Genomic DNA, 57,671 nt, shown 5'->3' on the forward strand with positions numbered 1-57,671 from the left:
TCGGTATTCAGTATTTCTACACTCACTCCGTTTTTATATTTAATAATATCGCCCAATTTAAAGGCATGACCGGAGATCAGATTTTCTGCGCAGCAGAGATAGAGTTTGACCCGCTTGTTGAGACCTCTGGCTATTGCAAGAGCCAAGCCTCCAGTTACCATGGCCGCGCCACCCATATCGGATTTCATTGTGGCCATGTTGTTGGACGGCTTAATGCTGTAGCCGCCGGAGTCAAAAGTAATTCCTTTACCCACCAAACACATATCAACCGGCGCCTGGTCATCACCCGTCGGGTTGAAGTCCACTTGTAACATCACCGGCTCACGTACACTACCACGCCCAACGTTGTGGATACCGACAAACCCTTCACGCAGCAGGTCATCCCCGGCAACTATACGGTAAGTTACCGCACTGGGAGCCAGCTTTTGCAGCATTTCTGCAGCGCTCTCCGCCAATACACGCGGAGACACATCATCAGGAGTACCATTAGTAATTTCACGAACCCAGCGACTGGCATTTTCACGGGCGGCGAGTTCTTTTAACTCGGCGCTGTCATCAGTCCCCCAGTCAATTTTGTTGGATTTACGCGGGTTAAAAAAACCTGCCCAAAATGCCCAGCGGCTTTCAATGCTCCAGCTTTCTCCTTTGAGGACAACATCGTTGACCCCCATACCATCGAGCTTTCGGGCAGCTCGCTGCGCTGCAACCAACACAGCGCCTTTCGCAGCGCTAATATGAATATTGGCAGCGCTACCATCAAAGCTCAGCAGAGCTGATTCTCCCCAGGGTTCCGGCGCAAAGCCCTCAACCAAATGAATATGCATAGCCTTTGTCATACAACACCTATTTTGAAACTTGTGTACCAATTTTATCGGTATTTCTCCTGCATTCTAACAGGACATTAAAAATACTTGATGATTGCACCGCCACCGAGTCGACAGATAAACTGTGAACCAAGACAAAATAACTATTAAGTAGAGAAATTCGTTAGGGAAGAATAAATGGCTGATTCCTGCCACTATCACACTAGCAAGACTGCATCCTGGCAGTGCCAGCCCTGCAACCGTCAGTTCTGTGGCGAGTGTATTCCGGGTTCGAGTACCAATTACCATGGGCAGGGTCCCGAATGCCCGCTCTGCCGCGATAGCCTGGAATATATTGGAGCCAGTAACAACGCCAAGCCTTTTTGGCAAATGGGGCTATTTTACTTTCTCTATGCTTTTAAGCCTGGCCCTCTAACAATCATGGCTGTTGCAGCAGCGGGCAGTATGGCAATAACGTCAATGGGTCTTCTGGCTCTTGTCGCTTTGGTAGCCATTGTAGCTGTTGTATCCCGCTACAATCTCTTGGTCATCGAAAGACTCGCAGGAGGCCAACTGGAAGCCCCTCCACTGGCAGATGCACTTGATGGCAATGGTGCAATGTTATTTCTGAAAGTCATTGGAATGACATTGATCGCCGGTTTCGTTGGCTACAAGCTTGTACAATTTACTGGAAGCCTCAATGTCATAATGATTTATGCAGCCGCCCTGTCATTTTTAGCGCCGGCTGCAATGATTGCCTTAGCGCTTACCCATAGTTTGAGGTCCGCAATCAACCCTCTCAAATTATTGGAATTTACCCTAATCATTGGCTGGCCCTATTGGTTGCTGTTAATTATTACCAATATCATTTCTTTCGCACCCAATATACTAATGGCCGTGGTCAGCGATAAACTGCCGGCTTGGGCAATTTTCCCGACCACAGCAGCCATTGTCTCTTACTTTTCCATCGTCTCAAGTGCTGTGATGGGGTATATCTGCTTAACTCGACAGCAAAAACTGGGAATAGCCTCAATACAAGAAGATGATGAAAATTACTTAGAGGAAAATGAATTCCTGTGTAAGCGCGCTCGGGCTGAAGCGCAAATATTTTTACGCGAAGGGGACTTCAAGGGCGCTCGCCAGGCTTTGGTTGAAGGGTTGCGCCGCTTCCCTAACGACGAAACTCTTAATGAGCGCTACTACCGCCTTTTACTTGCTACTGACGATAAAAAAGCCCTTCAGGAGCTGGGGCCACATCTATTAGAAAAATTTGTACAGATAAATCGCCCACATAAGGCAGCTGAACTGTATTTGGCCACAGAGCCCAGCCCGCCTGTGGCTAAGCCCGAGATACGCCATGCACTTGCCAAAGTGCTATACCAACAGCATAAGTACCAATTGGCAGCACAGCTGCTCAATAATTTACATAAAGAGGCCTATCCACAACTCGATGCTGCCTATCTGTTATTGGCACAAGTATATATGGATGGATTGGGTAGAGAAGACTTGGCAAAAAAACTACTGCACTTTGTCCGACAGAAATTTCCAGAGAGTGCTTTGCGTTCTGAAATCGATACCCTGTGGAAAGTACTTAACAGCACTGCCGAAATTCACTAAATAGCAAAATATGGGCAGCCATCTATGGTGGCTACCCTAAACCTAGCCCGATATTCACTACCAATGCTTTAGCGCCCGATTCCATAGATACAAACCTCGCGCAAAAACGTTGTAACCTTTATTCAAAAACCACCTAATGCCGGGTAGCTTCGACACCCTGGCCTTCCATTGCTCCTTGGGAGAGTTCTCCCAAATTGTAATAAAAGCTTCATAGCCTACTTTCAGATTTCCATCCGCATCCAATACATGCAACCGCTCACGGACAAACTCTAAATCTGTATTCAGTTCCTTCGCTTTATCTTCATCAATATGAACATCCTCCCAATCCACTTGGCAGGAGACGGACTTTTTCTTTTGTGCTGAAATTCCTGCGTTACAGACTGGACAAGCAGAATTATAAAAAACCCGAATCTTTTCAGGCATAAGCTAAAAATCCATTCTTTTTCTACCAGCGAAAACTACTTAGGGTGGTCAATATTATCGCGGTTCACCAACTCCCAGGGTAAACCATTATTTCGGTAGATCCGCTGATTTTTTTCTGGGTAGTCGGCAACATCATGTTGTAGTCGCTGGCCTACAACTATGCAACGCAAGGTCACTTCTCCCACATTGCGCATCACATGAGCTGGGCCACCAGCGGGGTAGCCAATAAAATCCCCTGCAGAAACCTGGTGGTGATCGTCACCAATACGCACATCGGCCCTACCCTCCAGGACATAAACACATTCGTCTTCAAAATAGTGACAATGGAATTCTGTGGATTCATAACCTGGCTCGATTTCGATCATATGGAAACCAAAGCCGGATATGCCGATAAGATCACCCAGGGACTTGTTTTTACGCACCGCATTGGCATTGAGGAAATGTACCTTGCGCTCCCCCTCCATCCCTGCAATTTCGGTCCCGGTCAAAATATAGCGACTCACTCTGCCCCCAATACATTACTTAATTATTTATAAGACATACCGAATTATGTTCTTCAACTTGAGGCAGCCATATCTTGGGTCATCTCTTTCACCTCGCGCGCGCGGCCTTCCTCACCCAAGCGACGATAGTAATTGACCAGAACCATTCCCAGCTTGGGAATCAAGGGGTGATTCACTCGCTGCTGTTTCAAGTGGCGCAGTAATTCCTCTAGCCATGGCCAGTCCTTTTCTTCCGCTGCACGCCGTGCCATCAGTAAGTTTGCCTTTCCGGTGAGCGCCTTTGGACTTTTTGTTGCCGCCAAGTAGCGGCGATAGCCACTTGCCAGGGTATGGCCATCGATCTCCAGATTTCCTGCCTGGGCAAATAAAGCGAGATTGGCCCGGTGGTAACCTTCACTCTCTGGCGCCGCTGAGGTCAGTTCTATATAGCGCTCAATCAGTGTTAAAGCCTGTGGATATTGCCGCACCGCTGAGGCTGCCGCTTCAGTGGCTTCCAGGATTTTTCCCTCTTCCAAAAAACGATCAATCCGCGCCAGGGCTACTCTTTGGGGGGACGGGGCCTCCTCTTCCTCCGGCATAGGTTCCACCATCGGGCGCCAGTACAACACCGCCAAAGTCAGGGCAAAACCCGCAAGTAAACCACCAGTATGAGCCCAGTAGGCAATGCTGGCATCTCCATACAAATAACCGAAAATCTCCTTACCCAACCACAGCGGTAACACCAGCAGCGCCGGTGCACTGAATTCGCCAAACATAAAACCAATGGTGTAAAAGAAACGTAGCCGGCGCACACCGTAAACCGCGACGAACATGCCCATAATTGCCGAGACCGCACCGGAGGCACCCACCATCGGTACATGGCTGCCGGATTCCACCAGCACATGCAGACCTGCTGCCGCCAATCCTCCCACCAGGTAGAGCCCTATAAACCACGCCCCACCCAGGGCTAGTTCAACAGACAAGCCAAACAACAGCAGAAACACCATATTGCCGATAAGGTGATCCCAGCTTCCGTGTAGAAACATATGGCCAAAGGCCCCAGCAATACTCGGGTCTGCCGGTATCAGCCCCAGTGCGTTGCTACTGACCCTATCCCGCAGTTGGGCAAACTCCTGCCTCTGTCGTAACCACTCGGTCTCACCCTCTGCTTCGAGCTTCGGCAACAGCCAGTGGTGGAATTCAGGGTTACCGAGGGATTCCCGGTAAAAAAACTCTTCCCCTTCCACACCCATCTGCGCTCTCCACTCTGGGTGCATTTCATTGACATACACAAGAAAGCGTTGCTCTTCGAGGTCCGGTAAGTCACTCTCAAAATAGTAATCTTCAGCTTCCTGCCAGCGAGCTTCATCCCCCCTTGATAGAAAACAAACATCAGCAAGTTAAGGGCAATCAACGCAAAACACATTAATGGCGGCCGGCGCCAGTCGGGTTTGTTTTGGATGGGGATGATCAGCACGGGCTTCCCTTATTGTGATTACATCAGCGCCCTGTGAGAAAACGCAGTAACACCGGTAAATGAACTTGCACCGACACAAAGGCCAGTGGGCTGAAAATACTATGAAATCCCGGAGGTGTCATGCCAGCCGGACCTCACTTACTTCCTGGTGGCACGGCCAATGATCGCCGGAACATCCCAACTGCGCAGATGCAGATCTCTCTGAGGGAAAGGTACCTCAATACCCTTATCGCGAAATTCCCGCAACAACTCCAAGTTGTACAGGGCATAGGAGTCTCCCAGGGAAGTCACCATATTGCTGTTGACCCACACCACCAACTTGAAGTCGAGGGCATTATCCCCGAACCCCATCAGCCACACCTCGGTTTTTCGCTTCCAGTCGGTATGGGTGATATTGACTCGAGCGGCAGCTTCCAGGGCAGCTTCCCGCACCAAATCTGGGTCCGAGGCATAAGACACACCAAAGGGTACGTGAATACGGCGCACAGGATCATCCAGTGTGTGGTTAATAACCCGGCCCGCAACAAACTCAGTGTTGGGCACCAAGATATCCACATTGTCCCGCGTGGTAATACGGGTTGAGCGCACGCTGATATCGCGGATACGGCCAAATACGCCCGACTCCAGCTCCACCAGATCACCCACTTTGAGAGGGCGCTCAAACAGCAAAATCAAACCGGAGATAAAATTCGAGAAGATCGCCTGTAGCCCAAAGCCAATACCTACCGACAGGGCTCCAGCGACCAGGGCCAACTTGGAGGTATCCAGGCCCAACATGCTGAGCACCACAATCAGGGCCGCGGAAATAAAGATGTAGTGCAACACCCGCCCAAGATTGTACATGGAGGATTCACTGGCATGCTCCCTGCGCACAAGCCGGCGCAGGAAGGCCTGGGTGAGTCCAGACAATAGCCAAGCCCCCACCAAGACCACAATCATCTTGGCGATCAAACGCAGGGTTATTGGGTTCTGAGCAACGGTAAATAGCTGATAATCCGCCAACTTACGCCAGCGGTTATAAGCTTGTCTTGCGCCCAGTGCGACTCGTTCGCGCACTGTTGCCCACCAACCCTGGCGCTCCTTGTAAACCTCCAGCTGGGCCTTTTCATAGCGCTGAATATCCTGTTCGAGGTCATTGGCGCGGGCCAAACCACTGCCAATACGCTCAAAGTAAGACCACCAGCGACTTAGGTCTTCATTCTCTTCATCTTCACGCCAGGCCACCACCTGGCGCTGGCGCACCGCCAGCTCCCGCGACGCACTTTCAATCACAGAGTTGGCGTTTTCCAATAAATCCCGACTGATAATCAGCGGGCGCTCTTCGCCCTCTTCATTCAAGACCTCATTGATGGATTGCAGCAACTCACTTTTGCGTTTTTCCAGCTGCTCCTCCAGCAAGTCCACTTCAAGCTGCATCAGGGTAAGGTCTTTCTGCATATTGATGGTGGGGTCAGTGGAGGGTTCTGTAGTGCTTTGAATACTGGTGCGGGTCGCAGAAATACGTTCGATTTTCTTTTCGTTCGCGGCAATATCCTTATCTATTTCCTCTGCATCTTTACTGGAGTAGACGAGGGTATCCAGAAGTCTCCGCAATTTAATTTCTGCGCTGTTAATCTTTTCCCGCCAGGTTCCCAGGAAAGTATTAACGGTACTCAGCTGCTCAATAATATTCAGGTGATTTATTTGAGCTAAAAGTAGGGCCTGCGCCGCCTCATCCTCCTCTCGTCCACTGGAATCCCGCAGCACAATCACTTGTTTACGCAGTAAAGATAGAGACTGGGACTGGGTTGATTTAAGTTGGCGAGCCTCCAGTTCTACGCCTTTCAACCTACGTCGGCCACGGCTGATGGCAGAATCAGCCTTGGCCCAGTTCAATACCGTTGGGTTTTCTGGAAAATCCACATCCGGCATTAAAGGGACTTTCAGGTACTCCTCTCGTTTTTTCCAGGTAATTGCGATCCCTTGTAAACTTTGGCTAATCTTTTCTGCGCCTTCCTGTAAGGCCTCATCCTCCGGCAAATCCTTTTCCCACTCCTCCCAGCTCTTTGTGACCAAGCTAAGCCATTCTCGTCGCTCTTCGGGAGAAGCACTGGTCCATCCAGTCCACCAATCGGCAGAGGGGTCAGCAAAATCTGGAACCTCCGGCTTAAACTCCTTGGGTTTACTACCGGGAAGCTGGGCGACACTGGAAACAGAGAGACAGGCGACACTAAAGAAAAGGAGAAATGAAAGGGCGAGGTGAAGAAAAGAAAATTCTTTGCCGGCACTACAACGAGGGATGAAAAGGCTGGCACCCGGCATAAAATACTTCTATCCGTGAAAAAATCCGGCACTAATAAAATAGGCGCCTACTGGGCCATATTGTTCAGTGTAGCCCAGGGACTTCCCTGCCCCATGCATTTACCTGAAGCGCCGACTTTGACGCAAACATTTTCTGTATACCCTGCGATATTCACGCATAGCCCGCCTAGTTGTTTTACCAGGCTCACCCGTACTGCGCAGCAAATTTGCCGCCCGGGCTTCACAGTAAATATCCCAATCCTTACGATCGACTCGTTTACCCTCTGAGCGGTGCCGCAAATGGCGGGGCGGATACGCTCGGGGGTATATTTTCTTTTTCGGAGCTAGGGGATTGCGATTAACATGCTGCCAATTGGGAGGGGGCGTGACCACCACGTATTGATTGTCCCTGGGGTCTAATAAAAAAAGGTACCATTACCCGCAAGCATATAATGCTTGTTACCCAAGGTAATGGGGGTTCCAAAAGGTACTCGGGAGACCCGAGCTCCCAGAGGCGGCTCAATCCGGGTATAGGCGTCGGGGCCTTTGCGGTAGAAATAACCATTTTTATAAAAAACTGTCTGGTTATTCACTTCGATAGGCTCAGCTCCGGGAGGCAGGTGGTCCGATCGAACCTGAGACTCCGAAACAGAACAGAAGAATACAAGAAATAGGGTAAGCAGGGATCGCATGGCTAAAGTCATCAGCAAATTGCAATCCGCTAAGGGTATTGTGCGAGTTTGGCAATCCCAAGCTTATCAACTTAACCTATCAACACAGCGATATGTGACTTCACGAAATTTTGGTCGGGTTGGAAATTAACCGCTCCCCGCCTGTAATGGCTCTTTATCTCGCACCACTTCCGACAGCACTTTAACTTCCTGTCCAGGCTGCAAGCGCTCAGCACCACGCACTATCACACGATCGCCCTTGGTGAGATCACCGCTTACCGACACCCATTCACCATCGCCACTACCGATACGCACAGATAATCGCTCTGCCTTATCCCCCTCGCCCACTCGATATACGAAGGTATCGCCATTTCTTAAAACCAAGGCATCCCTTGGCACAGACATGGTGGCCTGCGCCTGCGCAATGGGCACAGAGACCTGTACCGGCATACCGACAATCCAGTCCCACTGCTCCGGCGCACTCTGTGGCAAAGTTACCATCAGCTTAACTCGCCGGGAGCGATCGCTGGCCACAGGCACAAATTGACGTACCCGTCCGCTAAATAATTGATCATCCACCCGAGCCTCTCCCGGCAGAGAGACAGAATCACTGCGCAGCGCCACTGTGTCACCGATGCGAATCAGCGGCAGGGCCGTCAGGGGAATATCCGCCTCCACTTCCATCTGTGACATATCCAGGGCTCGCAGTAATTCCGAACCTGTGCGCACATATTCTCCCGCCTGTAATTCGCGGCTCACCACTAAAGTATCAAAGGGTGCATCAATGGCTGTTTTAGATAATTCATAGGCCCGTCGGTCGCGCTCAATTTGAGCCGCAATCAGGTCCTGAGCCATTGCCTCGCGCTCAGCCTGCTGCTCTTCCAGTGCAGCTCGGGAGGTACTATTGGTTTCCGCCAACTTACTCAGTCGATTTAACTGAGCATCCATATAGGTCAACCGCGCACGCAATTGTGCAATACGGCTGTCACTATTGCGCAGCTGTAATCGCCAATGAGTACTGTCCAACTCGGCTAGGCGCTCACCCTTTTTAATAAAGCTGCCGGGTTCAGCGACAAATTCCAACACACCATCCAGTTCAGAAGAAACCAGGATATCTCGTCGGCTCACCACCTCACCTGCAGACCACTGGCTCGGAGCAATTTCCCGAACTTGGGCCCGATCCACCAATACCGCAATAGGATCGCCCTGCGCCCAAACGCCATTGGCACCCAGAGATAAAACGATACCTGCGAGCAATTTCTTCATTGTGAACTCCTCAGGGCAAACCTTTCGCGCATAGCCGTAAATTTGGGTAGTGGCAGGCTGCCGGTTTGCAGTAATGCCGGCAATAAAACCAGGGTAAAGAGCGTGCTCACTGCCATGCCGCCCACGATCACTGCGGCCAGGCCGCGGTAAATAACACTGCCCTCACCGGGAGCAACCAACAGTGGCAACATGCCAAATACACTGGTCAGGGTACTCATAAAAATAGGGCGCAAACGCAGGCGCAAGGCCTGCTCTACAGCGTCCACCCGAGTACTACCCCCCATTTCTGCCGCTCGCGTCTGGTGTACCAGCAAAATAGCATTATTCACCACCAGGCCTAGCAGTATCACAAAGCCAATCATGGTGAGCAGATCCAGTGGTTGGAAATCGATCAAGTTTAAAATTTGTAGCGCCAACACGCCGCCCACTGTCGCCAGGGGCACGGTGAGCAGTACCAGAGAGGCATCCCGCAAGGAGCGGAACAGTGCGCTCATCAGCAGGAATAAAATTAGCAGCGCTAACAGGAAATTCTTGGAAAGCGAGGCCAACGCCTTATCCAGGTCACTGGCATTTCCTCCCACCAAAATACTCCCGTCAGCGGGCAGAGCTTCGCGAATCTTCGGCAATACATCCGCCTCCAGCTGTGCGCGCACCTCTTCGAGGGACACATCTTCCGGCGGTACTATATTCAGTGTAATAGTGCGCCGACCATCGACCCGGCGCAAACTGCCCGGCCCCACAGTCCGCTCCACACTGGCCAGTTGACTGAGCGGCACCACTTCCCCACGGGGCGTTACCAGCGGCGTATTTTGCAATTGCTCCGGGGTACTCCAGGGCTGCGCTTTAAAAATAATATCCAGGCGCTTTTCACCGTCAAAATACTCGCCGACATAGAGACCATTGCCCAGCGTTCGAACCAGTCCGCCCATATCCTGGCGATTCCAGCCCTGCTCCAACATTGCGCGATCATTGGGGCGCACTGTCAATTCAGGTTCTGATAAAGATAAGCCCGGGTTGGTCTGCACCGGCGTTCCCGGCATCACCTCTTCAACAACCTCTACCCCAAGGGCAGCCGCACGCATCAATGCTTCGGCATCACGGGATTGCAGATGTAAAGCAATGTTGCGGTCACCACCGAATTGGCCAAACAGATTACCCCGCGCAGCAAATCCCTGGAAATCAGGAATATCCACCAGGATTTCTTCCCGCAGGATTCTCTCCATCTCCTTGGCTTGATCCATATCCTTGACCCGCACTCCCATAGTGCCGCCATTGGGCCAGGTGATCACGTAGTAGTTCTTCAGGGCTGGTTCGCGCTCACCACTCATGTAGGGTGCCATGCGCTTATCCAACTCGTTGACGATTTCTGTTTCTAAAGTTTTGGTATTAGTGGATGCGGGGAAATTCATCCACACATCGACTGCATCCCTTTTTACCGGCGGTAAATAATCCAGGTTTGGTAAGAATAAATAAGTCGCAACCATGGGCATTAATAAAAGCCCCCCGATCACCTGCCAACGGCGAGTCCTGGTACTCGTCAAAGCCATTACCCGCGCAGTTATTTTTTCCCACACTCGGGAGAGACGGTCTTCAGTAGAGATAGAGGGTAGCCACAGACGCGCAGCCAGGGGAACCACAGCCACCGCAACCAACAGGGAAAACACCACAGCCACGGCAATAGTCAGGGCCAGGTCACCGAAGACCTGCCCTTCGACACTGTTAAGGAAAAATACCGGTAGGAATATCGCAACGGTTGTCGCAGTACTGGCCAACAGTGCACCCCACACCTGGCCCGCACCCTGCTCCGCAGCCTCCTCTGCCCCCCGACCTTTTTCTCTCAGGCGCACAATATTTTCCAACACTACGATCGCAGCATCGAGCACCATACCGGTAGCAAAGGCCAGTCCCGCCAGAGAAATTACATTCACGCTGCGGCCTGCGGCCGACAGCACCACAAAGGTCGAAAGTAATGAAATTGGAATCGCTGCGGCAACGATCAAAGTCGCACGCATGCGTCGCATAAACCACCAGAGCACTCCGACAGCTAATACGATACCCAAAATCATATTACCGCCGAGCAAGTTTAAAGCCCGATAAACAAATACCGATGCATCAAATGATTGCACCAGCACAAGCTGCTCAGCTTTTAATTTAGTTTCATTCAGCTCAGCGACTTTTTGCTTAACCCGCTCCAAAGTAGCCAGCATATTGGCATTGTTGGTACGGTTAATACGGAGAGAAACTGCCGGATTGCCATTTTGCGTGGTGACACCGCGGGATTCAGAAGGCCCCACCTTGACCTCGGCAATATCGCCCAAGCGCACCGGCTGTCCATTGCGCCACTCCAACACCAATTCAGATAAGTCTTTGGGCTCATACTCGCCGACAAAGCGCAGGGTATAGCGACGCCGCCCCACGTCGGTAAATCCGCCGGATACATCCCTGGCAGACGCCAGCTGCCGACTCACTGTAGGCAGCTCTACTCCCAGTTCAGCTGCTTTCCAGGGATCAAAAATAATCTGTAACTCTTCCTGTGCCGCACTCCCAGACTGGGCCTGGACACTGGCAACTCCGGGCACCGACTCCAACTCCGGGCGCAGTACATCTTCAATCAGGCCGGCGTAGTCATCCAGGTTATTCTGGTTATCAGGTAATTTTTGTAGAAAGAAATAGGTCAGTGCTGTGGCATCGCCACCCCAGCCACCCAGCATTACTCGCGGTGGCTCCGCATCCCTAGGCAGTGGCGGCAGGCTGCTCATACGGCTGATAACGTCAATTAGCACCTTATTCATATCGGTGCCCATGGCAAATTCCAGATTTGCCCAGGCGCCGCCGCGACCGGCGTTGACTTGCATCATTTCCAGACCGGTGAGGCCCTGTAATACGGATTCGATCGGCTCGACAATTTCCGCCTCCACCTCTTTCGGTGCGGCCGCTCTCCAGCCTGCCTGGATAGCGATACGAGGATTGTCGATATCGGGGAAAAGTTGAACCGGCAGCTGGCTGGCGAGGAAAGCTCCAAGCAGAACAGCCATAACCACTGCGACCCCCGCAGCAGCGGGATTTTTTAAAGCGGCGCGTGTTAATGCCATTACTTCAGCCCCAGTTTTTTATTGGGACTGAAGGCTAGCGGAATATGAATTCCTTACAAGGCAATTGCGACTAGTTGCCAGGAAAATTCGATCAGGCCATGAAGAGCCCGTTTATTCGCCGGAAAGAAAAAACAAATTCACAAAATGAAATCCATGTCTTTAGAGGCAGCGCTATAGCTGAAAAACCCAGCTGCTTTGCTGCCTCAACCGAGAGCCATAAAAAATTTATGAATCAGAGGAAGTGCTGGACTTTATTTTTATAGCTGCGGCTCATTTTTAAACACTCGCCGCTATCTAATACCAGATGGTATTCGCCATTAATATGGGCACGAATCTCCCTTACCCGACTTAAATTGACGATGGTTGACCTGTGTATACGCTGGAAAAGTTTCGGGTCCAACTGCTGCTCCAGCTCTTTCATGGTAATACGCATCACATGGGTCTCACCCCGAGCGTGCACACACATATAATCACCGGCAGCATCGATCCAGTCGATTTCACTGGAGGGCACCAAAGTTATTTTGCCCGCATCTTTCACTGCAATTTTGTCCGGATAGGCACTGCCGGCAAATTGCCCGCTAACCAGCTTCTGCTCCAGCACCTCAGGGGATTCCTTGGTCAGATCGGCAACAGCTTCGAGTAATTGCTCTCGTTGGTTAGCGATATCAGCGTTGGCTCTCTGCTCCCTGACCCGGGTAAGCGCCAACTCCAAGCGCTCTTCTTCGATGGGTTTTAGTACGTAGTCCACCGCATTGATTTCAAAAGCCTCTACCGCATACTGGTCGTAGGCCGTGACAAAAACGACATGAGGGAGAGAGTCCACCGGAATCAACTGGACCAGTTGCAAACCGTTTACGCCGGGCATCTGGATATCCACAAATGCTACATCGGGCTTCAGCTCCAGTATTTTCTCCAGCGCATCGCGACCGTTGCCGCTCTCTGCAACCACCTCGATATCAGCCATTTGCTCCAGGCGCAGCCGCAAGCCGCGACGAGCCAGGGGTTCATCATCGACAACGATCGCCCTCAGGGTCTCTACTCCACTCATCTTTTTATTCCTGTTCAAAGGGAATACGAATATTTACCGACAAGCCCCCTTCCGGGCGGTTGCGGAAACGCACTCTCTGGTCATCGCCATAAAGGGCCTTAAGGCGCTCACAGGTATTGCGAATACCCACTCCGTAGCCTTTGCCAATCAGGCGCAGCTCCTCTTCCGACATGCCGGGGCCGTTATCGCTGACCTCCAATAACAATTCGCCAGCGAAAACCCGTGACTTGATGCCAATCTCACCGCCCCACTCCAGTTGTGAAATCCCGTATTTGATCGCGTTTTCAACCAGCGGTTGCAACAGCAGGCTCGGCACCAGGGCCTGGGGGGACTCTCCTTGCAAATCCAAATTCACTCCTAAGCGATCGGCGAAGCGCACCTTCTCAATGTCCAGATACAACATCAGCGCCTCAACTTCCTTCGCCAAGGTGACCTTCTGCATAGGGTCATTATCCAGAGAGTGGCGCAAGAATTGGGACAGGCGCGTCACCATATTGTTGGCCGTACGCCCGTCATTATCGAGGATCAAAGTAGAAATTGCGTTGAGCGTATTAAACAGGAAGTGCGGATTTAACTGGTAGCGCAGCATTTTCAATTGAGCCTGGTGCGCCATTGATTCGGCCCGCAGCGCCTTCTCCTGCTGGGCCTGAGAGGAGCGGTAATATTTGATGCCGTAATAGAGCGCCGCCCAAGTCATCAGAATCAGAAATGAATAGGTGAACCAGTAGATAGCCAGGAGTGCCGGGTGCTCATCACCATCGTGACCATAAAGCCACAGGGAGCCGGCGAATTTTATTGCTGCCCAAATCACCGCCGCCATGACCACCAGCAGTAAAGAGCCTAGCAATCGCATTGCTGGAGGCTTGCTCCACAGGCGGTGAAAACCCAAGCGCATGCTCTCGCTGAGAACAACCCCCGCTGTAGTGGCAACTATGATGTAGCCAGAGTGAATCCAGTGATCATTCACCCAGAAAAAACTGCCTACAAAGGTCAACAGCGTATAGCCCCCCCAACCAGAAAGCTGCAAGGCCCAGTACTGTGAGCGACGACTGGCCAGCTTCTGTGAGAGCCACTGAAGTGTTTTGCTTCCCATAATCTCCCGCTTATTGGGTAAAAATCTATGCGCCGATTTGACACTAATCGGCAGCTTCATACTAAATGGCGTCGAAAGCCGGCGAAACACCAACCGGCGCAGCAAAGAGACAAACTGCCGCATGACCTACTGGTTATTTAAATCTGAACCCGATGAATACAGCCTCCAGGACCTCGCTGCCGAATCCGGCGGTTGCGGTCGCTGGGATGGTATCCGCAATTACCAGGCACGCAATTTTTTGCGCGATAAGGTGAAGGAAGGAGATGGCGTGCTGTTTTATCACAGTGCCTGTAAGGTGCCGGCAGTTGTGGGCACCGCTGAAGTGGTTCGCTCTGCCTACCCCGATCCGGCCCAGTTCGACCCGGAAAGCAAGTACTTTGACCCCAAGGCCAGCGAGGATAAACCGCGCTGGTACTGCGTGGATATTCGCTGGCGAAGTGAGTTCCAACGGCCGGTGCCCCTCGCAGAAATCAAGGGCATCCCCCAATTGGCTGAGATGGTGCTGGTAAAACAGGGGCGCCTGTCTATCCAGCCAGTTTCCGGTGACGAGTGGCAGCTACTCCAGCAATTGGGAAGCTCCACGCCGCGCTAAACGATACCTTTTGTCTGGGCGATATACAGGCTCAGCAACGATAGCAGGGTCAATAACGCTAACAAGCCGAGTAACAGTATCCAGGGGCGGAAAGGCTTGCGCTCGACACTGTTGATGCCGGACTGCAGGTATTTATCGACCTTGGCCTGGTCTTCATCGGAGAGTTTCTTTTCAGACGGATCTAACATGGGCACTTTCGCTCGTTATTTTTGTGCCCTGAGTTTAGGAGAAAGCTATCTACAGCTCCACAAAAAAGCCCCGCGATGCGGGGCTTTTTAACACTTTCTTTGGGAGCTGTTAGAACAACTCTTCCTCCAAGTCCATCAAGCTAGCGCTACCTGCATTGACACTGCCGGCCAATGCCTGGGTGCGTGGCAACAGGCGAGCGAAGTAGAAGCGCGCTGTCTTTATCTGGCCGTTGTAGAAGCTATCCGCTTCCGCTTTCGGCAGCGCCGCAGACACAATTTTCGCCCACATAAAGGCGTAAGCGACGTAGCCGAACAGATGCAGGTACTCTACAGAGGCAGCACCCGGTGCGTGGGGGTCTTGCTGAGTGGCGGCAACCATATTCTCAGTTGCTTCACGCAGGCGTTGCATCTCAGCGATGAGCGGCTGGATAAACTCGGCCATTTCCTCGCGATCAATCTGGGCATCGATAAAGCCCTGTACATCTGCAGCAAACAACTCGAACAGAGAACCGCCAGTGGCTACAGTCTTGCGGCCCACCAGATCTAGAGCCTGGATACCATTGGTTCCTTCATAAATCTGGGTAATACGCACATCGCGCACCAACTGTTCCTGGCCCCATTCGCGGATATAACCGTGGCCACCGAAGACCTGCTGACCGAGGATGGTGCAATCCAATCCCATATCGGTAGTAAAGGCTTTGGCTACCGGGGTCAGCAAGGCAACCATATTCTCCGCGTTCTTTTTCTCTTCACCCTCGCCGAACTTGGAAATATCCAACCACTTGGCCACGTAAGTGGACAGGGCGCGGCCGCCGTTGACCAAGGCTTTTTGGGTGAGCAGCATGCGGCGCACATCCGGGTGCACAATGATGGGATCTGCGGCTTTCTCCGGCTGCTTGGCGCCCGCTGGAGAGCGGCTTTGGATACGGTCGCGAGCGTATTCAACAGCATTTTGATAGGAGCGATCTGAAGCGCCGAGGCCCTGGATACCTACACCCAGGCGCTCGTAGTTCATCATGGTAAACATGGCCGCGAGTCCTTTATTCTCCTCGCCGACCAGCCAGCCTTGGGCTCCGTCGAAGTTCATCGCACAGGTAGCGGAGGCCTTGATACCCATTTTGTGCTCGATCGAGCCACAGTTCACATCGTTGTGTTCGCCGATGCTGTTGTCTTCGTTCACCTTGTATTTGGGCACCAGGAACAGCGAAATGCCTCTCGGCCCCTTGGGTGCGTCCGGCAATTTTGCCAATACCAGGTGGATAATATTTTCGGACAGATCCTGGTCACCGCCGGTGATAAAGATCTTGCTGCCGCTAATGCTAAAGCTGCCATCGCCACGGGGCTCGGCCTTGGTGCGGATAATTCCCAGGTCTGTACCGGCGTGAGGCTCGGTAAGGCCCATGGCACCAGCCCAGGTTCCCTCATACATCTTGGGCAGGTATTTTTCTTTCAGCGCATCACTGGCGTGGGCATCAATTGCCAGGCAGGCGCCGTTAGTCAGAACCGGGTAGAGTGCAAAAGAGATATTTGAAGCATTGATCATCTCCTCAACCTGAGCGCCCAGCATTTTCGGCATACCCATGCCGCCGTATTCCGGGTTGCCCAGCAGTCCACCCCAGCCGCCTTCACAGAAGGTGGCATAGGCTTCTTTAAAGCCTTTCGGCGTGGTCACCACACCGTCATTCCACTGGCAACCTTCTTCGTCGCCAGTGCGATTGATCGGATCCAGGGTGTTGGCAGCCAGCTTGGCCATCTCTTCGAGAATCGCATCTGCGGTCTCACGATCTACCGCTCCAGCCAACCCGGGCAATTCCGCCCAGAGTTTTTCCGCAGCAAATACCTCGTGAAGTAGGAAGTTCATCTCCCTTAGTGGCGCCTTATAGTCGGCCATGCTCCCGGTCCTCATTCAAGTGTTTCAAACGCTCGTTTGAATCTAGGGCCGAAGCGTCCCAATGTCAACAGTCTCGGGCCCTTGCGAGCCCGACAACTGCAGCGATCAGTGAGGTAGAAGCGGAGTTATATCCAGATATTGCGCACCATTGCGATAGTCCGCAGCGGTGTCGAATGGAAGGGTACCTAGCAGGGGGCGGGCAATAGGGCCTTCAATGTCTGCAGATTCTCATCGGCTCGAGCCATCCCATCACGGGCGAAATTAGCTACCCAACCCGCCAGCGGCAGACCGTCGCGACGGATCGCTTCAGCGGTGAGCAGTGCGTGGTTGATACAACCGAGCTGCATACCCACCACCAGTATCACCGGTAAATTCAGCTCCCGAGGCAATTGTGAAAGGAAGCTTCTTGGGCCCAGCGGGGTGCGCCAGCCACCAGCACCTTCAATCAAAACCAGGTCGGCCCCTGCAGACATCACTCCCCGGCAGACGCCAGCCATCCGCGCAACATTTAACTGCTTACCCACCTCTGTGGCCGCTATATGCGGAGCAATAGCGGGCTCCAGGGCAAAAGGGTTTACTTGCTGGTAAGGCAGCTTCAGAGTCATCGCTTCCTGAAGCAAAAGGGCATCTTCATTGCGCAGGCCATCATCCGTGTGCTCACATCCAGACGCCACAGGCTTCACTGCCGCCGTTTGCAAGCCTGCCTCCGCCGCTGCCGATAACAGTGCGGCGCTCACATATGTCTTGCCGACCTCGGTGTCAGTACCGGCGATAAAATAGGTTCTTGCCAAGGCCTAAACCCCTCCTCCAATAAAAGTTAACTTTTTTCATGACGTGACTTTTCACGCCACTTAGATGGTGATAAATTAACCCGGTAGCGCAAATTTTGAACAGGCCAAGCCGTGCTTCGATAAGAAGGCACGGGGTTGCGCTCACACAATAACCCCCTCTTAAAGGGGACAGACAGCAGGGATGCGGTGTCATTGCGAAATAACTGACAACTACCCGAACTGCTTAAAGACCATGCGATACCTGACCTTTGCCCTGCTCCTGCTGGTGCCAATCTTTGCTTCAGCGAAAGTTGATCCCGTTGACCACGTCGTGGTTTATAAATCCAAGAAACTCATGCAGCTGATACGGGACGGCCGTGTCGTGAAAAGCTATACCGTGTCTTTTGGCGATAACCCCAGGGGACACAAGGTTCGCCAGGGGGACGAGCGCACCCCTGAAGGCCGCTACACACTGGACTGGAAGAATCCCAACAGCCGCTTTTACCGTTCAATCCACGTGTCCTATCCCAACAAGCAGGACCGTGCACGGGCAGCCAAAATGGGGGTCAGTCCCGGCGGTGACATTATGATCCACGGTATCAAGCCCCAGTGGTCCTACATGGAAAGGCACCTGCGCCGCACCAACTGGACCGATGGCTGTATCGCCGTGGCCTCCAATCGTGAAATGGACGAAATCTGGGCTCTGGTGAAGACGCCAATCCCTATCGACATCTACCCCTGATCTCTTCAATCTTGCACCCGGCTCCCTGCGTTGCGATAGGCGCAGGTCAGCCGGATTTTTTTGCCCTGCAAGCGGTGAGATTCATATAGATCACCTCGTAAGTTACCGGCAATCCTCGCTCTTCCCGCTTATTTTCATAGGCTACGGACAAGTGCTGTAGTTTGCGACGACCTGTCATACCTTTATCCGCCGCCCGGTTAATATTGTGTGCACCCACTCCCTTAAGCTCCCGCATCAACTGCCGCAGGCTATCAAAGTGCAGTAGGCGCAATTCATCCGTAACCAATCCGCTGAGGTCACTGTGCAGTGCCGCTTCACGCCATTGCTCGGCGGGCAGGAACTGATTGACATGTACACCCTCATCCACTTGAGCCCAACTCTGTTTCAATTCCACCAGGGTTTTAGGGCCAAGGGTGGCAACCAGGCACCGCCCTTCAGGGGCCAGTATTCGCTGCAACTCAGCAAACAATTGCGGCAGGCGGTAGCACCATTGCAGCGCCATACTTGAAAACACCAAATCAATACTACCCGCCGCCAGGGGTAACTGTTCGGCATCGGCCGCAATGTAACCATCAGCTTCGGGTCTTTGCGTCCGGGCAAACTTCAGCATCCCCTCCGCCAGATCCAGGGCAATAATTTGCGCCTTAGGAAAATGCCGCCGCAACAGTTCAGTACCGAATCCGGTGCCACTGCCCAAATCGAGGATTGTGGGGGGTGCCCAGCTGTCATCGGCTTGGGCCAACAGTTGCCGGCAGACTGCCCGCTGCAAATGGGCGCAATCATCGTAGCCCTGTGCTGCCCTGGTAAAAGAGCGAGCTACCGCAGCCTTATCAAACGGCTCAACCGGGGGATTTCCAACAGGCCCCAGAAACTCGAGTAGATATTCAGCGACGACATCAGCCTTGGCGCAATGGGGTAAATGGCCCGTCTCGGGTATGACTTTGACGGTGCCCCCACACGCCTCAATGGACCGAGCAGCTTCAATGGGAACCAAGGCATCCCTGCTGCCAAACAGGTGCAGTGCCGGCACGGACAGATTTGCCAGGTGTTGGCGATTATCCAGCTCTGCCAGACAGCACAATGCTCCCTGCCAGGCATCAGTATTTATTTGAGGTTTTTGTGCCTTAAGGTCTTTAAGCAAAGAGCGCATGGCGCTATCACCTCGTGCCTGTAGTGAGCAAAATCGCTCCCAGGTACTCTCCGGAGATGATGTAAAAGCATCGAAAAATGCCTTGAAAGTGCTCTCGGCCATGCCCGGCCAGCCATCTCGTTCCACAAAGCAGGCATTGGCAGCTATGGCCACTACCCCCAGAACTTTGTCCTGCTTCGCTATAGAAGCCAGGCGAACGGCAAGCATACCGCCGAGGGAGTGGCCAACCAGAATACAGCGAGGGGGAAGTTGCTGGTAAAGCTTCTGCAGCAAAGCTTCTAGTGGGGGCCAGTCTTCAGCACCTTGTGTAGCAAATCCAGGTAACTCAATACAGTGGAGTTGCACTTCTGTACGACGCGCCAGGGATTCTATAAGCGGCTGCCAAAGGTCTGCACTCCCGCCCCACCCATGCAGGAAAACCAAGTGTTCAACCTGTGTCACTTATCCAGTACCCCTGCATCCTGCAAAATCTGCTGCAGCGCGCCTAGTAGCTCATCGATATCCTCGGCTCGGTGAGCCGCGCTCAGGGTAATGCGCAAGCGTGCAGTGCCCAGCGGCACTGTAGGCGGGCGAATGGCACCCACCAGGAATCCGAGCTCCTGCAATTCTCTGGCAACCACCATCACAGTGTTTTCACAGCCCAACACCAGCGGCTGTATCGCACTGGCCGACGCCTGTAGAGGTAAGCCGAGCTGTAGTGCCCTGCGGCGGAAATAAGCGATATTTACCCGCAAGCGCCCTTGTAACTGAGGCTCATCGCGAATCAATTCGATAGCAGCCAAGGCACCGGCAGCCACTGCTGGCGTCATTCCGGTGGTATAGATATAGGGCCGCGCAAACTGGGTGAGGAAATCTATCAGTGCCCGGGAGCCCGCAATAAAGGCGCCGGCATTGCCAACCGCTTTACCCAAGGTACCCATCACAACCGGGGCTTGTTCCTGGGTCAGCCCTGCCAGGGCATAGCTGCCCGCCAGTGGGTATGCTTCACTACCCATTACGCCAAAGCCGTGGGCCTCATCAACCATTAACCAGGCGTTGTATTGCTTACACAGAGTGGCAATCTCAGCCAGAGGGGCCAAATCACCATCCATGCTGTAAACGCCATCCACCGCTACTAAAGTAGCGCCACCCCGGCTAGTAGCGCGCTGCAATTGGCGTTCAAGGCCAGCGAGATCGTTATGGGCAAAGCGCAGACTGTTGGCGCCACTCAAGCGGGCACCGTCAATCAGTGAGGCGTGATTAAGCCTGTCCGAAACAATATTGTCGGCTCGCCCCAACAGGGCACAAATAGTGCCGATATTCGCCATGTAGCCACTCGAGAATATCAGCGCCGCTTCTCGCCCACTTACTTCGGCGATGCACTGCTGCAAGCGGTGATGAATATCCAGGTGACCATTAACCAGGTGAGAGGCTGTGGCGCCTGCACCACACTCTGCTCCCGCCTTCTGTGCTGCGATGACTTCCTCGCGGCTGGCAAGCCCCAAGTAGTCATTACTGCTAAATACCAGTAGCTCCTGCCCATCGACCCGGGCTCGCGGTCCGGGTGCGCGATCGAGGGTTTTTAGTTCCCGGTACAGATTCTGCTGGCGGCGCTCGGCGAGGCGCTGTTGCAGGACTTCATTCAGGGTCATTTGGCCGCATCGTAGAAGAAAGCATCATTTTGCTGTTCGGTGATCTGCGCGTTCAATTCCGCTTCCACCTCAGCCTCATCGGCGTACTGCTGATACTCTTCTGGCTTAATACCCAGGCGACTGAACAACTGCATATCTTCGTTAGCTTCCGGATTCGCGGTCGTCAGCAGTTTTTCACCGTAGAAAATAGAGTTGGCGCCGGCGAGGAAAGCCATTGCCTGCATCTCATCGCTCATCTGCTCGCGACCGGCGGATAGGCGCACATGGGATTTCGGCATCATGATACGGGCCACAGCAATGCAGCGAATAAATTCGAAGGGATCCAGGTCCTTTTGTTCTTCCAGCGGGGTACCTGAGACTTTTACCAGCATATTGATGGGCACTGATTCAGGGTGCTCCGGCAAGTTCGCCAATTGCATCAATAACCCGGCGCGATCTTTATCGCCTTCACCCATTCCCACAATGCCACCAGCACAGACCTTCATTCCCGCTGAACGCACTCGCCCCAAGGTTTCCAGGCGATCCTGGTAAGTGCGAGTGGTAATAATCTCACCGTAATATTCCGGCGAAGTATCCAAATTGTGGTTGTAGTAATCGAGGCCTGCATCCGCCAACTCCTGGGCCTGATCATCATTTAGCATGCCCAGGGTCATACAGGTTTCCATACCCAACGCCTTTACTTCTCGTACCATCTGGGTCACGTAAGGCATGTCTTTTTTCTTGGGGGAGCGCCAAGCGGCCCCCATGCAGAAGCGGGTAGCACCGCCGGCCTTAGCCGCCCTTGCCTCCTGCAACACCTTTTCAACCTTCATCAGTTTTTCCCGCTCCAGCCCGGTGTCATAGCGGGCACTTTGGGGACAGTAGGCACAATCCTCAGGGCAAGCACCGGTCTTGATAGAGCAAAGGGTACTGACCTGTACCCGATTGGCATCAAAATAAGCTCTGTGCACTTGCTGCGCGGTAAACATCAAGTCGCTAAACGGCATGGCGAAGAGGTCCAGTACCTGCTGGCGGGTCCAGTCGTGGCGGATCTCTGCGGCGGGCATTTGCTGGGCGGCAGTCACAGGGCGTACTCTCTCTGTTGCTTATTAAAATCGGATACTCACAGCCTGTTAGCAGGCCCTAGCGGCATCGATCAGCGAGCTCTAATTCAGCGTCTGCCGTTCAATCCACCAGACTGGCCAGTTTAGCCACGGCCAAACCGCTGTCAACTCGGAAAAGACGATATGGTTTACAAGCTTTTCAGTAGAAAACTTGCCCAAAGTCTGGCCCGCTGCCTGCTGTGCGGCGGAGCATCAGGAGAGGTTGGAATCTGTTCTGCCTGCACCCAGGAACTACCGGCGCTAGGCCGTGGCTGCCGCTACTGCGCCCTACCCTTGGCGGCGGCAAAAGATAATATTTGTGCGGCCTGTTTACAGAGGCCACCCGCCTTAAAGAAGATCAGTGCTGCCTGGCAATACGCTTACCCAATCAACCACTTAATCCAACATTTCAAATACCACCGGGACCTGGCCGCCGGACACAGCCTTATACAGCTAGCGGCCCGCCAATTGGGGCTTCCAGAGGATATACCTGACATGCTTACCCCGGTTCCTCTGCACTGGAGTCGCTATTGGCAACGCGGTTACAACCAGGCTCAACTTATTGCCAGTGGTCTGGGGCAAAACTGGTGCCTGCCAGTAGATCTGCAACTACTGCGCAAAACAACTTCCACCAAAACCCAATCTCAACTCAGCCGCAACCAACGGCTGAAAAACCTGTCTGACAGCTTTGCCGTGCGCGGAGAAATATCGGGTGCCCATATCGGCCTGGTAGACGATGTTGTGACCACGGGAGCGACCCTCGAAGCCATCACTCTCCAGCTACTCACAGCCGGGGCAAAACAGGTCAGCGCCTTCGTTTTGGCCAGAACGCCATGACTGTTCGGCGCGACTACAAATAGACCCATAGTCACCCCAACGTCACAATAGCTTACCTTGCCGTTCTGGCGCCTCAGTCCCCCACCTGCCAGCACTGCTAAGGTTCTAACAGCGACTAAATTGCCCGCATTTCTGTTGTCGCGGGCCAGGAATTCAGCGATGAGTGAATACAAGTTGCCACGGGGCATTGTCATCAGCGGCACAGGCCTGTGGACCCCACCGGAATCTATTAGCAATGAAGAGTTGGTAGATGCCTATAACACCCATGCCGAGCAGTACAATCTTGAGCATGCTCAAGAGATTGAGGCCGGTGAGCGCGCAGCAAAACCTTTCTCTTCTGCAGAATTTATCGAGAAGGCCTCAGGCATCAAGAGCCGCTATGTGGTGACCCGCGATGGCATCCTTGATCCGAAGCGTATGCGCCCCCTTATTCCCGAGCGCGCGGATGACGAGCTGAGTGTACAAGCCGAAATGGGCTTAAAGGCCGCCAGGCTAGCCCTGGAGAAAGCCGGTAAGCAGGCGTCTGACATTGATTTGGTCATTGTCGGTGCCTCCTATATGCAGCGCGCCTACCCCGCTATTGCTATTGAAATCCAAGGTGCACTGGATATCGATGGCTTTGCCTTTGATATGGAAGTGGCCTGCTCCTCAGCCACCTTCTCACTTCAGCGTGCGGTGGATGCGATCTGCTCTGGCTCAGCCAAAACTGTACTGGTTATCAATGCCGAGCTGGCCTCACCACAAGTGGATTACACCGACCGAGACAGCCACTTTATCTTTGGCGATGTAGCCGTAGCCAGCATTATCGAGCGCAGAGAAACCTGTACAGTCGAAAGTGCCTGGGAAATTCTCGGCACCAAAGCGAAAACCGTTTTCTCCAACAATATCCGTTCGAACTTTGGCTACACCGCTCGCGCCGCCGATGTGGACCCATTTGGTCCCGGTAAGTTGTTCCGCCAGAATGGCCGAAAGGTATTTAAAGAAGTTTGCCCCATGGCGGCCTCTCATATTGAAGCCCACCTGCAAGAGACGGACACCGATCCTCACAGCGTGCGCCGCTACTGGCTCCATCAGGCCAATATCAATATGAACAACCTGATCGCCAAGAAGCTAATGGGTGACAATGCAAGCGTTGAACGCGCGCCCATCGTTCTGGACCGCTATGCCAACACGGCAAGTGCCGGTTCAGTTATCGCGTTTAATTTACACAGCGATGACTTGCAGGTCGGAGACCGGGGAATTATCTGCTCCTTTGGTGCAGGCTATTCCATTGGCAGCTTGGTATTGGAAAAAATCTCCATTTAATTTTGAAATCTTTTCGGAGTTCAGGAATAAATACTGAACTCCGAAACAACCACTAAAAAGACCGGTGGTTCTCACTACCACAGACATCAGGATTTTATTAACCGGCGACCTGGCCTTCACAAATATCCATTAAAACTATGCGCGATCCAGCCGCAGCGCATAGCAACCATAAGCAGCGAAGCGCAGCAGAGCGAAATCAATCTCATCCTGCATGAAATATTCACTCACTTCTGTTTTTATTTGTTCGGGACCCACCAATTTCGCAGACACGATATGCTCTTCAGCGCTATAGGCGCGAAGCACTAGTGGCACATCACTCTTGAAATAATCTTCCGCATTATTATTTAGCGGGGGAAGCTGTTCTGTGCTCTGAAGTTTTGTTCCGGCTGTGGCTGCGCCAGTACAAATACAGGCCCGTACTCCCGATAAGGACCGGCAAAAGAGAAAGGGCAGTAGCTGGCCAGGAGGATTTTCTCCCCGGGCCGTGCGCGCCGCCGCACATCACGACATGGCTCACCGCCCTGGGCGCTCAGCTGCCGTACCGGCTGCCCTAGATCATCTAGACCTGCTTGACGAACCTTTTCTAAAAAGTCTTCGCGGATAGGTGTTACGGTAAAAGTCATGGCTAAAGTCGCCCCACTTGCTAAAAGAGCGAGGTTACTGAACACCAAACAGCATCGCTGGCCAGATTCGGGCGCGTCATTCCAAGCGAGTAGCGGTCATTTTTTTACGGACTCTTCAAGCTCACTCAGCAGACCTTCCGCCCAACTGATCCAGGTCTTTTCCGCCTCAATACCCAAAAGCAGGGTTTGATGTGCCAACCAGTAGCGCTCCTGGAGCGCTGTATCACTCTTTAATACCCGCTCATTTTGCTCCTGGTAACTTTCCAGAGAGCTGCGATGTTGGCGCAGTTGGCCCTCCAGAGCATCTCGCATTTCATCCTTGCTCAGGTTGTGACCGGCGAACATGCGCACCAGAAAAGGCTCGCGAATCTTCTGCGGCGCACTGGGCTGAATGACCCAGTCACGCAGCTCGGCGCGGCCTAGATCCGTGAGGCTATAGACCTTCTTGTCCGGCTTGCCTTCTTGGGCCTGCTCCTCACAGTCCAGCAGGCCCTCCTCATGTAACTTGTGCAGCTCGCGATACATCTGCTGATGGCTGGCACTCCAGAAGTGGGAGACGCTGCGCTCAAAGCGCCGCTTAAGGTCATATCCACTGCCGGGCTCAATATCCAGCAAGGTGAGAACGGCAAAGCGCAGAGACATGAAAACTCCAACTCATCTTATGCAAAGAGTTGCATATTAACCGGAGCCAGCCATTTATGACCAGCTGCCGGGTTTTCATAACAAGATAATTAGATTAATAAAACATTAAAAAATAGGACAAATGTATCGACAGAAACTAACAGTCGAGATGTAAGGCTAGCTTTTATGCAAATTGGAGATATAATCGCCGGCTTGTCGCCAAAGTCGTTTAGGCGGCCACTGTCTACGAGGTTGTTTGCCCAATGTCCGCGCCCGCACTATCCCCATCCAGTCCAGATGCCCCAGATGAAAAGGCTTCTGGTGCGCGCCGGTGGGACTTTATGCTGGACATCTTCGCCATGAATAGCTTCTCTTGGGCTGTAGCGATCCCCATCGAGCTGGTTCTGGCGGGTATGAGTTGGAGCGAACACCTGAAAGTTCGCCTGATGGCCCTGGTATTCAATACCCTTATTGCCCGCCCATTCAGTATGTACCGCAACTGGATTGTGAACCGTTTCGGTGGTGGCGGTTTTATCAATGCCTACCTGGTAGACACCTTTGTATTTCTCAGCTTCCAGTTCCCACTTTATTTAGCCAATATGCGCCTCGGTGGCGTCAGCTGGGACGAAATAGCCACCGCCAGTATTACTTTTATACTAATCGCGGGGGCACTTGGACGACCCTATGGAATTTATCTCGACTGGGTGCGTCGAGTGTGGATTAATACGCTGGTGCCCCTGTGGAGCAAACGCGCAGCCTAGGGTTACCGAGACTCGATTAAGCATTACGAGAGAGGAACATGATTGTGTTGACCGATAACGCCATTGAAAACAGTTCCATGACCGTTGGCGTGGTCGCTGGCACTCCCACTGATACCCGCTTCGGATTGGATTTCCTCGCAGCACGCCAGCTTCGCGGAGTGGGTCTGTCCCTATCCTCGTCTCCCCAAGCTCAAACCCAATTACAGGCACTGGAGCGCGACGCCCTCACTCAGCAGCTGATCGAAGCTATAGAACAGCTTTATCAGGCTGGCGCCGAAGCGGCGATGATCTATTGCAACTCACTTTCCGGTGCAGTGGATATGTCGGCGGTGAAAGCTGCCTCCCCCATTGAGGTGGTATCCCCTCTCGAGGTGTATGCTGAACTTACCCAGCGCTACCGCAACTTTGGACTGCTCGCCGCCAACTGCCAGAGCTGCGCCAATATCGAGCGGGAAATACTCGAGCGCAATACAACCGCCAAAGTCATCGGTATTGGCAACTTGCAAATTGTGGAAGATATCGAGGACGGCCTCGCCGCAGAAATGATTGTTCGCCAACACGCTCTTGATGACTTGGTCGCGGCGCTGGTGAAAAGCGGCGTACAGATCCTGATTTTGGGCTGCACCCATTTCGATTATTTTTATCCGGAATTACTGGCTCACTGTGATGGTATTCGCCTATTCCTACCCTCTGAGCGTATGCTGCAATTACTGCAGGAACGTATTCCCCAGGCTGCCTGAATGCTAGATTCCGGCAGCAGTCCTGGCGCGATTTTCTCCAGGAGAGTTGCCGGACTACGCCCCCATCTAATAATTTGCCGCTAGATCCCTCTATGTAATCCGATGCAATCTGAGGATTACCTCTCCGCCAAATGCCACCCCGATCGAGCCCAGGGCAGAGTATCCGGGGCCGCCAAGCAACTCCTATATTGGTACAATCACTAAGGCGCCAACATTTACCACTTGGCAGAGAAAAAATTTCTCTTGTACCAAAAGCAGCCTTATTGCAGTATCAAAAATCTCCAATGTATCTGGATACCCATTACAGTAAGTCGTATTAAAACCCTTTTGGACTGCAGGATTTAGTCCAATTTAAATAACGTTGGTTACAAGGATGATAGAAACCACTTTATCTGGGGAAGCTCCCTCGTGTCACGTATTTTCGCGTGCCATCTATTTCGGTCTATTGGTATCGGGCTCAGTATTTTTATCAAGTACTGCACAAGCCGATGTTATCACCTCACTAAAAAGTCAGGTCCCGCTATTTTGGCTAGGAATTCCCACAGTACTTCTTTTACTAATTTGTGCAGTTGCAATAAATAGACATGTGAAATTTCGCCAGTTAGATCGCGACAGCAAAACCCAACTTAAAAATTTGAGTAAGGAAAATAGTAACCTTTTTCAACAAATGCACAGCCGAAATAGCGAATTTACCGCATTGGAAAAGCGGCTGTCCGATGCTCGCACTGAACTGGAACAATTGCGCCAAGAGAAATCAGACCTCCTGACCATAACCCGCCACCACTTACAGCACCCCTTGGATACGCTCCTGGGCACGTTAAATTTATTGGCTCGCAGTGAAGATAATAATACTCGCGCTCTGGTAGAGATCGGGAAAAGACAATTAAACAGTGCCCTAAAGTCCCTTGATAATTTACATCAATGCGGCGATGTCGAAACGGTGGAATTAAAACTACCCACTGAGAACCACCGCGTTCCCGGTAAGCAATTATCGGTTTTACTCATTGAGAACAATAAGCATGACACCCTTCAACCCACCTTGGAAACCATGGGGCATGAAGTGCAAAGGGAGTGCAATGGAATCGATGGAAGCAGCGCTGCGCTGCAAAAAGCATTCGATCTCATTTTAACTGATACTCACCTCCCACTAATGGATGGCGTTGAAGCAGTACGGGAAATCCGCCGAGAGAGAGGTGCAGAATTACCTATTTTTGCTCTATTACAAAATGCGAGCTCCGGCGACAAGGAGCGCTATCAAGCTAGAGGATTTACCGGCGTATTGACCCACCCCATCGGCGATCGACAATTAATGCAGTTATTGAGCTGGGCCGTTCGCCGGAGCCAGGGGGTCGCTGTTCCTCAAGGAGCGAAACCTACACGCCTTCTGAATACCAATACCCTATTCCGCTTGCGGGATACTCTGGATCATCATACGTTTGCTGAATTACTCAGTGAACGCACAGCCACCTTGCCCAAAAATATTACATCACTGACCAGTGCTATCACTGGTCGTCACTGGCTAGATGCTGAGCAGCAAGCACAAAAATTGGCTCGATCTTCTATTGAAGTCGGCCTCGAAACAATAGCAGCTCGCCTACGGACCCTGGCCGCAAACCTCTCTATCGATAGTGAGAGAGAGTACTGTCGCCAACAGCGCACAGAGTTACTTCAGTTGATGCGGGAATCCGTGCGCCAGCTAAAGTCCTGGCGCGAACGTAATGTACACACCGAGTGGGCGCTGAAGTGACTAACCGAACTGTGGCCCAATCATGAGCCACAGTTCTACCTCAGAGCACTGGCACGATGGCAAGGGCAACTGCAACCCATCGCACAAATAAGCCATCCCAGCGCAGCTAAGTTGAAAAGCGCTACTTGCACCACACTATATTGAGGTGAATAGCGAAGAGAAAAAATTATGTCAGAGCAGTATCCCGAGCGCACCCAGGAAGCCCGTGAACAAAGCGGGCGCGACCTGGCCATCATGGTTTACCTGATCCAGGCGATCAGTTTATTTACAGCAGTGCCATTTTTTATCGGGGTATTAATCAACTACTTTAAGCGCAGTGATGTTCGCGGCACCCTGGCCGAATCTCACTTCCGCTGGCAAATTCGCACCTTCTGGTTTTGGCTGCTATGGACCATTGTTGGCTCCCTAACCATTTGGGTGCTGGGGCTGGGCTATCTGATTCTGGCAATTAACTGGGTATGGGTAATCTATCGGGTTATTCGCGGCTGGTTGACACTGGTTGACCGGCGCCCAGCTTATTAATAGCAATTATTCCATTTGATGGGCCCAGTATCTTGGGCCCATCTACTTCTCAGTAAGAAATGAATCCAAGGTTTCCTTACTGAAATTACTGACTTTCACACCTCGTAAAAGACAAAAGCAGATTGACTAGCCATAAGGCTATACCAACTTTTCCTCATTTACTTTCTCAAGCCCTTATTCGCCAAAAGTTGCAGCTGCAACATTGCATGCTTCATCACAAAGTGTGCGAATATGCCTATCCGATTGACTTTCACCGCGTTGTTAACAGGGAGAAATAGATTCGTGAACCAGGACCAGAATGCCCCCTTGCGGGAAGATGTACGCCTGCTGGGTGACGAGCTCGGCGCAGTATTGCGAAACCAAGTTGGCGAGCCACTATTTGATACCGTTGAGAATATCCGTCAGGCGGCCGTTGAAAGCCGCAGCAAAGGGGCTATGCAGGCCGATCACTTGCGAGAGCTACTCGACCCCCTGGATGATGCGACCCTATTGGAAGTTGCCCGGGCATTCAGCCAGTTTCTAAACCTGGCCAATATTGCCGAACAGCGCCATCGCGAGAGACTGCACCGCCAGCACCAGCGCTTTCCTGGAGATCCCGATACAGACCGCGGCCTGCGACAGGTACTGGCAGAGTTAAGCAAAGCGGGGAAGTCTCCCGAGGAAATCCACGGGACACTAAAAGAGTTATCCGTAGAACTGGTCCTAACCGCTCATCCCACCGAAGTGACACGCCGCACCCTAATTCGCAAATACGATCGAGTTGCAGACCTACTCAACACACTGGACAGACCCGACCTGACCCCAGAAGAATCCCAGGATTTACGTCGCCACCTACAAGAGCAGATCCTTTCTGCCTGGAGCACCGACGAGATCCGTCGCTCCAGGCCCACCCCGGTTGATGAAGCCAGGTGGGGCTTTGCCACCATCGAACAATCCCTGTGGCAGGCAGTTCCGAGGAGTATGCGGGAAATAGACAGTGAATTGGACCTGGCCAAGCTGCCCCCATTACCGGTTGATTGGGTTCCCATCCACTTTGCCTCTTGGATGGGGGAGACCGGGACGGCAACCCCAATGTCACCGCCAGCGTCACCCGGGAAGTTCTGCACCTGGCCCGCTGGATGGCCGCCGACCTCTATCTGCGCGATGTGGAAAACCTGCTCGCAGACTTGTCCATGCATCGCGCCAGCGAAGAACTTTTACAGCGCACTGGCCCCAGCCACGAGCCCTATCGCCTGGTGCTGCGCCAGGTTCGCGACCGTCTCAAAATAACCCGGGAAAAAATGGAGGCCCGCATTGGTCGACGCGCAGAGCCTTCCGGCCTCGCGTTTACCAGCAGCGAGCAGCTGGCCGACGAGCTGCGACTGATCGACCGCTCCCTGCGCGCTGTGGGCCTCTCAGCCATCGCCGATGGCCAACTTAAAGATACCCTGAGGCGACTCAACTGCTTCGGCATCACTCTATTGCGTTTGGATATACGACAGGAGTCCACCCGCCACGCTGACACCCTGGATGCCATTACCCGCTATCTGGGTATGGGCAATTACAGCAGTTGGAGCGAAGAGGAGAAGCAGGAGTTCCTGGTGTCTGAGCTGGACAGCCGCCGCCCACTGGTGGACGAGAGCTTTTACCGCAGTGATTTCTGCGACGAAGAGGTAAGCGAAGTCTTACAGACCTGCAAGGTCATTGCCGAACAGGGTCCCGAGGGATTAGGTGCCTACGTTATCTCAATGGCGACCACACCTTCCGATGTTCTCGCTGTAATGCTGCTGCAAAAAATTGCCGGGGTGCAGGTGCCAATGCGAGTGGTTCCCCTGTTTGAAACCCTCGACGATCTCGATGGTGCAGCTACCACTATGAGTACCCTGCTGAATATCCCCCTCTACAAGCAGCGTGTGCTCAATGGCCAGGAAGTGATGATCGGCTACTCGGACTCCGCCAAGGACGCCGGCTTCCTGGGCGCCGCCTGGGCCCAGTACCGCACACAGGAAGCTCTCACCGGAATATTCCGCAACCACGGTATCCCCCTAACTCTGTTTCACGGCCGGGGCGGCTCCATATCCCGGGGCGGCTCTCCTACTCGTATGGCCTTGCTGTCGCAACCACCGGGATCAATAGCCGGGCGTATTCGCGTTACCGAACAGGGAGAAATGATTCGCTTCAAATATGGCCGCCCCTCTGTGGCCGCCTACAACCTGGAGCAGTATGTCGCTGCAACCCTGGAGGCGACACTGATGCCCCCGGCAGAGCCGCGTTCGGAGTGGCGCGCGGAGATGGACCGGCTCACGGAAGTCTCCGTCGGCAACTATCGGGAAGTCGTGCAGGATGACCCAGCCCTGGTGGCTTACTTGCGCACTGTCACCCCGGAAACCGAGCTGAGCCGCCTGGCCCTGGGCAGTCGCCCGGCAAGGCGTAAACCCGGTGGCGGTGTCGAATCACTGCGGGCGATCCCGTGGGTGTTTGCCTGGACCCAGATACGACTGATGTTACCGGCCTGGCTGGGCACTGGCGCCGCCTTGGAGAATGCCCTCAAGCACGCAGATGAAACTGATATCTTGCGGGATATGAGCCGCCAATGGCCCTTTTTCCAAGGCGTTGTGGATATGCTAGAAATGGTACTGGCCAAGGCCGATCCCCGCGTTGCCTCCTGGTACGAAGAACGACTCACCCAGGATGCAGACCTAATCCAACTGGGTGTCAGTTTGAGAGAGCGACTGGCTCACACCGTAGAGGCCCTAAAACAGCTTACCGGGCGGGAGAGCTTGTTGGATAACAATCCCGTGATGCGCTGGTCCATCCGCGTGCGCGACCCCTACACTGACCCTTTGCACCTATTGCAGGCCGAGCTGATGGCACGTTTGCGCGAACGGGAAAGTGATGCGGTACTGGAAAGTGCGCTGATGGTCACTATCGCAGGGATTGCAGCGGGCATGCGCAATACGGGTTAAAAGACCACGGTAGCTGTGATGATACTGGGATTTGAGGCCTGCTTTTTTCACAACAGCAGGCCCCCAAGCAATCAGAATCTGCCGGTAAGTGCCATCACGAACAGGTCTGCCGGCAACTGCTCTCCATTCACCTCCAACTGGCCTCGGTTGACCTTGAGATACATTTGCAGCTCACCCTTGTCTTCGATCAGCAGGCCATAATCTCGCAGAAGCATTGCCTGCCCTACCAGGGGGGACTGCAAAAGCGCCTGCTCTGCAGCGCTAACGGTCATACTACCTACCAGCGGTTTGAGCCACTGATCGATCTCACTGGCACCTCGGCGGGAGGATTTGCGCATACCCCGCCAATCGATATCAGCATCTACTAACACAGGGCCATTGCGAGATTGAATCGCCAGCTGTTGCTCCAGGCGCAGCGGGCGACTCATTTCACGGGCCCAATTCCGTTCAGGGGCCGGCAACAATACACGCAGGTAGTGCCCCAGATCCGCAGTCTTAATTCTCGGCAAGGTCATCTGCTGGCGCACAGAGGTAATCGGTGTTGCCGAATCCACGGTGGGAAGCTTCAGGTCACTGATAATTTTCAGGGTCTGTGCCGCCAATTCTTCCAAGGTCAGGTCCAGGGTAACATCGCGCAATTGAACCGGCCCGGAATCTGATTCTGCCCTCAGCAACGACAATCGCAGCTCCGCATTACCGCCCTCGCCGGGCATATATTCAAACTCGCCTTCAAGGGGCTCGGTAAACAGTACTTCGATACCTTCATGAATATGGCGCAAGCTTCCCAGCTCCACGACACCGTTCAGCACAGCACCGCTGTAATCCGTAGATACGGCAATCTCCCCACCGTCAAACTCCAGCTCCCCGAGTGGGCCGGTATTTTTGAAAGGGTCTAAGCGCAGGGTATTCAGCACCCGGTTGTCGGCGGTAACCAGGGTTTCCAGAACTACCGGACTCGCCTGTAAAGCGCCATAAATGGACTCCAATTGAGCGCGCAATTCAGGCTGTAGTTGATCCAGCTCTAGCCGGGTCTCGGTATAAACCACACCCAGGCGCGGCCCCTTAGAGGTAAGCAACACCGGCCCATGATGGATCTCTGTATTGAGCTGGGTAGTGCCATCCGGCAATGCCACCTCAGTATTGGTTTCAGCACCAAACCATCCGCGTTCGTAACCCGTGGAATTCCCCCTGCAAGCGGCCCAACTGCTGCTTCCAAATTTCCTCTACTTTGGGGCCGATAAAACCCGGCGCAGCCAGGGCAGATATCACCATTAGGGCAAGCACAATAAATAGAAGTGAACGCAGTAGTTTCATAAAAAATCATCTAGCGAAGGGGTTTGCGCCGATGGTATCAGATTATGAGGCTATTAGTGCGACAAGAGCCTCGTTACTTGATACGAGTGCTGAACATTCATCAACCACGGCATAAGGACCTATGACCCATTTCTAAAGAGCAGAATCTCGGCTTGTAAATTAGTAAATCTAAAATTTCAAAAACTCTGATCAAGCCTAAGAAGAGGGATTTGTAAGCGGCCATAAATTGAAATTGACCATTATGCTGGATATCAGCTCACAAGTCTCTTGATCTCCTGTGGCACGCCTGAGTAATTTTATGGCTCGATGACAGTTTTAAACAACAATATAATTTTTTAGACCACCCTTTAACTTTCCTTTAATCAGAGCCGTTTTAAGGGTAGGTAACAATCTATTTTTCTTGTATTTCAATCTAACCCAGTTTCTTATCTCCACGATTTAGCTCTCTTACAAGTACCTCCGCAAAATAAAGGTCCTGATTACTATAAGAAAACCGCTATCTAGGAAATTTTTTTGATTTCTACCTATTCATGTAAAAAATAATTATTGAATTCATAACCGTTATCTCGATCGGATCTTAAAAGATACCTTTACAACAACCGAAACTTCCATTACCGCACGTTGGGACACTCCCCCAGTTTGAGTAGACTTGTGGCCAAACTAGGAGAAGGAGAAGACGTTATGCGATATCTTGTTTCAATGGTGCTCTTGTGTTCTCTCGCAGGTTTCAGTTATGCAGATGACCGCATGACGCGCCTCCCATCCAACGCTGAACCCGTGCAGATTCTCGGCAAGACTTATTACCAAAGTGGTAATACTTTCTATGCCTTTAATGAGCAGGGCCGTTATTTCTACAGAGTACAGCCCCCCACCTCTATTCGTAGTTATGAGAATCCCCGGGATATGTATATCCGCGGCTCACAACCCCGCCCCCAAACTTGGGGTCTGACTAGAGACCAGGTAGAAGGCTGTATGAATGCCGCTGCAGATATGGCAAATGCTAACCCTGCGGTAGGTGGTAAGATTTATATTCGCGAATATAACCGCTGTATCAGTAACTTGCGCTAGCCATTGTGGCTATATTTACTGCTACAAGGGGCCTTCGGGCCCCTTTTTTCAATCGTTATTTTTTTACAGTTACTAAACTAGCAAGTCTTTCAACACACTAAAGCTATCAATCCTCTAATTTTAGAGCTGTGAAATATGCAAGCCGCTATTATCAGGTGTTATGGCAGCCCCATCGAAATTGCAGAGATGCCTAAACCTTCACCGGATAAAAATAGTATTTTAGTAAAGGTACAATCGGCCAGTATCAACCCCCTCGATAACTGGGCAATATCAGGGGCTTTACAAAATGTAATGCCTGTAAAAATGCCGCATATTGTCGGGTACGATGTTACTGGGAAAGTAGTAGAAATTGGCAGCGCTGTCAGAAATTTTAAAATTGGCGATCTGATATTTGCACGCCCCGATACAAATCAAGCGGGTACGATTGCCGAATACACTTCAATCAAAGCAATGGACGCAGCTATCCGCCCCAGCAATCTTTCCAACAATGAGTGTGCCGCATTCCCTCTCGTGGGTTTAACAGCCTGGCAATCTCTCGTTGAAGTGGGAAAGTTACAGAAAGAACAAAAAGTCCTTATTCATGCCGGCTCTGGCGGAGTCGGTACTATCGCTATTCAAATTGCCAAATATATAGGCGCCTTCGTAGCCACAACCACCAGTGATGCCAACTTTACATTAGTCAAACGGCTCGGTGCTGACACTGTTATCAATTATAAAACCGAAAAATTTGAGGAATTACTCGAGGATTATGACCTTGTACTCGACTCTTTAGGCGGAGAAGTATTAGAAAGGTCTGCCAAAGTTCTTAACAAACATGGTCTATTAGTATCAGTCTCCGTCAAAGCTAAAGGGTCATATACCTTAATTGAAAAGATGAGGCAGCGTCTCCAACTAGTCTATTCATGGCCAAGTGGCACTACTCTCGCAGAACTTGCTTCATTACTTGAGAAAGGATTTTTGAAACCGGTTATTGATAGAGTATACCCCATACATGAAACTCAAGCCGCACTCGACTACCTAAATAAGGGAAGAGCCAAAGGTAAAATAGTTATTGATGTGTTGCAGGGTAAATAAACGATAGTATAGGATTTCAACCTAGACTCAAAAAAACTGGAGCCCTAGTGAAACGGATATTTCTATTTTTGGGTACCCTGATTTCTGCCGCCAGTTATGCACAAAATATAACTTTGGCCGAAGCTGCTCTGGAGCGAACCTATCATAAGGTACGCTACGATCCTGCTTATGTGTCTATCCCCTATCCAAATGGAGATGTGCCGGCTGATACCGGTGTTTGTACCGACGTAGTGATTCGATCATATAGGAAGCTGGGGATCGATTTGCAAAAAGAAGTTCACGAGGATATATCGGGTCATTTTCAAGCCTACCCATCTAAACGCATTTGGGGACTTTCCAGGCCAGATAAAAATATTGATCACCGGCGAGCACCCAATCTACAGGCTTTTTTTACTCGCAAAGGGCAATCACTCTCAATAAGTGACAAGGCAGAGGATTATCTACCAGGGGACATCGTTACCTGGATGCTGCCCGGTAATTTACCGCATATCGGTATTGTGACTGCGAAACGCTCTCTAAAGACCAACCGGTACTTGATCGCACACAATATCGGGGCTGGACCCGTGCTGGAAGACATGCTGTTTTCCTTTAAAATTACCGGGCATTACCGATACAACGCAGGTCAGGCAACCGAAAAGATTGAGTAGCGAAAAAACTACGCTATTGCCAAGCGATTACGGCCCTTCTTTGACCGGGATATGGAGAAACATTTCCGCTGTCGGGCTGGTAACCTGATATCTGGGTGGGTACAGCTCAAAGTCTGGCCTCTCAATATAGTCGTAATTGGATTTTGGCAACCAGCTTCCCCAAATATACTTCAATGTCTGTTCCAGGGTGGTAATAGATCCGCGGTGAACAAATTTTGCATATAGCTGCTCCGGTAGTTCCCGCGCCACCATTCCCTCGGGTACCTGAGTCAGGTCGGCAACCGGCGCACAGCAGACATACTTAAACTGAATTTCATCACCCGCTTCCTCATAACATTCATAGATACCAAAAGATTCATCGCTGATACGATTGGGGATTTTATCCCTGTAGGGCCGAAATGCAGACCAGAGCGTTGGCAAGCTGAGATTTTCATGGTCGTATTCCTGCGCTACCCCCACCAATTGCATCGCTGGCCGCGAAATAATTTGTGGCTCCATGGACAACTCATTTTGCAAGAAGTGCAGCATATGAGGGCTAAATTGATCTTTATATAGCAACCGGAAAGGGTCCTGCTGCTTTCGATACTGCGCCGGGGTTACATTAAATAAAGCTTTAAACGCGCGAGTAAACGCTTCTTGGGAGTCAAATTGGCACTCCATGGCAAGATCAAGAATACCAATATCTTCACTCAACAACCTCTTTGCGGCGACGGTCAATCGGCGCTTACGCAAATACTCTTTCGGTGAGTCCCCCACTAATGCCTTAAAAATACGGCTGAAGTGGTAGGTGGAGTAATGAGAGGCAGCAGCAATTTCGTGAACAGAAATTTTGTCATATAGATGCTGCTCTACGAAGTTGATACTTTTAAAAAATCGCTGCATGAGAGGCTCCTTTACTGCCAGTCTACGTTGGGACGGTGAAATTTTCGAACAATACATTCCCGGTTTAGTATGCCTTTAAATTAAATTCGCTCACTAGTGATAAAAAAGCGTAAATGGGCAAATGCTTTGTCCCTCAAAGGAATAATCGCCTGGTAGGCTGGATCATTAAAGAATGCATAGATCGCCTCCCGATCCGGAAAAGATACCACAACAAATGCCCTTGGTGACCGCCCCCCGTCCAGGGCCTCTTCCACATCATAAGAGGCAATAGGCACCCCCCCATACTGTTGCATTAATTGCGGAGCCAGACCTATATACTGCTGAAGAGCCTGCAATTCCTGTAAGTTTGGTGAAGACTCTATATGTAAAAATACTGGTAACAAAGTAATAACCTCTTAAGTGTAAATAAATTTTAGTTTCTTAACTAAGAGCTTCTAATGACTAACTTTGAGAGGCTACTCGCCTATGCCAAAAAACCAGAAGTGGAACTATCGCAAGCTCAATAATCGTAGGGGGTAAGACCTGATCATCCACCAATCCAAATTCCAGAATATTGCTTAAGCGACCCAGACCGCCAATGAAGAGGGATAAAGCCACGAAGTAAAACAATGCTTTATGTTTTTCGATATTGCTCAGAAAATACAGTAGAACCAACCCCTGGGCAAAGAAAACACCAAAGGCAAATCGATATTGATTATCTCCAAATCCTCTCAAGGGGCTATCCGGGCTAAAAATCATAGCACCACCACTCAGGGCAGCACTGCCATTTAGACCTCCAAATGCGCTGATACCCCCGGGCACAAAACAGATCACCGCCAGCATTATCACTAACAATTGGAAAATTTTTCTTTCTATAGAACTCGCCTGATTCATAGTGTCACCTTAGTTTGCCGTATTTGAAGAGATGACCTAATCATATTGGCCAGTAAGGCCCTATTTTTGATATTTCTTGCGGTCTTGATATCCCTCTAAGACAGCAAGAAATGTCAAAAGACGAGGCGCTTAACCACCTATCTTTCCCTCCAACAGCCGGGTATATCCATATCCGGGCACCAGTTCCCAATATCCACAGAGACAGAAAGATGACTAAGAGTGTTTTGATTACCGGAGCGAATGCAGGCTTAGGCAGGGAATGCGCCAAGCAACTGGCGGAATACCAGCAGATTAACAAGATCTATCTCGGCTGCCGCAATCTGCACAAAGCCAAAGAAACCCAGGCCGATCTGGTGTCGGTAACAGGCAGGAATATCTTCGAAGTATTGCTGATCGATGTCGCGGATCAACAATCTGTGAAAGAGGCAGTTAAGAACCTGGACTCCCCAGTTGATGCGCTGGTTATGAATGCTGGCGGTACCGGGGGGAAAGAGTTTTACAACAAGACCCCTGAGGGAGTCACACAAATTTTCGCCGTCAACCTGCTCGGGCATGCTCTACTGACTAACGAGTTACTGAAAGCCAATAAATTAACCCAGACTGCTATCTATGCCGGCTCCGAGGCCGCCCGCGGCGTAAAAGAGATGGGTATGAAGCGACCAGACCTGAAAAGCGCCTCTGTGGAGGAATTTATGCAGATCTGTGAAGGAAAGCTCTATGCCAGTACCAAAGACGCTACGGTACCCTATGGTCCGATAAAGTATATGGGCGCCCTATGGATGTCTTCCATGGCGCGGGAATTCCCCCATATCCGCTTCGTAACCATGAGTCCCGGGGCTACGGTAGGCACAGAGGGCTTCAATACACTGTCGTTATTCAAGCAATATATGATGAAGGGCATGATGCAGATTATGCTGCTACTTGGCAAAGTCCACAAAGTAGAAATAGGCGCCAAGCGCTATATCGATGCCCTACTGGATACAAGATCCTTCCGCACAGGTATTTTTTACGGCAGTGAACGCGGATTGACTGGACCTCTTGGTGAACAGCGGAAGCTTTTCCCTGACCTGGACAACCCTACCTATCAGGACAATGCCAAAACGGCGATCAATCGCTTTATCTAATGAAAGTTCGCATCAGGGAAGGGCCCTGTACACCCTTCCCTGCCCCCAAGTTAACTCCACCGATACCGCTTGTTTACCTATACTTGACTGTTAAATACTTACTGCTAAAAACAGCCAATGTTTCGGGTAATCTTTTCCCTGCTGTTGTTAATTCCCCTTGCCCTGACTGCTGCTGAAGATGTGGCTAAAGCAATTCCCCTGCGGCTGCTGGATCCAGCAACTGCGGATAAGTTCGTCAATGAACTGCCAATACCCGTAGAAATCCGCCCTCAGGGCTCAGCCCCGATTAAACTACCCGCCCGCCCCACTGAAGTTTGGATGGGGCTACGGGATAAGGAAGGCAAACGTTTAATGACAAAGGCCTGGGGTTTTGAATATGCAGGTCGCATCCACTCTCCTGGCCCTACTATTCGCGCACGAGAAGGCCAACCGGTATTTGTACACTGGGCCAATGAGCTACCGGGTCCGCATCTATTTCCTGTGGATCGATCCATTCACCTCGCCAACGTAAAAGATCCAAAAGCTGTACCTATGGTTATCCACCTTCACGGCGGGCATACAGAGTGGAAAAGTGACGGCAACCCCCTCGCTTGGTACACCCGCAATTATCGTGAGACGGGACCATTATTTGAGAAAAAGATTTACGAATACGACAACTCCCAGGATGCCGCCACTATCTGGTATCACGACCACACCCTGGGCATGACGCGCCTTAATGTTTACGCAGGTCTATTCGGTTTTTACCTGGTTGGCGATGACAATGAAGACCGTCTGATACAGGAGAAGCTGCTCCCTGCAGAAGAGCGCACTTTTGTAGCCGCTATTACAGACAGCTTGTTTAGCTCCGATGGGCAGCTGTATTTTCCTGGCTGGAGGGACCAGCCTCCATCACCGGTTTCCCATGAGGTGGTTAAGGCCAACTGGCCCAATCCGTCCCATCTCGACGAATTTTTTGGTAATTTTATTCTGGTAAACGGTATGACCTGGCCCAAAGTCAGTGTCACTCCACACGTCTATCGATTGCGATTACTCAACGCATCCGATACCCGCACACTGATACTCAGGATCGACGAAAATACACCCTTTGTACAAGTCGGCGGTGACGGCGGATTTCTCGATTACCCTGTAAAATTGAACGAGTTGATATTGGCACCCGCAGAGCGAGCAGATGTTTTAGTAGATTTCAGCGGTTATGAAGGGCGTGAACTAACACTGCGAAACTTTGGACCGGATGTCCCTTTTAAAGGCTTTGTAGAGGCCAATGACCCAAAGAGTTCGATTCCACTGATCTACAACCCGGGAGGTAAACGCGTATTAAGCGATGGGCGCGGCGGCATCACACCAGCTACCGATCCAAATACTACAGGCCAGATCCTACAATTCCATATTGCTTCAACACCGATAAACACCCCTTCTAGTAAACAGAAATCAGAGATTAAAAATACCATTGGAGATTTAAAACTCACCCTAAATACTCCCTTGCGCGCCCCACTTAATAGGCTTAGCCAAGCCAGTCGCACACGACAACTTGCCACCTACCGGTTGGACGATCCCTACGGCCGCAATCTACTCATGTTAGGTCCAGTAAAGGAGGGCTCCCTATTTTTTGAAGACCCTACTACAGAAATAATCCAACACAACGCCGTTGAGATCTGGGAGATATACAACCCCACCGTATCGGCCCACCCTATTCATATTCACTTGGTGGAATTTCAGGTGCTGAACCGCCAGCCTTTTAAAGGAAAGCTAATCCCCAAACCACAGAAATTTATGCACACAGGTGAAGTATTTCAGGGAGCACGACTGGAGATAGAATCTCTACAGGGAAAACCCCTTCCACCACAGCCAGAAGAAAGCGGCCCCAAAGATACAGTCATCGCTCTTCCCGGCCAAGTGACCCGTGTAATTGCGCGCTTTGACCGCGAAGGCCTCTATGTATGGCATTGCCATCTGCTCTCCCATGAGGATTACGATATGATGCGACCGTTTAAGGTTTTGCCGCCTAAACCATGAAATAGCCTTAGTTTCAAGCAATAACTGCAAAAGGATTTTGCCGGTCAAACCCTTTTGCCTTCTTCAATTAGAATTGCACCGTAACTCCCAATTCAAACTTATCTACTTCCGTATCCGTATTCCAACTGTTTTTGTAGATATCACTTCCAAAGCTGGAGTACTTAAATGGACTTCCTAACCTAGTACTATAAGAAGCCTCCACCGCAACGTTCCGGTTAAAAAAGTGAGATAAACCTACCTTGTAATCATTATTTTCATCATAACTAGCACCAAGGGAAGTACTCTTAGTAAAATAGTAATTGCTTCCAACTTCCCAGAAATCATCCCACTCATTATAATTTAAATAGCTAAACTCAATAGAGATGTACTGGACATCACCAATTTTTGAAAAGTATTTAGAGGAAAAAATCTGCCAATCAAAAACAATATCGGCAGAAAAGTCGAAACCAATATAATCAGTTTCATTTAAATCATAATTATAACGAAATTTACTATATGTATTGCCGTCAGTATTATAAAACTTCATCAAAAAGTTAGGAGTAAACATGTAACCTAAAGCTATAGTATTAAAGCTCTCACCTCCAAGATCTGCTATGTTAGCTCCCAGCACAAATCCATTTTCGGCAAAATATTCACCAGCGATTGCAAAACTATCGCTATTTGTAGACCCAATACTTCGATGGTAGTAAGCCCCAGACAAATTACTTGCCTTATTAATAAACTCAAACTCTCTTAGAGGCCCAAGAGTTTCCTTGCCAGAAAAATAATAAGTTGATTCCGTAGAGAGTTCATCCCCTCCTCTTGCATTGAAATCCAAATTAGAATAACCGGCAGTAGTAATTGACTTATACTCTTCAGCAGTGGCATTAACAGCCATAAAAAAAACCAACGAGAGAGCTGCGAAATATATTTTCATTTTGATATCCTATTTTTTGAGCACTGAGTATGACCATCCACTCAAAAAAAGTTCAAAAAAATAAATCAAATTATATCCACTAGCAGTGAAGGTGCGCCCAACAAACTCTATAGATCACTATCATTTTCTGTGGGAAATTCTGATGATTATCTCACCCCAAGGTTAGGTAATAAAAAGCGTGAAGGAAGGTCTACCCCAACGAAATATTCAAAGAATTCAACCTGAACCCACAAGAGATGCTGTATAGTCATAATTGTCAGCACAGCTCAAACAATGAAGTTGATAATAGAAAATCCAGCTACAGAAAGTGTGAGCATCAACCCACCTAATATTTAATCGACACTAGATAAAGGCAGAATCTATCTCTAACGGCCTTTAATCACAGGAGTATAATTTTTAAATCAGGTAAAGGTGGCCCCAACAAAGACGGCTTGTTAATATGTGAAGCGGGTTGTACACCGTGAAGAAAATTTTAACTTGTAGATAACGGGTTATTATTCTCCGTTATGTAGACTGCTACAAACTTGTAATTTCAGTAGTAAAAAACGTAGGATATAGCTTCTAGAGAGGTGTTTCACTCTAAACTCTAGCGATTAAATTCACATCAGGATAAATATAATCCCGATGTGAACCTATCAAAAACTCAACAAGGCACCAAAGTCTTAGCCACACGGGAGTTAGTCTCCCGCCCCTGCTGTTCAGAAATAAAGTTCCCAGCAACTGTATATCCACGCCAGTTCCAATACCCATGCCATTGAGCATATAAAGCACATCCTCACTGGCAACATTACCGGAAGCGCCACGGGCATAGGTGCAGCCGCCCAAACCAGCTAAGTCGGAATCTACTACTGCGACACTCATTTGTAAGGCCGCGTAGATATTGGCCAAGGCCTGGCCGCAGGTATCGTGGAAGTGCACCGCAAGTTTTTCCACGGGTACGCGGGCCATCACCTGTTTCAGTATACGCCTGGATGCCCCTACGACCCTAACTTGCTGATGGTAGGTCCAGTAAAGGAGGGGTCCCTTTTTTTGCGGACCCTACTAAAGAAGTAGTTCAGCACGACGCCATAGAAACCTGAGAACTATACAATCCCACCGTATCGGCCCATCCTATCCATATTCACCTTGTAAAATTTCAGGTGCTAATCCCTCAGCCTTCAAATGGAGCTTATCCCTAAGCCACAGAAATTTATGCATGTCGATAAGATATTTCAGGGTGCACAACTGGAAATAGAATCTCTACAGGGGAAACTCCTTCCACCACAACCAGAAGAAAGCGGCCCCAAAGATACGGTCATCGCCCTTCCTGGCCAAGTAACACGGGTAATTGCGCGCTTTGATCGAGAAGGCCTCTATGTATGGCACTGTCATCTGCTCTCCCATGAGGATTACGATATGATGAGACCGTTTAGGGTGTTGGCGCCAAAGCCAATAAACAACCAGTAATCTATTAACCTCTAATCTCAGATAAAGAGTAAACACCTAAAAACTAATCGATAAGCCGAACAATAAATAAGACAGCAAGAAAAAGAATAGAACCAAACAACATTATCAATGGTTACAATCATCCAAGAAAACCAACAATAACTCGGAATTGATCTGTACAAAATAAGTAATTACGATGAAAAAACTAATAATATTATTATTTTTTACACTGGCATCAGGGGCAATTGCCACTGAAATACCGGAATTAACAAAGGAAAAATTGAAGAAAAAAGCTGTCCTTATCAATGAGCTACAAAACAAAATGCTGATGAAGGGATCGACAGTCGAAGATATCGACAAACTATTTTCTCACTACACAGACGACTTTATCTATATCCATGAAGTTTATGGCGGCACCTACACCAAAGAGCACCTATACAACAACTCCATAAAGTATTTAAAGGAGGGAGAATATCAAATGACTGGCGCTAGATATAAAATTATATCAATCATCGCTGGTTACAAAGCAGTCTCACTTGAGCGGCAACAAACCTATCAAGGCGTTACCTCTAACCACTTAACAGTATTTGAATTTGAGGGTGATCAGATTTCTAGGATTATTGAATACTGGAAATAGGAATCTAATGAAATGTTAGATTATAGAGCTCTATACATGTCTCTAAATCTATCACTCTACATGTCGTTAATTTCTGTCAATAAAAATCAACAACCAAGAGGGGATATTATTTCTCTAAGCGGGAAGCTGAGCAGACGCTTAAGGATTGAAATTTAAGAATTAACTGAGAAGGAGTGAGGCAAAATATCTTAGAACAGGCAACCCTGTTTATTTTAGCTCTGACAAAAATGATTCTGAAATTATCTAAAAGGTTCTCTCCAGAAAAAACACTCTCTGGAGAGAACCCACTACTCACTCAGCAGGGCACCAAAGCCTTAGCCACACGGGAGTTAGTCTCCCGCCCCAGCTGTTCAGAAATAAAGTTCCCTGCCTCTGCCAGCAACTGTAAATCCACGCCGGTTTCAATACCCATGCCATTGAGCATATAGAGTACATCCTCACTGGCAACATTGCCGGAAGCGCCGCGGGCATAGGGGCAGCCGCCCAGGCCGGCTACGGCGGAATCTACTACTGCAACACCCATTTGTAAGGCCGCGTAGATATTGGCCAGTGCCTGGCCGTAGGTATCGTGGAAATGCACAGCAAGTTTTTCCACGGGCACGCGGGCCATCACCTGCTCCAGCATACGCTTGGCGGCTTCCGGGGTGCCGACACCTATGGTGTCGCCGAGAGAGATTTCGTAGCAGCCCATTTCCAATAGAGCAGCACTAACTTCTGCCACTTTGGCCGGATCAATATCGCCTTCATAGGGGCAACCGAGCACGCAGGACACGTAACCGCGCACGGGTATTCCGTCTTGCTTCGCTTTTTCCACCAGTGGACGGAAGCGCTCAAGACTCTCAGCAATACTGCAATTAATATTTTTCTGGGTGAAGGCTTCTGAGGCCGCGCCGAATACGGCGACCTCATCCGCTTTGGCTTCCACTGCGCGCTCATAGCCTTTTAAGTTTGGCGTGAGCGCGCTGTAGATAACTCTGTCTTTGCGCTGGATACCCGCCAGCACTTCCTCGCTGGCGGCCATTTGCGGTACCCACTTGGGGCTGACAAAACTGCCGGCTTCAATAACCGACAGCCCACTGGCGCTGAGCTTGTCCACCAGAGCGATTCGGGTCTCCACAGAGATAGGCTGCTTTTCATTTTGCAGCCCATCGCGGGGGCCCACTTCAACGATTTTGACCTGTTTGGGCAAAGTCATTATTGCTCCTCCCCGGCAAAATCCACCAGCAGACTACCGCCATCCACTAATTCACCTTCGGCACAGAAGAACTGCTGCACGGTGCCGGCGGCTGGAGCCCGCAGGGTGTGTTCCATTTTCATGGCTTCCATTACCAGTAGCGGCTGGTCTTTTTCCACCGCAGAGCCGGGCTCAACCAGCAGCGAAATTATGGTGCCGTTCATGGGGGCATCGAGGCCGTGGGCCTGGTCATTGCTCTCGCCCATATCCGGTGGCAACAGCTTGAATTCCACCTGGGTGCCATCGATAAATACAGCACCGCCATCGCGGGTATCCACGGCGGAGAAACTCATGCGGCGGCCATCCACCAACATCAAGTCACGTCCCGGGAGCAGGCGAATCTCACCGCTGTTTTGTTCCTCAGGCAAGGCATCGCAAGTCCAGCGCAGGCTATCGCCCTCCGCAACAAAGCGAATTTGAGCGTGCTGGCCACGGTAGTCCACCGTCTGGGTGCGACTGCCAGCCAGAGCATTGCGCCAGTTATCACCATTGTGCCAAGGAGAGAAAGGATCCCGCTGAGGTGCGCTATTGCGCAGATCGCGCTCTTCACGCTGCTGCAAATAACCGGCAATAGCAGCACATTTCAGCGGCGTCAGTGTCTGCTCCTGGTGCAGTACTTCCGCCTCGTAGTCCTCGATAAAGTGCGTCGAAATACAACCGCTGGCAAATGCCTGGTGATTGATCACTCGGCGCAGGAATTCGATATTGTGGCGCACACCAGCAATCTGGTAATCACGCAGTGCGCGATCCAATTTGGCCAGGGCTTCTTTGCGGGTGCGGCCGTGGCAGATTAATTTGGCGATCATCGGGTCGTAATGCACGCTGATTTCATCGCCGGTCTGCACACCGGTATCCACTCGCACACCCTCGCCTTCCGCCGGGGGCTGGTGGCGCACCAACACGCCCGTTGCCGGCAGGAAATCATTGTCCGGGTCTTCGGCGTAGATCCGCACTTCCATGGCGTGGCCGTTGATCTGCAGCTCATCCTGGCTCATGGGCAGGGTATCGCCAGCGGCAACTGACAGCTGCCAGGCCACCAGGTCCTGGTCGGTGATCATTTCCGTCACCGGGTGCTCCACCTGCAGGCGGGTATTCATTTCCATAAAGTAGAAGGCACCGCTGGCATCCAGCAGGAACTCCACCGTGCCGGCCCCCACGTAACCAATCGCGTGGGCCGCGCGCAGGGCCGCTTCACCCATGCGGGCGCGCAGCTCCGGAGTCATGCCCGGTGCGGGAGCTTCTTCCACTACTTTTTGGTGGCGGCGCTGCACCGAGCAATCCCGTTCAAACAGGTAGACGCCATTGCCCTGCTGATCACAGAACACCTGGATTTCCACGTGGCGGGGACTCACCACATAGCGCTCTAGCAACATAATGTCGTCGCCAAAGGCATTCATGGCCTCACGCTTGGCAGCGGCCAGAGCTTCGTGGAATTCATCGGCACTGTCGACACGGCGCATGCCCTTACCACCGCCGCCGGCAGCAGCTTTCAGCAATACCGGGTAACCGATGCGATTGGCATGGCCTTCCAACAGCTCTTCATTTTGATTGGTGCCATGGTAACCGGGCACCAGGGGCACATTGGCCTCTTCCATAATACGCTTGGCTGCGGACTTGGAGCCCATCGCCTCAATCGCGCCGGTGGGTGGGCCGACAAAAATAATGCCGTTGCTATCGCAGGCGCGGCAAAACTCCGCGTTTTCCGACAGGAAGCCATAACCCGGATGGATGGCATCGGCACCAGTCTGCTTGGCAGCACCCAATACTTTGTCGATATCCAGATACGAATCCCTGGCCGGGGCCGGACCCAGGTGCACCGCTTCGTCCGCCATCTGCACATGCAGAGCGTCGGCATCCGCATCGGAATAAACGGCGACAGTGGCCACCCCCAGGCGGCGCGCGGTCTTGATAATGCGACAGGCAATTTCGCCGCGATTAGCTATTAACAGTTTGCGAATCATAAAAATTACCCTTCGCTACCATTCATCCAACTGGGTGCACGCTTTTCCAAAAACGCACTCAACCCTTCCTGTCCTTCCGGCGACACACGCACGGCAGCGATCAGCGCGCTGGTCTGGCCCTGCAATTCATCGTTGATAACCCGGTTGGACATGGACATAGCCAGTTGCTTGGCCATGGCGACTGCCTTGGGGCCATTGTCGGCAATGGCATTCACTAATTTCTGCACATGCAGGTCCAGATCAGCCTCGGCACAGACTTCGGATACCAAACCGATCTGTTCCGCGCGCTCGGCGGGGAAACGTTCCGCTGTGACAAAGTAACGACGCGCATGGCGAGTGCCGATAGCATTGATGACATAGGGACTGATGGTGGCGGGCAGCAACCCGATTTTGACTTCGGACAAACAGAAGCTGGCGCGCTCAGAGGCCACGGCCATATCGCAGCAGCTCACCAGGCCCACGGCCCCGCCAAAAGCGGCGCCCTGTACTCGCGCAATGGTGGGCGCAGGAAAAGTGTCGAGCTTGTACAGCATGGCGGCGAGCGCAGCTGCGTCGCGGCGGTTTTCCTCTTCTGAATAAGTCGCCATGCGCTTCATCCAGTTGAGGTCGGCTCCGGCAGAAAAGCTCTTGCCATTGGAGGCCAGTACCAACACACGTACAGCGGGGTTTTGCGCCAGGGTGTCAAAGGTGGTGGCCAGCTCGTGGATCAGTTCATCATCAAAAGCGTTGTGGATTTCCGGCCGGTTCAGGGTGACCGTGGCCACGCCCTCGCTATCCACTTCGCACAGCAATTTATCGCTCATTGTAATTCCTCGATTGGGGCGTCTATCAAAAGCGGCACCGGAACATTTCATTGGCGCCGCAACCACGGTTCCTTACATGCGGAACACGCCGAACTGGGTCTCTTCCGGTTCCTTGTGGCTGGCCGCCGCCAGGCACAGACCGAGCACGCGGCGGGTATCCGCCGGATCGATAACGCCGTCATCCCACAAGCGCGCGGAGGCGTAATAGGGATGCCCCTGGTGCTCGTAGTTATCCATAATCGGCTGTTTAAACTGGTGCTCTTCCTCTTCGCTCCAGGATTCACCCCGGGCAGCCATCTGGTCGCGCTTCACCTGGGCCAATACGCCGGCGGCTTGTTCACCCCCCATAACCGAGATGCGCGCATTGGGCCACATAAACAGGAAGTTGGGATCGTAGGCGCGGCCACACATACCATAGTTACCTGCACCGAAAGAGCCGCCGATAAGGATGGTAATTTTGGGCACCTTGGCGGTAGCGACAGCGGTCACCATCTTGGCGCCGTGTTTGGCGATGCCGCCCGCCTCGTACTGTTTACCCACCATAAAGCCGGTGATATTTTGCAGAAACACCAGCGGGATCTTGCGCTGCGCGCACAACTCAATAAAGTGCGCGCCCTTCTGCGCACTCTCCGCAAACAGGATGCCGTTGTTGGCAACAATTCCCACCGGGTAGCCCTGGATACGGGCGAAACCGGTTACCAGGGTGGTGCCGTACAACGCTTTAAATTCATCGAACTCAGATCCGTCCACAACCCTCGCGATAATCTCGCGCACATCAAACGGCTGGCGCGAGTCTTTGGGCACCACGCCGTAAATGTCTTCCGGTGGATAAATCGGCTCCACCGGCTTTTGGATATCCAGGCCGGGATTTTTGATACGGTTCAGGCGCGCTACAGAGCGGCGCGCCAACTGCAACGCATGTACGTCGTTATTGGCGTAGTGATCGGAAACCCCGGAAGTGCGGCAGTGCACCTCGGCACCGCCGAGTTCTTCGGCAGAAACTTCTTCACCGGTGGCCGCTTTCACCAGGGGCGGACCCGCCAGGAAGATGGTGGCCTGCTCTTTCACCATAATGGATTCGTCTGCCATGGCCGGCACATAGGCACCACCGGCAGTGCAGCTACCCATAACCACTGCGATCTGCGGAATATTCTGTGCAGAGAGATTGGCTTGGTTAAAGAAGATGCGACCGAAGTGCTCTCGGTCTGGGAAGACGTCGTCCTGGCGCGGCAAATTGGCACCACCGGAATCCACCAGGTAAATGCACGGCAGATTATTCTGTTCAGCAATCGTCTGCGCACGTAGGTGTTTTTTTACTGTAAGCGGGTAGTAAGTACCGCCTTTTACAGTGGCATCGTTAGCCACTATCACGCAGGGCTGACCGGAAACGGTGCCGATGCCGGTAATAATGCCCGCAGCCGGAACATCTTCACCGTAAACCTCGTGAGCGGCCAGCTGGGAAAATTCCATAAAAGGGCTACCCGGATCGAGCAGCGCATCGATACGGTCCCGTGGCAATAATTTCCCCCGCGCCAGGTGTTTTTCCCTCGCGCGCTCGCCGCCGCCCTGGGCGATGGCTTCCACTTTCTCGCGCAGGTCTGCCACCAGCGCCTGCATCTGCTCGCGGTTTTCGCCAAAGGCGGCATCGCGCGTGTTTATTTTGCTCTGCAACTGATTCATAAAGTCCGATTCACTTTCCCGGAGAAAAGACCTCCACAGGGCGCAGCTTATTGCCGCAGTGCCCGGCTGGAGACAGCTGCCGCCGGCAGGCGCCGGCGGCGAGAAGAAATGCCCAGCCTTAGCGGGTCTCTTTAAACAGCTCGCGACCAATCAGCATACGGCGCACTTCAGAAGTGCCCGCGCCGATTTCGTAGAGCTTGGCATCGCGCAGCAGACGACCAGTGGCGTACTCGTTGATGTAGCCATTGCCGCCCAAAGTCTGGATAGCTTGCAGGGCCATCTGTGTTGCGCGCTCCGCAGTAAACAGGATTACAGCGGCGGCGTCCTTGCGCGAGTCCTCACCGCGATCACAAGCCCGGGCCACAGCGTACAGGTAAGAGCGGCTGGCATTCAGGTCAGCGTACATATCGGCGATCTTGCCCTGCATCAGCTGGAATTCACCGATGGCCTTGCCGAACTGCTTGCGCTCGTGAATATAGGGAACCACTACATCCAGGCAAGCCTGCATAATACCGACAGGGCCTCCGGAGAGAATGGTGCGCTCGTAGTCGAGACCGCTCATCAATACGCGCACACCGCCGTTCAGTTCACCGAGGATATTTTCTTCCGGCACTTCACAGTCTTCGAACACCAGCTCACAGGTGTTGGAACCGCGCATGCCCAGCTTGTCGAGCTTTTGCGCTTGGGAGAAACCGGCAAAGCCGCGCTCAACGATAAACGCAGTAATACCACCGGAGCTGATACCCGGTTCGGTGCGCGCGTAGATCACATAGGTATCGGCATCGGGGCCGTTGGTGATCCACATTTTATTGCCGTTCAAAATAAAGCGATCGCCGCGCTTCTCCGCGCGCAGTTGCAGACTTACCACGTCGGAACCGGAGTTGGGTTCACTCATGGCCAAGGCGCCTACATGTTCACCGGAACAGAGCTTGGGCAGGTACTTGAGCTTCTGCGCATGGGTACCATTTTTGCGAATCTGGTTTACACACAGGTTGGAGTGGGCACCGTAGGACAAGCCCACAGAAGCGGAGGCGCGGGAAATTTCTTCCATGGCCACAGCGTGCGCCAGGTAACCCATATTGGAACCGCCGAACTCCTCTTCCACGGTCATACCCAGCAGGCCCAGCTCACCAAACTTTTTCCACATGTCTGCGGGGAACAGGTTGTCTTCATCAATCTGTGCCGCGCGCGGGGCCAGCTCCGCCTGGCAGAACTTGTACACCATGTCACGGAGCATATCGATGTCTTCACCGAGACCGAAATTCAGGGTTGGGTAGGAGGTGTTCATAACGGCTCCACTGATATTTAAAATGTCTTTAATTCAAATGACCGCCTTGGCGGCTGTTCAATACCACATAAGGCAACCGCGCCACTCTTGGCGCAGTGCCGAAATCTGTTCAGGAAGCGCTGTTGTCATCGCTTTGCGCCAGGGACTCACGGGCCCTGGATTCAGCTTCATCCAACTCTTCCATCAGGCTTTCGATATCCCGCAATTGCTGTTGTAACTGCAAACGCTTTTGCGCGATGCGCTCCAGTAGACGGTGCAACTGCTCCACATTGCCGTGGGCAGGATCGTACATATCGATAATTTCGCGGCTCTCATCCAGGGAGAATCCCAACCGCTTTCCGCGCAGGATCAGCTTTAGGCGCACACGCTCCTCGGGACTATAGATTCGAGTCTGGCCACGACGCTCGGGACTGAGTAGGCCCTTATCCTCATAGAAGCGGATGGCGCGGGTAGTGATATCGAATTCCCGCGCCAGCTCGGAAATGCTGTAGCTAAGGGGCTCCATTTGGCTTGCTTCTGCTTTCATAACGACGTCCTCAAGATGCCATCAAGCCTAGCAAGAGTTTACGTTAACGTAAACGTAAAGCACGCGCCAAAAAAGAACCCTGAGGCACTTCCAGTCACTTAGCCCACAGGGGTCCTGTGAGGAGTAGCCTCAGCGCCAAGCAGTTGTTGTAGCTGATTGTTGAGAAGTTTTTGATAGGAAGGGGTTAGGCCGGTCACCTCCAATGCCCAACCGGCACCGTGGTGCTCAATTCGCCCCACCAGGGAACTGTCCTCAAGAAGTTCCGGGTGCAAAAACAAGCCACGGGACTGGTTGAGTAACTGATCGGCACAGAAATCCGGACTCTGTGGCTGGGATGGGACTACCGCCAAAGCCAGCTTCAAACCGGTAGCACGGCTGACGCTCTGCATCTCCCGCAACAATAAACCACAGCAGACTGCGCGGAAGGCCGCATCGGTGCCAGAGAAATCCAGGCCGATCTGTGGCCCGGCGCAACTCAGGGGGTGGCACCGTATATGCGCTGCAGCAAACGCATGCGTCCATCTAGCTCCCGCTGCAAACCCTCCAGGGCGCTGCGACTTAACTGATTGCCCAACTGCGCCCAGTTGAGGGGGCGAAGATAAAGCCCAACACTGGGCTCGGTAACTTCAGCAACAGCTTGAGCAGACTCAGTAACTTGTGCGGGCAATTTGCGCTCCCGGGACAAGCTACCGGTAAGCAGGGCCGCAGCTGCACTAAATGGCAGGGCAAAAACGAGTGTCAGCAACAAGCTGGCCCAGGGAAAGGTAACGGAATTACCGGGCTCAAACGCTACGGTAATATTGCCGGCAATACTATCGTGCAGGACCACTGGCTCGGTGATCGTCTCCCCCTCTTTCAGGTCCCCCACTTCGGCCAGGGAATTCGATTCCACATCCTCAATTAAAATGCCGGAAACCATTGGAAGCTCCAGCAGTTGGCGAGCGATCAGCTGTAAGCTGATACGATCCCCGGCCACAATACTCTCCAGGCTCTGCCCCGCGAGAATAGTCGCAGCCGCCTTTGCAGTAATTCTGTCTCGCTCTATCTGACCATCGCGCTGCTGACCATAAAAATGCCCCAGTGCCGCTGCACAGAATATTGCCAGTGTCACCCAGATAACCAGTGCCAATAGGCGCTGACGGGCGCGTTTGGACAACTGTGCTAATTGAGCCGGTATTTTGCGAAGATTAGATACAATGGAAACTGACATAAACGGCGGCAGACATCTTGCGTATTGTTTTTTTACTATTGCCCCAGCTGTTTTGGAGCAGCGAGCATTTTAACGGTAGGCACCAAAATTGTGCATACCCAATTAATTCCTGAGCGATTGGTAAAGCAGGCGGCGAAATAGTTCAACTCAACTCGCACAATTCGAAAAGAAATTTTACTCCCCATTCGAACTGAGCCCATTAAAATCCCTGCTGACCGGCAATCAATGAAATTAAAGCCCGGCAATTTTAGCGAAGAATCTCATAAGAGCTATAATGCGCCGGACATTTCATTCAATCGGGACAGAGCTTATGGGTGATCAAATAAATTCACAGGAATTCCACCTCTCCCTGAAACAGATTTCCCAGGCTTCAGGAAGTGGCGCCCTGCGCTACCTAAGCTTGCGAGATCAAGTCGCCAAGCTCGGCCTGGAGTATTCCGGTGAAGCCCCTTTTCCCGGTGAGGCTACGGACTTTACCCCGCCCCCCGAAGAACCGAGTGCACTTGAAGCCATTTGGTGTATCACCCTGCTGAGCCCCTCTGCCTCCCTGGCCCAACTCCAATACCTTCTGCGATTTTTTGATGAACAACAGTGGAGCCTATTCGCCGCTGATACTTTGGCACAAAGATGCGATCGCACCGTAATCCGCTTCCAAATTGATGGCGATCTTGATTTTGACAGCGCGCGCCTGGCCTGCCTTGGAGTGGCCGATGAGTTGGGAGTAGACCTAACAATCCAGGCTTCTGTTACCCAGAGGGTACCAAAGCTGGCGGGCTTTGATATGGATTCAACCCTCATCGATGCCGAGGTTATCGATGAACTGGCAAAAATTACCGGTATCGGTGATCAGGTCGCCGCCATTACTCAGGCCACAATGGCTGGTGACATGGATTTCTGCGAGAGTTTTAAACGGCGCATGGCCCTGCTAAAAGGGTTTTCAGAGCAGCGTTTGGCAGAAATTGCTCGGGAATTGCCGTTAAAAGAAGGGGCCTATGAATTGCTGGCAGCCTTGCGCGCACTGGGCTGCAAAACGGCACTGCTTTCTGGCGGCTTTACCTACTTCGCGAAATTCCTGCAGCGAGAGCGCCTGCCCCTGGATTATATCCATGCCAATGAACTGACATTTGCCGAAGGGGCCCTCACCGGCGAAGTGGTGGAGCCCATTATTGATGGCGATCGCAAACGCAAGTTACTGCAGGAAATTGCCGGAAGCTTAGGTTTGGCGCTGGAAAGTGTGGTCGCTATGGGTGACGGCGCCAACGATATTCCCATGTTGAATTTAGGGGAACTGGGTATCGCCATTCACCCCAAGCCCAAGGTGAGGCTACAGGCCCCCCAGGCGATAAACCTGTTTGGCCTGGACGCCGCCCTCTACTTATTTGGTCTCAATGACCAACAAATTGCCAAGCTCGGGGTATAACCCGGCTTAGCTCTTAAAGCATCGCGTGAGGGAAAGGGAAACTCGGCCGCTTGTTGTGATCCGTGCAAGCACTGGGCCCGGGTTTCTGCCCACAACTGGCAAGAAAAAGCCCCAGGACGACTATTAGTAAAGCCCGTTTATACATAGGTGCCTCCCTTCCTGAGTAAAATCTCTGGGCAGCAGAGTACGCAAAGGCAATCCATTTGAACAGCCGTTTAATGATTTTTATGCCAGAAATCTGGCGTATTAATCACGCCATCGTACCAGTTCACTTAGCTATAAAAACAAACTGAAAGAATGCCCATAAAAAATATTTTGTGGAGCAAACTTTAGCATTAGCCAAAGTGGAAGGGAAAAAGAAAGGGGAGAGTTGCCGCAACTCTCATATTGACCTATGGGAATTGCGACAACTGGGAAAAGAGAGCGATTAACTCTCTTTTTTACCGTAAATAACCAGGCTATTTACTTTTACCGTCAGCGGGTGATAACCCACCTTGGCGCGCTCAAAAATGCGCGCAGCCACGTCTTTTTTACCGGTCTCAACCATATTGCGATATAGCGGGCGCAGGAACTTGTTGCGGCCGATACTGGTGAGGAAATTCTCAAGGCGCTCGAAGGCCGGCTCGTAGTCGTTGCGCACTGCGATCATCAACCAGCTGAAAGCCACTTCGTTATTGCGGGACTCGGTCAGGCCAAAGGCGCCATCCAGTTCCTTCAACTGCGCTTCCGTCAGTTTCTCCGGCATACCATCGAGGAAGTACTTCCACTGGTGGAAAGTCCAGCCTTTGGTATCAATATCCTTCGCCACCAGTTTGCCGTCCAGCCACTGTTGACGTACTGGATCCAATTTAGTGAAGGCATCAGACTTCGGATGCGGCGCACCTTCGGGAATACCCGGATCGAAGATCCACTGGAGGATACGATCGCGGTCCAGCTTGTCGGCGTGCTCAACCAACAGGGTTTTGTCGAGATACTTAACGAAGTCCTCGGTGGTGATGCTCTGGAAGGAGAAGTGGTTGAAGTACTCCATCAGGAAGCGGTCAAACGCTTCGCGACCTACTTTCTGCTCCAGCTCATACAGGAACAGGGAGCCTTTCTCGTAGGGAATATTGGAGAAGACTTCATCGGGGTCACGTCCGCGCAGGTCGATCGCCATAATCTCATCGCGAGGCTCTTTATCAGCCAGATCCGCTTGCAGGTCGTCATAGCCCAGGGCCATTTCCATCTGGTAGCGCTCATCACCGTAGACGAACTGCATGATGCGGTTAGTCAGGTAGGTGGTGAAACCTTCATTCAGCCAAAGGTCGCGCCAGCTGGCATTGGTCACCAGGTTACCGGACCAGGAGTGGGCCAGTTCGTGGGCAATCAGGGCTACCAGGCTCTTATCGCCGGCGATTACCGTCGGAGTGATAAAGCTAAGGCGCGGGTTTTCCATGCCACCGAAGGGGAAGCTGGGCGGCAGAATCAGCAGGTCGTAACGATCCCAGTGGTAGGGGCCATAAGCCTTTTCGGTCACTTCCAGCATGGATTCGGTATCGGCAAACTCCGCCGCTGCAGATTCCAGCATGGAGGGCTCGGCGTAGACACCGGTGCGCTCACCCATGGGCTTGAACTGCAGGTCGCCAACCGCCAGGGCAATCAGGTAGGAGGGTATGCGCTGGGGCATTTCAAACTCGTAGACGCCATCTTTGGCCGCCTGCGGGTCATTGTTCGCACTCATGACTGCGCGCAGTTCTTTCGGAGTGCGTACAGTGGCGTTGTAAGTGATACGAACTTTCGGGGAGTCCTGCAGCGGAATAAAGCTGCGCGCGTGAATCGCCTGGGCCTGGGTAAACAGGAACGGATGCTTTTTACCCGCAGTTTGCTGAGGCTCCAGCCACTGAACGCCGGAGGCGCCAGGCGCTGTACGGTAGCGGATAGTAATGCTGTCGGCATCTTCCGGCAGCTCAATATTCAGCGGAGTGCCCAGGTGACTGTCTTTCTCGCCCATGGAGAATTTTATTGGTGCGCCATTGGCGGATACAGAAACCACTTCCAGCTCGCGGGTATCCAGTACCATCGGCAGGTTCTTGTCGTTGAGACGCTTGAAGTCCAACTTGGCTTCACCTTCAAGAACCTTGCGGGAGAAGTCGACAGTCAGGTCCAGATCCAGGTGCTGAACCTGGTAATCATTGCTGTTGGCAAAAGAGTGGTAATCCACTCCGGACTGGGGCGCTTTTTCAACACCCGGCTTCTTCTCGATCACAGCGGACGCCTTCATCGGCGCGCTCGCACTGTCTAATTCGGCCTTGGAAGGCTCCGACTTGGAACAGCCACCGGCAACGGCAAGGCCGCCAACGATCAGACTGGTACACAGTAAACGGGGCAACATGGGTCTACTCCCTGAGTTCAGCTTTTCAATTTGCGCCACAGGATACCTGACAGAGCGCAGATGAGAAACGACAGGGGACTCTGCACTCGCCGTAAGGGGGCACACCGATTACCCGCTCGAGCCACGGGTACCGACGGTCATGCCGCGTTTTGCCAATAAACCAGATTAATGTCTCAGTTTCGTCGCCTTAGGACGAATTTCATGACTAATAGCAGCAAGGGAAGAAAAATACTGACCGTGAATTAATACATCGTTCACTTTCCAGATTCAGACTGCGGTTCTTTTATAACAAGCACTATAAGGAGAACCCCATGTCTCTGTCCCGGAGGCGGTTTCTACAATTTTCCGGCGCAAGCCTGGCGGCCCTGCCCCTACTGAAAGCCTACGGTTCCGGCCAGGAGCCCTTCCAGCACGGCGTAGCCAGCGGTGACCCCCTGGCAGATCGCGTAATTCTCTGGACTCGTATCACTCCGTCTGCAGATCCAGAATTCCAGTCCATGGTGCCCTACACCTGGCAGGTCGCTCTGGACCCGGAAATGGCCATGGTGGTCAATAGCGGCAGCGGTATTACCGGGCCCGATGTGGACTACACCATCAAAGTGGATGCCAGCGGTCTGCAACCCGGCACCAGTTACTATTACCGCTTCTACTCTAACGGTATCGACTCGCCCATAGGCCGCACCCGCACACTGCCCATCGGCCATGTGGATAAACTGCGCTTTGCGGTGACCAGCTGCTCCAACTATCCCATGGGTTATTTCAATGTTTACCGGGAAATTGCCCTGCGTGCAGACCTGGATGTGGTA

Annotated in this window: 53 protein-coding genes and 2 pseudogenes (2 of these 55 running past the window's edge); 20 read left to right on the top strand and 35 right to left on the bottom strand. The window is 51.9% G+C overall.

All coding sequences use genetic code 11. The features are described from left to right. Positions 1-836 carry the 5' portion of an aminopeptidase PepB gene (pepB, locus tag P0078_RS11675; protein ID WP_282934502.1) on the bottom strand. The gene continues 454 nt to the left of window position 1, outside the view, so only the first 836 of its 1,290 coding nucleotides appear in the window; it begins with the start codon at positions 834-836; the stop codon falls past the left edge of the window. Positions 837-1,001: 165 nt separating this feature from the next. Here pepB and P0078_RS11680 point away from each other — a divergent pair, with 165 nt between their 5' ends. Further along, complete coding sequence (locus P0078_RS11680; protein WP_282934503.1) at positions 1,002-2,420, top strand: hypothetical protein; 1,419 nt, start codon at positions 1,002-1,004, stop codon at positions 2,418-2,420. A 57-nt stretch (positions 2,421-2,477) separates the two neighbouring features. Here P0078_RS11680 and P0078_RS11685 read toward each other — a convergent pair whose 3' ends face one another. The 9 genes from P0078_RS11685 to P0078_RS11725 form a co-directional block, all read right to left on the bottom strand. Further along, positions 2,478-2,843, bottom strand: a complete 366-nt coding sequence (locus P0078_RS11685) for a thiol-disulfide oxidoreductase DCC family protein (RefSeq protein WP_282934504.1) — start codon at positions 2,841-2,843, stop codon at positions 2,478-2,480. Positions 2,844-2,878: 35 nt separating this feature from the next. Further along, entirely contained in the window at positions 2,879-3,346 is a 468-nt protein-coding gene (locus tag P0078_RS11690) for a cupin domain-containing protein (RefSeq protein WP_282934505.1), read from the bottom strand. A 53-nt stretch (positions 3,347-3,399) separates the two neighbouring features. Then, positions 3,400-4,578, bottom strand: a complete 1,179-nt coding sequence (locus tag P0078_RS11695) for a rhomboid family intramembrane serine protease (protein WP_282934506.1) — start codon at positions 4,576-4,578, stop codon at positions 3,400-3,402. 362 nt (positions 4,579-4,940) lie between these two features. Beyond that, positions 4,941-7,103, bottom strand: coding sequence for a mechanosensitive ion channel family protein (locus tag P0078_RS11700; protein ID WP_282934507.1), 2,163 nt, complete (start codon positions 7,101-7,103; stop codon positions 4,941-4,943). A gap of 395 nt (positions 7,104-7,498) precedes the next feature. Next, a complete protein-coding gene (locus P0078_RS11705) occupies positions 7,499-7,786 on the bottom strand; it encodes a DUF6515 family protein (RefSeq protein WP_282934508.1) in 288 nt (95 codons plus the stop codon). A gap of 114 nt (positions 7,787-7,900) precedes the next feature. Beyond that, the gene (locus P0078_RS11710) at positions 7,901-9,019 is read right to left on the bottom strand and encodes an efflux RND transporter periplasmic adaptor subunit (protein ID WP_282934509.1); all 1,119 of its coding nucleotides are present in this window, start codon (positions 9,017-9,019) and stop codon (positions 7,901-7,903) included. Further along, complete coding sequence (locus P0078_RS11715) at positions 9,016-12,111, bottom strand: efflux RND transporter permease subunit (RefSeq protein WP_282934510.1); 3,096 nt, start codon at positions 12,109-12,111, stop codon at positions 9,016-9,018. Before P0078_RS11715 ends, P0078_RS11710 begins: the two co-directional genes overlap by 4 nt. Positions 12,112-12,343: 232 nt before the next feature. Then, the gene (locus P0078_RS11720) at positions 12,344-13,159 is read right to left on the bottom strand and encodes a LytR/AlgR family response regulator transcription factor (RefSeq protein WP_282934511.1); all 816 of its coding nucleotides are present in this window, start codon (positions 13,157-13,159) and stop codon (positions 12,344-12,346) included. Between the two features lie 4 nt (positions 13,160-13,163). Continuing rightward, positions 13,164-14,252 carry a sensor histidine kinase gene (locus P0078_RS11725; protein WP_282934512.1) on the bottom strand — a complete coding sequence of 363 codons (1,089 nt, stop codon included), beginning with the start codon at positions 14,250-14,252 and terminating at the stop codon, positions 13,164-13,166. A gap of 121 nt (positions 14,253-14,373) precedes the next feature. Between P0078_RS11725 and P0078_RS11730 the strand changes: the two genes are divergently transcribed. Then, entirely contained in the window at positions 14,374-14,844 is a 471-nt protein-coding gene (locus tag P0078_RS11730) for an EVE domain-containing protein (RefSeq protein ID WP_282934513.1), read from the top strand. Here the strand turns inward: P0078_RS11730 and P0078_RS11735 are convergent. From P0078_RS11735 to bioD, 3 genes are all read right to left on the bottom strand, one after another. Continuing rightward, positions 14,841-15,032, bottom strand: coding sequence for a DUF3094 family protein (locus P0078_RS11735; protein ID WP_282934514.1), 192 nt, complete (start codon positions 15,030-15,032; stop codon positions 14,841-14,843). The genes P0078_RS11730 and P0078_RS11735 overlap by 4 nt on opposite strands. 109 nt (positions 15,033-15,141) lie before the next feature. Next, positions 15,142-16,923, bottom strand: a complete 1,782-nt coding sequence (locus tag P0078_RS11740; RefSeq protein WP_282934515.1) for an acyl-CoA dehydrogenase C-terminal domain-containing protein — start codon at positions 16,921-16,923, stop codon at positions 15,142-15,144. A gap of 185 nt (positions 16,924-17,108) precedes the next feature. After that, a complete protein-coding gene (gene bioD / locus P0078_RS11745; protein WP_353057062.1) occupies positions 17,109-17,714 on the bottom strand; it encodes a dethiobiotin synthase in 606 nt (201 codons plus the stop codon). Between the two features lie 232 nt (positions 17,715-17,946). On the opposite strand from bioD, the gene P0078_RS11750 reads away from it, so the two are divergent. Further along, positions 17,947-18,435 carry a L,D-transpeptidase family protein gene (locus P0078_RS11750; protein WP_282934516.1) on the top strand — a complete coding sequence of 163 codons (489 nt, stop codon included), beginning with the start codon at positions 17,947-17,949 and terminating at the stop codon, positions 18,433-18,435. A gap of 46 nt (positions 18,436-18,481) precedes the next feature. Here the strand turns inward: P0078_RS11750 and bioC are convergent, their stop codons facing one another. The 3 genes from bioC to bioB are packed head-to-tail and all read right to left on the bottom strand — an operon-like array spanning position 18,482 to position 22,262. Further along, complete coding sequence (gene bioC, locus P0078_RS11755; protein WP_282934517.1) at positions 18,482-20,026, bottom strand: malonyl-ACP O-methyltransferase BioC; 1,545 nt, start codon at positions 20,024-20,026, stop codon at positions 18,482-18,484. Beyond that, on the bottom strand, positions 20,023-21,216 hold the full coding sequence (gene bioF / locus P0078_RS11760; RefSeq protein WP_282934518.1) for an 8-amino-7-oxononanoate synthase: 1,194 nt from the start codon (positions 21,214-21,216) through the stop codon (positions 20,023-20,025). Before bioF ends, bioC begins: the two co-directional genes overlap by 4 nt. Beyond that, the gene (gene bioB, locus P0078_RS11765) at positions 21,213-22,262 is read right to left on the bottom strand and encodes a biotin synthase BioB (RefSeq protein ID WP_282934595.1); all 1,050 of its coding nucleotides are present in this window, start codon (positions 22,260-22,262) and stop codon (positions 21,213-21,215) included. The genes bioF and bioB overlap by 4 nt, the downstream gene beginning before the upstream one ends. Before the next feature lie 180 nt (positions 22,263-22,442). Here bioB and P0078_RS11770 point away from each other — a divergent pair, with 180 nt between their 5' ends. Both P0078_RS11770 and P0078_RS11775 read left to right on the top strand, forming a co-directional pair. Then, positions 22,443-23,135: a ComFC family protein gene (locus P0078_RS11770; RefSeq protein WP_282934519.1), complete on the top strand. Its 693-nt coding sequence runs from the start codon at positions 22,443-22,445 to the stop codon at positions 23,133-23,135. A gap of 159 nt (positions 23,136-23,294) precedes the next feature. Next, positions 23,295-24,440, top strand: a complete 1,146-nt coding sequence (locus P0078_RS11775; protein WP_282934520.1) for a beta-ketoacyl-ACP synthase III — start codon at positions 23,295-23,297, stop codon at positions 24,438-24,440. A 135-nt stretch (positions 24,441-24,575) separates the two neighbouring features. On the opposite strand, the gene P0078_RS11780 is transcribed toward P0078_RS11775, so the two are convergent. The 3 genes from P0078_RS11780 to P0078_RS11790 form a co-directional block, all read right to left on the bottom strand. Then, complete coding sequence (locus P0078_RS11780) at positions 24,576-24,752, bottom strand: DUF1203 domain-containing protein (RefSeq protein ID WP_282934521.1); 177 nt, start codon at positions 24,750-24,752, stop codon at positions 24,576-24,578. A gap of 32 nt (positions 24,753-24,784) precedes the next feature. Then, positions 24,785-25,063 carry a DUF1203 domain-containing protein gene (locus P0078_RS11785; RefSeq protein WP_282934522.1) on the bottom strand — a complete coding sequence of 93 codons (279 nt, stop codon included), beginning with the start codon at positions 25,061-25,063 and terminating at the stop codon, positions 24,785-24,787. Between the two features lie 96 nt (positions 25,064-25,159). Continuing rightward, positions 25,160-25,705, bottom strand: coding sequence for a PadR family transcriptional regulator (locus P0078_RS11790; protein ID WP_282934523.1), 546 nt, complete (start codon positions 25,703-25,705; stop codon positions 25,160-25,162). A 242-nt stretch (positions 25,706-25,947) separates the two neighbouring features. Between P0078_RS11790 and alaE the strand changes: the two genes are divergently transcribed. From alaE to ppc, 5 genes and pseudogenes are all read left to right on the top strand, one after another. Next, the gene (alaE, locus tag P0078_RS11795; RefSeq protein ID WP_282934524.1) at positions 25,948-26,445 is read left to right on the top strand and encodes an L-alanine exporter AlaE; all 498 of its coding nucleotides are present in this window, start codon (positions 25,948-25,950) and stop codon (positions 26,443-26,445) included. A 38-nt stretch (positions 26,446-26,483) separates the two neighbouring features. Next, positions 26,484-27,185: an aspartate/glutamate racemase family protein gene (locus tag P0078_RS11800; protein ID WP_282934525.1), complete on the top strand. Its 702-nt coding sequence runs from the start codon at positions 26,484-26,486 to the stop codon at positions 27,183-27,185. A 586-nt stretch (positions 27,186-27,771) separates the two neighbouring features. After that, positions 27,772-28,932 (top strand): response regulator, encoded by a 1,161-nt coding sequence (locus tag P0078_RS11805; protein WP_282934526.1) that lies wholly within the window; start codon positions 27,772-27,774, stop codon positions 28,930-28,932. 168 nt (positions 28,933-29,100) lie between these two features. After that, positions 29,101-29,454, top strand: coding sequence for a DUF4870 family protein (locus tag P0078_RS11810; protein ID WP_282934527.1), 354 nt, complete (start codon positions 29,101-29,103; stop codon positions 29,452-29,454). Between the two features lie 282 nt (positions 29,455-29,736). After that, positions 29,737-32,399, top strand: a pseudogene (ppc, locus tag P0078_RS11815) (phosphoenolpyruvate carboxylase). A 71-nt stretch (positions 32,400-32,470) separates the two neighbouring features. Here the strand turns inward: ppc and P0078_RS11820 are convergent. After that, positions 32,471-33,526: a YdgA family protein gene (locus P0078_RS11820; protein WP_282934528.1), complete on the bottom strand. Its 1,056-nt coding sequence runs from the start codon at positions 33,524-33,526 to the stop codon at positions 32,471-32,473. Positions 33,527-33,545: 19 nt separating this feature from the next. Continuing rightward, a complete protein-coding gene (locus P0078_RS11825; protein WP_282934529.1) occupies positions 33,546-33,713 on the bottom strand; it encodes a hypothetical protein in 168 nt (55 codons plus the stop codon). A 681-nt stretch (positions 33,714-34,394) separates the two neighbouring features. Here P0078_RS11825 and P0078_RS11830 point away from each other — a divergent pair. From P0078_RS11830 to P0078_RS11840, 3 genes are all read left to right on the top strand, one after another. Next, entirely contained in the window at positions 34,395-34,781 is a 387-nt protein-coding gene (locus tag P0078_RS11830; protein ID WP_282934530.1) for a hypothetical protein, read from the top strand. A 135-nt stretch (positions 34,782-34,916) separates the two neighbouring features. Continuing rightward, positions 34,917-35,855 carry an NADP-dependent oxidoreductase gene (locus tag P0078_RS11835; protein WP_282934531.1) on the top strand — a complete coding sequence of 313 codons (939 nt, stop codon included), beginning with the start codon at positions 34,917-34,919 and terminating at the stop codon, positions 35,853-35,855. Positions 35,856-35,902: 47 nt separating this feature from the next. Next, positions 35,903-36,502 carry a DUF1287 domain-containing protein gene (locus tag P0078_RS11840; RefSeq protein ID WP_282934532.1) on the top strand — a complete coding sequence of 200 codons (600 nt, stop codon included), beginning with the start codon at positions 35,903-35,905 and terminating at the stop codon, positions 36,500-36,502. 27 nt (positions 36,503-36,529) lie between these two features. Here the strand turns inward: P0078_RS11840 and P0078_RS11845 are convergent, their stop codons facing one another. The 3 genes from P0078_RS11845 to P0078_RS11855 all read right to left on the bottom strand — a co-directional run bounded on the left by P0078_RS11845 (position 36,530) and on the right by P0078_RS11855 (position 38,257). Next, the gene (locus tag P0078_RS11845) at positions 36,530-37,384 is read right to left on the bottom strand and encodes an AraC family transcriptional regulator (protein WP_282934533.1); all 855 of its coding nucleotides are present in this window, start codon (positions 37,382-37,384) and stop codon (positions 36,530-36,532) included. An 80-nt stretch (positions 37,385-37,464) separates the two neighbouring features. Then, complete coding sequence (locus tag P0078_RS11850; RefSeq protein ID WP_282934534.1) at positions 37,465-37,767, bottom strand: DUF1330 domain-containing protein; 303 nt, start codon at positions 37,765-37,767, stop codon at positions 37,465-37,467. A 58-nt stretch (positions 37,768-37,825) separates the two neighbouring features. Then, complete coding sequence (locus P0078_RS11855; protein WP_282934535.1) at positions 37,826-38,257, bottom strand: DUF4345 domain-containing protein; 432 nt, start codon at positions 38,255-38,257, stop codon at positions 37,826-37,828. A gap of 209 nt (positions 38,258-38,466) precedes the next feature. Between P0078_RS11855 and P0078_RS11860 the strand changes: the two genes are divergently transcribed. Further along, on the top strand, positions 38,467-39,381 hold the full coding sequence (locus P0078_RS11860; protein WP_282934536.1) for an SDR family NAD(P)-dependent oxidoreductase: 915 nt from the start codon (positions 38,467-38,469) through the stop codon (positions 39,379-39,381). Between the two features lie 117 nt (positions 39,382-39,498). After that, a complete protein-coding gene (locus P0078_RS11865; RefSeq protein WP_282934537.1) occupies positions 39,499-41,394 on the top strand; it encodes a multicopper oxidase family protein in 1,896 nt (631 codons plus the stop codon). Positions 41,395-41,461: 67 nt separating this feature from the next. Here P0078_RS11865 and P0078_RS11870 read toward each other — a convergent pair whose 3' ends face one another. Next, positions 41,462-42,310, bottom strand: a complete 849-nt coding sequence (locus P0078_RS11870) for a putative porin (protein WP_282934538.1) — start codon at positions 42,308-42,310, stop codon at positions 41,462-41,464. Positions 42,311-42,889: 579 nt separating this feature from the next. After that, positions 42,890-43,258: a hydroxymethylglutaryl-CoA lyase-like TIM-barrel protein gene (locus P0078_RS11875; RefSeq protein ID WP_353057063.1), complete on the bottom strand. Its 369-nt coding sequence runs from the start codon at positions 43,256-43,258 to the stop codon at positions 42,890-42,892. Positions 43,259-43,404: 146 nt separating this feature from the next. Between P0078_RS11875 and P0078_RS24585 the strand changes: the two are divergent. The 3 genes and pseudogenes from P0078_RS24585 to P0078_RS11885 all read left to right on the top strand — a co-directional run. Then, positions 43,405-43,488: pseudogene (locus P0078_RS24585) on the top strand (hypothetical protein); the annotation flags it as partial. Between the two features lie 13 nt (positions 43,489-43,501). Beyond that, positions 43,502-43,756 carry a multicopper oxidase domain-containing protein gene (locus P0078_RS11880; RefSeq protein ID WP_282934539.1) on the top strand — a complete coding sequence of 85 codons (255 nt, stop codon included), beginning with the start codon at positions 43,502-43,504 and terminating at the stop codon, positions 43,754-43,756. 175 nt (positions 43,757-43,931) lie between these two features. After that, the gene (locus P0078_RS11885) at positions 43,932-44,372 is read left to right on the top strand and encodes a nuclear transport factor 2-like protein (RefSeq protein WP_282934540.1); all 441 of its coding nucleotides are present in this window, start codon (positions 43,932-43,934) and stop codon (positions 44,370-44,372) included. Positions 44,373-44,667: 295 nt separating this feature from the next. Here P0078_RS11885 and P0078_RS11890 read toward each other — a convergent pair whose 3' ends face one another. The 8 genes from P0078_RS11890 to P0078_RS11925 all read right to left on the bottom strand — a co-directional run bounded on the left by P0078_RS11890 (position 44,668) and on the right by P0078_RS11925 (position 53,074). Next, a complete protein-coding gene (locus P0078_RS11890; RefSeq protein ID WP_282934541.1) occupies positions 44,668-45,567 on the bottom strand; it encodes a hydroxymethylglutaryl-CoA lyase in 900 nt (299 codons plus the stop codon). Further along, positions 45,567-47,567 (bottom strand): acetyl-CoA carboxylase biotin carboxylase subunit, encoded by a 2,001-nt coding sequence (locus tag P0078_RS11895; RefSeq protein ID WP_282934542.1) that lies wholly within the window; start codon positions 47,565-47,567, stop codon positions 45,567-45,569. The genes P0078_RS11890 and P0078_RS11895 overlap by 1 nt, the downstream gene beginning before the upstream one ends. Positions 47,568-47,572: 5 nt before the next feature. Continuing rightward, complete coding sequence (locus P0078_RS11900; RefSeq protein ID WP_282934596.1) at positions 47,573-48,370, bottom strand: enoyl-CoA hydratase/isomerase family protein; 798 nt, start codon at positions 48,368-48,370, stop codon at positions 47,573-47,575. 72 nt (positions 48,371-48,442) lie between these two features. After that, on the bottom strand, positions 48,443-50,050 hold the full coding sequence (locus tag P0078_RS11905) for a carboxyl transferase domain-containing protein (RefSeq protein WP_282934597.1): 1,608 nt from the start codon (positions 50,048-50,050) through the stop codon (positions 48,443-48,445). A gap of 118 nt (positions 50,051-50,168) precedes the next feature. Beyond that, positions 50,169-51,338, bottom strand: coding sequence for an isovaleryl-CoA dehydrogenase (locus P0078_RS11910; RefSeq protein ID WP_282934543.1), 1,170 nt, complete (start codon positions 51,336-51,338; stop codon positions 50,169-50,171). Positions 51,339-51,447: 109 nt separating this feature from the next. After that, on the bottom strand, positions 51,448-51,864 hold the full coding sequence (locus P0078_RS11915) for a MerR family transcriptional regulator (RefSeq protein ID WP_282934544.1): 417 nt from the start codon (positions 51,862-51,864) through the stop codon (positions 51,448-51,450). 98 nt (positions 51,865-51,962) lie between these two features. Next, positions 51,963-52,253 (bottom strand): hypothetical protein, encoded by a 291-nt coding sequence (locus P0078_RS11920; protein WP_282934545.1) that lies wholly within the window; start codon positions 52,251-52,253, stop codon positions 51,963-51,965. Between the two features lie 86 nt (positions 52,254-52,339). Continuing rightward, positions 52,340-53,074 carry a hypothetical protein gene (locus P0078_RS11925; protein ID WP_282934546.1) on the bottom strand — a complete coding sequence of 245 codons (735 nt, stop codon included), beginning with the start codon at positions 53,072-53,074 and terminating at the stop codon, positions 52,340-52,342. 310 nt (positions 53,075-53,384) lie between these two features. Here P0078_RS11925 and serB point away from each other — a divergent pair, with 310 nt between their 5' ends. Next, entirely contained in the window at positions 53,385-54,494 is a 1,110-nt protein-coding gene (gene serB / locus P0078_RS11930) for a phosphoserine phosphatase SerB (protein WP_282934547.1), read from the top strand. 427 nt (positions 54,495-54,921) lie between these two features. Here the strand turns inward: serB and P0078_RS11935 are convergent, their stop codons facing one another. Beyond that, complete coding sequence (locus P0078_RS11935; protein WP_282934548.1) at positions 54,922-56,865, bottom strand: M1 family metallopeptidase; 1,944 nt, start codon at positions 56,863-56,865, stop codon at positions 54,922-54,924. 311 nt (positions 56,866-57,176) lie between these two features. Here P0078_RS11935 and P0078_RS11940 point away from each other — a divergent pair, with 311 nt between their 5' ends. Continuing rightward, on the top strand, positions 57,177-57,671 hold the 5' portion of the coding sequence (locus P0078_RS11940) for an alkaline phosphatase D family protein (protein ID WP_282934549.1). The gene runs 1,167 nt beyond the window's last position; only the first 495 of its 1,662 coding nucleotides appear in the window; its start codon is at positions 57,177-57,179; the stop codon falls past the right edge of the window.

It is taken from the genome of Microbulbifer sp. VAAF005 (genome assembly GCF_030012985.1).
Lineage (GTDB): Bacteria > Pseudomonadota > Gammaproteobacteria > Pseudomonadales > Cellvibrionaceae > Microbulbifer.

Coding starts and splice junctions, on each gene's coding strand:
- P0078_RS11680 (WP_282934503.1), top strand. CDS start 1,002: ATGGCTGATTCCTGCCACTATCACACTAGCAAGACTGCATCCTGGCAG.
- P0078_RS11685 (WP_282934504.1), bottom strand. CDS start 2,843: ATGCCTGAAAAGATTCGGGTTTTTTATAATTCTGCTTGTCCAGTCTGT.
- P0078_RS11695 (WP_282934506.1), bottom strand. CDS start 4,578: ATGGGTGTGGAAGGGGAAGAGTTTTTTTACCGGGAATCCCTCGGTAAC.
- P0078_RS11700 (WP_282934507.1), bottom strand. CDS start 7,103: ATGCCGGGTGCCAGCCTTTTCATCCCTCGTTGTAGTGCCGGCAAAGAA.
- P0078_RS11705 (WP_282934508.1), bottom strand. CDS start 7,786: ATGACTTTAGCCATGCGATCCCTGCTTACCCTATTTCTTGTATTCTTC.
- P0078_RS11710 (WP_282934509.1), bottom strand. CDS start 9,019: ATGAAGAAATTGCTCGCAGGTATCGTTTTATCTCTGGGTGCCAATGGC.
- P0078_RS11715 (WP_282934510.1), bottom strand. CDS start 12,111: ATGGCATTAACACGCGCCGCTTTAAAAAATCCCGCTGCTGCGGGGGTC.
- P0078_RS11720 (WP_282934511.1), bottom strand. CDS start 13,159: ATGAGTGGAGTAGAGACCCTGAGGGCGATCGTTGTCGATGATGAACCC.
- P0078_RS11725 (WP_282934512.1), bottom strand. CDS start 14,252: ATGGGAAGCAAAACACTTCAGTGGCTCTCACAGAAGCTGGCCAGTCGT.
- P0078_RS11730 (WP_282934513.1), top strand. CDS start 14,374: ATGACCTACTGGTTATTTAAATCTGAACCCGATGAATACAGCCTCCAG.
- P0078_RS11735 (WP_282934514.1), bottom strand. CDS start 15,032: ATGTTAGATCCGTCTGAAAAGAAACTCTCCGATGAAGACCAGGCCAAG.
- P0078_RS11740 (WP_282934515.1), bottom strand. CDS start 16,923: ATGGCCGACTATAAGGCGCCACTAAGGGAGATGAACTTCCTACTTCAC.
- P0078_RS11750 (WP_282934516.1), top strand. CDS start 17,947: ATGCGATACCTGACCTTTGCCCTGCTCCTGCTGGTGCCAATCTTTGCT.
- bioF (WP_282934518.1), bottom strand. CDS start 21,216: ATGACCCTGAATGAAGTCCTGCAACAGCGCCTCGCCGAGCGCCGCCAG.
- bioB (WP_282934595.1), bottom strand. CDS start 22,262: ATGCCCGCCGCAGAGATCCGCCACGACTGGACCCGCCAGCAGGTACTG.
- P0078_RS11770 (WP_282934519.1), top strand. CDS start 22,443: ATGGTTTACAAGCTTTTCAGTAGAAAACTTGCCCAAAGTCTGGCCCGC.
- P0078_RS11775 (WP_282934520.1), top strand. CDS start 23,295: ATGAGTGAATACAAGTTGCCACGGGGCATTGTCATCAGCGGCACAGGC.
- P0078_RS11785 (WP_282934522.1), bottom strand. CDS start 25,063: ATGACTTTTACCGTAACACCTATCCGCGAAGACTTTTTAGAAAAGGTT.
- P0078_RS11790 (WP_282934523.1), bottom strand. CDS start 25,705: ATGTCTCTGCGCTTTGCCGTTCTCACCTTGCTGGATATTGAGCCCGGC.
- alaE (WP_282934524.1), top strand. CDS start 25,948: ATGTCCGCGCCCGCACTATCCCCATCCAGTCCAGATGCCCCAGATGAA.
- P0078_RS11800 (WP_282934525.1), top strand. CDS start 26,484: ATGATTGTGTTGACCGATAACGCCATTGAAAACAGTTCCATGACCGTT.
- P0078_RS11810 (WP_282934527.1), top strand. CDS start 29,101: ATGTCAGAGCAGTATCCCGAGCGCACCCAGGAAGCCCGTGAACAAAGC.
- P0078_RS11825 (WP_282934529.1), bottom strand. CDS start 33,713: ATGAAACTACTGCGTTCACTTCTATTTATTGTGCTTGCCCTAATGGTG.
- P0078_RS11830 (WP_282934530.1), top strand. CDS start 34,395: ATGCGATATCTTGTTTCAATGGTGCTCTTGTGTTCTCTCGCAGGTTTC.
- P0078_RS11835 (WP_282934531.1), top strand. CDS start 34,917: ATGCAAGCCGCTATTATCAGGTGTTATGGCAGCCCCATCGAAATTGCA.
- P0078_RS11845 (WP_282934533.1), bottom strand. CDS start 37,384: ATGCAGCGATTTTTTAAAAGTATCAACTTCGTAGAGCAGCATCTATAT.
- P0078_RS11855 (WP_282934535.1), bottom strand. CDS start 38,257: ATGAATCAGGCGAGTTCTATAGAAAGAAAAATTTTCCAATTGTTAGTG.
- P0078_RS11860 (WP_282934536.1), top strand. CDS start 38,467: ATGACTAAGAGTGTTTTGATTACCGGAGCGAATGCAGGCTTAGGCAGG.
- P0078_RS11865 (WP_282934537.1), top strand. CDS start 39,499: ATGTTTCGGGTAATCTTTTCCCTGCTGTTGTTAATTCCCCTTGCCCTG.
- P0078_RS11870 (WP_282934538.1), bottom strand. CDS start 42,310: ATGAAAATATATTTCGCAGCTCTCTCGTTGGTTTTTTTTATGGCTGTT.
- P0078_RS11875 (WP_353057063.1), bottom strand. CDS start 43,258: ATGGCCCGCGTACCCGTGGAAAAACTTGCGGTGCACTTCCACGATACC.
- P0078_RS11880 (WP_282934539.1), top strand. CDS start 43,502: ATGCATGTCGATAAGATATTTCAGGGTGCACAACTGGAAATAGAATCT.
- P0078_RS11885 (WP_282934540.1), top strand. CDS start 43,932: ATGAAAAAACTAATAATATTATTATTTTTTACACTGGCATCAGGGGCA.
- P0078_RS11890 (WP_282934541.1), bottom strand. CDS start 45,567: ATGACTTTGCCCAAACAGGTCAAAATCGTTGAAGTGGGCCCCCGCGAT.
- P0078_RS11895 (WP_282934542.1), bottom strand. CDS start 47,567: ATGATTCGCAAACTGTTAATAGCTAATCGCGGCGAAATTGCCTGTCGC.
- P0078_RS11900 (WP_282934596.1), bottom strand. CDS start 48,370: ATGAGCGATAAATTGCTGTGCGAAGTGGATAGCGAGGGCGTGGCCACG.
- P0078_RS11905 (WP_282934597.1), bottom strand. CDS start 50,050: ATGAATCAGTTGCAGAGCAAAATAAACACGCGCGATGCCGCCTTTGGC.
- P0078_RS11910 (WP_282934543.1), bottom strand. CDS start 51,338: ATGAACACCTCCTACCCAACCCTGAATTTCGGTCTCGGTGAAGACATC.
- P0078_RS11915 (WP_282934544.1), bottom strand. CDS start 51,864: ATGAAAGCAGAAGCAAGCCAAATGGAGCCCCTTAGCTACAGCATTTCC.
- P0078_RS11920 (WP_282934545.1), bottom strand. CDS start 52,253: ATGCAGAGCGTCAGCCGTGCTACCGGTTTGAAGCTGGCTTTGGCGGTA.
- P0078_RS11925 (WP_282934546.1), bottom strand. CDS start 53,074: ATGTCAGTTTCCATTGTATCTAATCTTCGCAAAATACCGGCTCAATTA.
- serB (WP_282934547.1), top strand. CDS start 53,385: ATGGGTGATCAAATAAATTCACAGGAATTCCACCTCTCCCTGAAACAG.
- P0078_RS11935 (WP_282934548.1), bottom strand. CDS start 56,865: ATGTTGCCCCGTTTACTGTGTACCAGTCTGATCGTTGGCGGCCTTGCC.